53 protein-coding genes (2 of these 53 cut by a window edge) are annotated in these 56,193 nt (G+C 66.4%); 38 read left to right on the top strand and 15 right to left on the bottom strand.

The window, feature by feature from the left end:
- From BLQ58_RS15310 to BLQ58_RS15300, 3 genes are all read right to left on the bottom strand, one after another.
- Positions 1-287: the start of a UvrD-helicase domain-containing protein gene (locus BLQ58_RS15310; protein ID WP_092599466.1), read on the bottom strand. Its footprint begins 1,135 nt before the window's first position; 287 of the gene's 1,422 nt are visible here — the first part of the coding sequence; it begins with the start codon at positions 285-287; the stop codon falls past the left edge of the window.
- The gene (locus tag BLQ58_RS15305) at positions 280-1,983 is read right to left on the bottom strand and encodes an ATP-dependent nuclease (protein ID WP_092599463.1); all 1,704 of its coding nucleotides are present in this window, start codon (positions 1,981-1,983) and stop codon (positions 280-282) included. The genes BLQ58_RS15310 and BLQ58_RS15305 overlap by 8 nt, the downstream gene beginning before the upstream one ends.
- A 771-nt stretch (positions 1,984-2,754) precedes the next feature.
- A complete protein-coding gene (locus BLQ58_RS15300) occupies positions 2,755-3,177 on the bottom strand; it encodes a hypothetical protein (RefSeq protein ID WP_092599460.1) in 423 nt (140 codons plus the stop codon).
- 605 nt (positions 3,178-3,782) lie between these two features.
- Between BLQ58_RS15300 and BLQ58_RS15295 the strand changes: the two genes are divergently transcribed.
- From BLQ58_RS15295 to BLQ58_RS15280, 4 genes are all read left to right on the top strand, one after another.
- A complete protein-coding gene (locus BLQ58_RS15295; protein WP_092599457.1) occupies positions 3,783-4,433 on the top strand; it encodes a GbsR/MarR family transcriptional regulator in 651 nt (216 codons plus the stop codon).
- Between the two features lie 3 nt (positions 4,434-4,436).
- Complete coding sequence (locus BLQ58_RS15290; RefSeq protein WP_092599454.1) at positions 4,437-5,810, top strand: cytochrome ubiquinol oxidase subunit I; 1,374 nt, start codon at positions 4,437-4,439, stop codon at positions 5,808-5,810.
- Positions 5,807-6,844, top strand: a complete 1,038-nt coding sequence (locus BLQ58_RS15285) for a cytochrome d ubiquinol oxidase subunit II (RefSeq protein WP_092599451.1) — start codon at positions 5,807-5,809, stop codon at positions 6,842-6,844. The genes BLQ58_RS15290 and BLQ58_RS15285 overlap by 4 nt, the downstream gene beginning before the upstream one ends.
- A 147-nt stretch (positions 6,845-6,991) precedes the next feature.
- Complete coding sequence (locus BLQ58_RS15280; RefSeq protein ID WP_254775969.1) at positions 6,992-7,870, top strand: oxygenase MpaB family protein; 879 nt, start codon at positions 6,992-6,994, stop codon at positions 7,868-7,870.
- Here BLQ58_RS15280 and BLQ58_RS15275 read toward each other — a convergent pair whose 3' ends face one another.
- Both BLQ58_RS15275 and BLQ58_RS15270 read right to left on the bottom strand, forming a co-directional pair.
- Entirely contained in the window at positions 7,871-9,361 is a 1,491-nt protein-coding gene (locus BLQ58_RS15275; protein ID WP_254775961.1) for an MDR family MFS transporter, read from the bottom strand.
- A gap of 223 nt (positions 9,362-9,584) precedes the next feature.
- Entirely contained in the window at positions 9,585-10,499 is a 915-nt protein-coding gene (locus BLQ58_RS15270) for a LysR family transcriptional regulator (protein WP_092599442.1), read from the bottom strand.
- A 91-nt stretch (positions 10,500-10,590) separates the two neighbouring features.
- Here BLQ58_RS15270 and BLQ58_RS15265 point away from each other — a divergent pair, with 91 nt between their 5' ends.
- A complete protein-coding gene (locus BLQ58_RS15265; protein ID WP_092599439.1) occupies positions 10,591-11,133 on the top strand; it encodes a DMT family transporter in 543 nt (180 codons plus the stop codon).
- Here the strand turns inward: BLQ58_RS15265 and BLQ58_RS15260 are convergent.
- Positions 11,130-13,115, bottom strand: coding sequence for a methyl-accepting chemotaxis protein (locus tag BLQ58_RS15260; protein ID WP_092599436.1), 1,986 nt, complete (start codon positions 13,113-13,115; stop codon positions 11,130-11,132). The two genes, BLQ58_RS15265 and BLQ58_RS15260, sit on opposite strands and share 4 nt — an antisense overlap.
- 915 nt (positions 13,116-14,030) lie before the next feature.
- Here BLQ58_RS15260 and BLQ58_RS15255 point away from each other — a divergent pair.
- The 16 genes from BLQ58_RS15255 (at position 14,031) to BLQ58_RS15180 (ending at position 29,004) form a co-directional block, all read left to right on the top strand.
- Positions 14,031-14,351, top strand: a complete 321-nt coding sequence (locus tag BLQ58_RS15255; protein WP_092599433.1) for an RNA chaperone Hfq — start codon at positions 14,031-14,033, stop codon at positions 14,349-14,351.
- A gap of 276 nt (positions 14,352-14,627) precedes the next feature.
- Positions 14,628-15,818, top strand: coding sequence for a FliC/FljB family flagellin (locus BLQ58_RS15250; protein WP_092599430.1), 1,191 nt, complete (start codon positions 14,628-14,630; stop codon positions 15,816-15,818).
- A 126-nt stretch (positions 15,819-15,944) separates the two neighbouring features.
- A complete protein-coding gene (locus BLQ58_RS15245; protein WP_092599545.1) occupies positions 15,945-16,322 on the top strand; it encodes a flagellar protein FlaG in 378 nt (125 codons plus the stop codon).
- A gap of 48 nt (positions 16,323-16,370) precedes the next feature.
- Positions 16,371-17,789, top strand: coding sequence for a flagellar filament capping protein FliD (fliD, locus tag BLQ58_RS15240; protein ID WP_092599427.1), 1,419 nt, complete (start codon positions 16,371-16,373; stop codon positions 17,787-17,789).
- Positions 17,790-17,805: 16 nt separating this feature from the next.
- Complete coding sequence (fliS, locus tag BLQ58_RS15235) at positions 17,806-18,255, top strand: flagellar export chaperone FliS (protein ID WP_092599424.1); 450 nt, start codon at positions 17,806-17,808, stop codon at positions 18,253-18,255.
- Positions 18,256-18,257: 2 nt separating this feature from the next.
- On the top strand, positions 18,258-18,587 hold the full coding sequence (locus tag BLQ58_RS15230; protein ID WP_092599542.1) for a flagellar protein FliT: 330 nt from the start codon (positions 18,258-18,260) through the stop codon (positions 18,585-18,587).
- Positions 18,588-18,659: 72 nt separating this feature from the next.
- Positions 18,660-20,009 carry a flagellar hook-length control protein FliK gene (locus tag BLQ58_RS15225; RefSeq protein WP_092599421.1) on the top strand — a complete coding sequence of 450 codons (1,350 nt, stop codon included), beginning with the start codon at positions 18,660-18,662 and terminating at the stop codon, positions 20,007-20,009.
- Positions 20,006-20,305, top strand: a complete 300-nt coding sequence (locus BLQ58_RS15220) for an EscU/YscU/HrcU family type III secretion system export apparatus switch protein (RefSeq protein WP_092599419.1) — start codon at positions 20,006-20,008, stop codon at positions 20,303-20,305. The genes BLQ58_RS15225 and BLQ58_RS15220 overlap by 4 nt, the downstream gene beginning before the upstream one ends.
- 232 nt (positions 20,306-20,537) lie before the next feature.
- Positions 20,538-22,790, top strand: a complete 2,253-nt coding sequence (locus tag BLQ58_RS15215; protein WP_175459920.1) for an O-linked N-acetylglucosamine transferase, SPINDLY family protein — start codon at positions 20,538-20,540, stop codon at positions 22,788-22,790.
- The gene (gene rfbF / locus BLQ58_RS29490) at positions 22,787-23,560 is read left to right on the top strand and encodes a glucose-1-phosphate cytidylyltransferase (RefSeq protein ID WP_092599413.1); all 774 of its coding nucleotides are present in this window, start codon (positions 22,787-22,789) and stop codon (positions 23,558-23,560) included. Before BLQ58_RS15215 ends, rfbF begins: the two co-directional genes overlap by 4 nt.
- Positions 23,561-23,580: 20 nt before the next feature.
- Positions 23,581-24,636 carry a CDP-glucose 4,6-dehydratase gene (gene rfbG, locus BLQ58_RS15205; RefSeq protein ID WP_092599539.1) on the top strand — a complete coding sequence of 352 codons (1,056 nt, stop codon included), beginning with the start codon at positions 23,581-23,583 and terminating at the stop codon, positions 24,634-24,636.
- Positions 24,633-25,886 (top strand): class I SAM-dependent methyltransferase, encoded by a 1,254-nt coding sequence (locus BLQ58_RS15200; RefSeq protein ID WP_092599410.1) that lies wholly within the window; start codon positions 24,633-24,635, stop codon positions 25,884-25,886. Before rfbG ends, BLQ58_RS15200 begins: the two co-directional genes overlap by 4 nt.
- Entirely contained in the window at positions 25,883-26,449 is a 567-nt protein-coding gene (gene rfbC / locus BLQ58_RS15195; RefSeq protein ID WP_092599407.1) for a dTDP-4-dehydrorhamnose 3,5-epimerase, read from the top strand. The genes BLQ58_RS15200 and rfbC overlap by 4 nt, the downstream gene beginning before the upstream one ends.
- A gap of 22 nt (positions 26,450-26,471) precedes the next feature.
- Positions 26,472-27,542, top strand: coding sequence for an FkbM family methyltransferase (locus BLQ58_RS15190; RefSeq protein WP_092599404.1), 1,071 nt, complete (start codon positions 26,472-26,474; stop codon positions 27,540-27,542).
- Positions 27,543-27,550: 8 nt separating this feature from the next.
- The gene (locus tag BLQ58_RS15185; RefSeq protein ID WP_092599401.1) at positions 27,551-28,360 is read left to right on the top strand and encodes an NAD-dependent epimerase/dehydratase family protein; all 810 of its coding nucleotides are present in this window, start codon (positions 27,551-27,553) and stop codon (positions 28,358-28,360) included.
- On the top strand, positions 28,351-29,004 hold the full coding sequence (locus BLQ58_RS15180; RefSeq protein WP_175459918.1) for an LbetaH domain-containing protein: 654 nt from the start codon (positions 28,351-28,353) through the stop codon (positions 29,002-29,004). Before BLQ58_RS15185 ends, BLQ58_RS15180 begins: the two co-directional genes overlap by 10 nt.
- 116 nt (positions 29,005-29,120) lie before the next feature.
- Here BLQ58_RS15180 and fliE read toward each other — a convergent pair whose 3' ends face one another.
- Positions 29,121-29,444 carry a flagellar hook-basal body complex protein FliE gene (gene fliE / locus BLQ58_RS15175; RefSeq protein WP_092599398.1) on the bottom strand — a complete coding sequence of 108 codons (324 nt, stop codon included), beginning with the start codon at positions 29,442-29,444 and terminating at the stop codon, positions 29,121-29,123.
- Between the two features lie 359 nt (positions 29,445-29,803).
- Between fliE and fliF the strand changes: the two genes are divergently transcribed.
- The 7 genes from fliF (at position 29,804) to BLQ58_RS15140 (ending at position 37,988) form a co-directional block, all read left to right on the top strand.
- Positions 29,804-31,489, top strand: a complete 1,686-nt coding sequence (fliF, locus tag BLQ58_RS15170) for a flagellar basal-body MS-ring/collar protein FliF (protein ID WP_092599395.1) — start codon at positions 29,804-29,806, stop codon at positions 31,487-31,489.
- On the top strand, positions 31,476-32,495 hold the full coding sequence (gene fliG / locus BLQ58_RS15165) for a flagellar motor switch protein FliG (protein ID WP_092599392.1): 1,020 nt from the start codon (positions 31,476-31,478) through the stop codon (positions 32,493-32,495). The genes fliF and fliG overlap by 14 nt, the downstream gene beginning before the upstream one ends.
- Positions 32,482-33,357, top strand: coding sequence for a flagellar assembly protein FliH (gene fliH, locus BLQ58_RS15160; RefSeq protein ID WP_092599389.1), 876 nt, complete (start codon positions 32,482-32,484; stop codon positions 33,355-33,357). The genes fliG and fliH overlap by 14 nt, the downstream gene beginning before the upstream one ends.
- Complete coding sequence (gene fliI / locus BLQ58_RS15155) at positions 33,350-34,801, top strand: flagellar protein export ATPase FliI (protein WP_092599386.1); 1,452 nt, start codon at positions 33,350-33,352, stop codon at positions 34,799-34,801. The genes fliH and fliI overlap by 8 nt, the downstream gene beginning before the upstream one ends.
- On the top strand, positions 34,794-35,246 hold the full coding sequence (gene fliJ, locus BLQ58_RS15150; RefSeq protein ID WP_092599383.1) for a flagellar export protein FliJ: 453 nt from the start codon (positions 34,794-34,796) through the stop codon (positions 35,244-35,246). Before fliI ends, fliJ begins: the two co-directional genes overlap by 8 nt.
- 16 nt (positions 35,247-35,262) lie before the next feature.
- The gene (locus tag BLQ58_RS15145; protein ID WP_092599380.1) at positions 35,263-36,756 is read left to right on the top strand and encodes a flagellar hook-length control protein FliK; all 1,494 of its coding nucleotides are present in this window, start codon (positions 35,263-35,265) and stop codon (positions 36,754-36,756) included.
- Positions 36,757-36,932: 176 nt separating this feature from the next.
- The gene (locus BLQ58_RS15140; RefSeq protein WP_092599377.1) at positions 36,933-37,988 is read left to right on the top strand and encodes an alpha/beta fold hydrolase; all 1,056 of its coding nucleotides are present in this window, start codon (positions 36,933-36,935) and stop codon (positions 37,986-37,988) included.
- Positions 37,989-38,001: 13 nt separating this feature from the next.
- On the opposite strand, the gene BLQ58_RS15135 is transcribed toward BLQ58_RS15140, so the two are convergent.
- The gene (locus BLQ58_RS15135; protein WP_092599374.1) at positions 38,002-38,577 is read right to left on the bottom strand and encodes a PIN domain-containing protein; all 576 of its coding nucleotides are present in this window, start codon (positions 38,575-38,577) and stop codon (positions 38,002-38,004) included.
- Positions 38,574-39,038: a helix-turn-helix domain-containing protein gene (locus BLQ58_RS15130; RefSeq protein WP_092599371.1), complete on the bottom strand. Its 465-nt coding sequence runs from the start codon at positions 39,036-39,038 to the stop codon at positions 38,574-38,576. The genes BLQ58_RS15135 and BLQ58_RS15130 overlap by 4 nt, the downstream gene beginning before the upstream one ends.
- Positions 39,039-39,156: 118 nt before the next feature.
- On the opposite strand from BLQ58_RS15130, the gene alkB reads away from it, so the two are divergent.
- Together alkB and BLQ58_RS15120 are read left to right on the top strand one after the other, a co-directional pair.
- The gene (alkB, locus tag BLQ58_RS15125) at positions 39,157-39,819 is read left to right on the top strand and encodes a DNA oxidative demethylase AlkB (RefSeq protein WP_092599368.1); all 663 of its coding nucleotides are present in this window, start codon (positions 39,157-39,159) and stop codon (positions 39,817-39,819) included.
- 118 nt (positions 39,820-39,937) lie between these two features.
- Positions 39,938-41,407 carry an SLC13 family permease gene (locus BLQ58_RS15120; protein WP_092599365.1) on the top strand — a complete coding sequence of 490 codons (1,470 nt, stop codon included), beginning with the start codon at positions 39,938-39,940 and terminating at the stop codon, positions 41,405-41,407.
- Positions 41,408-41,441: 34 nt separating this feature from the next.
- Here the strand turns inward: BLQ58_RS15120 and BLQ58_RS15115 are convergent, their stop codons facing one another.
- Both BLQ58_RS15115 and BLQ58_RS15110 read right to left on the bottom strand, forming a co-directional pair.
- Positions 41,442-41,699: a helix-turn-helix domain-containing protein gene (locus tag BLQ58_RS15115; RefSeq protein ID WP_092599362.1), complete on the bottom strand. Its 258-nt coding sequence runs from the start codon at positions 41,697-41,699 to the stop codon at positions 41,442-41,444.
- 178 nt (positions 41,700-41,877) lie between these two features.
- Positions 41,878-42,579, bottom strand: a complete 702-nt coding sequence (locus BLQ58_RS15110) for a GntR family transcriptional regulator (protein ID WP_092599359.1) — start codon at positions 42,577-42,579, stop codon at positions 41,878-41,880.
- 152 nt (positions 42,580-42,731) lie between these two features.
- Here BLQ58_RS15110 and araD point away from each other — a divergent pair, with 152 nt between their 5' ends.
- The 4 genes from araD to BLQ58_RS15090 are packed head-to-tail and all read left to right on the top strand — an operon-like array spanning position 42,732 to position 47,197.
- Positions 42,732-44,471, top strand: a complete 1,740-nt coding sequence (araD, locus tag BLQ58_RS15105; RefSeq protein ID WP_092599356.1) for an L-arabinonate dehydratase — start codon at positions 42,732-42,734, stop codon at positions 44,469-44,471.
- Between the two features lie 9 nt (positions 44,472-44,480).
- Positions 44,481-45,200, top strand: coding sequence for a ribonuclease activity regulator RraA (locus BLQ58_RS15100; protein WP_092599353.1), 720 nt, complete (start codon positions 44,481-44,483; stop codon positions 45,198-45,200).
- Positions 45,201-45,247: 47 nt separating this feature from the next.
- Complete coding sequence (locus tag BLQ58_RS15095) at positions 45,248-46,216, top strand: Bug family tripartite tricarboxylate transporter substrate binding protein (RefSeq protein ID WP_092599350.1); 969 nt, start codon at positions 45,248-45,250, stop codon at positions 46,214-46,216.
- 42 nt (positions 46,217-46,258) lie between these two features.
- Positions 46,259-47,197: a 2-hydroxyacid dehydrogenase gene (locus tag BLQ58_RS15090; RefSeq protein ID WP_092599347.1), complete on the top strand. Its 939-nt coding sequence runs from the start codon at positions 46,259-46,261 to the stop codon at positions 47,195-47,197.
- Between the two features lie 182 nt (positions 47,198-47,379).
- Here the strand turns inward: BLQ58_RS15090 and BLQ58_RS15085 are convergent, their stop codons facing one another.
- Positions 47,380-47,793 (bottom strand): VOC family protein, encoded by a 414-nt coding sequence (locus BLQ58_RS15085; RefSeq protein WP_217636012.1) that lies wholly within the window; start codon positions 47,791-47,793, stop codon positions 47,380-47,382.
- 415 nt (positions 47,794-48,208) lie between these two features.
- On the opposite strand from BLQ58_RS15085, the gene BLQ58_RS15080 reads away from it, so the two are divergent.
- Positions 48,209-49,774, top strand: coding sequence for an EAL domain-containing protein (locus BLQ58_RS15080; protein WP_254775968.1), 1,566 nt, complete (start codon positions 48,209-48,211; stop codon positions 49,772-49,774).
- Between the two features lie 55 nt (positions 49,775-49,829).
- The gene (locus BLQ58_RS15075; RefSeq protein ID WP_092599341.1) at positions 49,830-50,447 is read left to right on the top strand and encodes a LysE family translocator; all 618 of its coding nucleotides are present in this window, start codon (positions 49,830-49,832) and stop codon (positions 50,445-50,447) included.
- Between the two features lie 47 nt (positions 50,448-50,494).
- Here the strand turns inward: BLQ58_RS15075 and BLQ58_RS15070 are convergent, their stop codons facing one another.
- Positions 50,495-51,448 (bottom strand): tripartite tricarboxylate transporter substrate binding protein, encoded by a 954-nt coding sequence (locus BLQ58_RS15070; protein WP_254775967.1) that lies wholly within the window; start codon positions 51,446-51,448, stop codon positions 50,495-50,497.
- A 142-nt stretch (positions 51,449-51,590) separates the two neighbouring features.
- A complete protein-coding gene (locus BLQ58_RS15065) occupies positions 51,591-52,517 on the bottom strand; it encodes a LysR family transcriptional regulator (RefSeq protein WP_092599335.1) in 927 nt (308 codons plus the stop codon).
- A 431-nt stretch (positions 52,518-52,948) separates the two neighbouring features.
- Between BLQ58_RS15065 and BLQ58_RS15060 the strand changes: the two genes are divergently transcribed.
- Together BLQ58_RS15060 and BLQ58_RS15055 are read left to right on the top strand one after the other, a co-directional pair.
- On the top strand, positions 52,949-53,422 hold the full coding sequence (locus tag BLQ58_RS15060) for a polyhydroxyalkanoate granule-associated phasin (RefSeq protein ID WP_092599332.1): 474 nt from the start codon (positions 52,949-52,951) through the stop codon (positions 53,420-53,422).
- A 167-nt stretch (positions 53,423-53,589) separates the two neighbouring features.
- A complete protein-coding gene (locus BLQ58_RS15055) occupies positions 53,590-53,982 on the top strand; it encodes a hypothetical protein (RefSeq protein WP_092599329.1) in 393 nt (130 codons plus the stop codon).
- A 195-nt stretch (positions 53,983-54,177) separates the two neighbouring features.
- On the opposite strand, the gene BLQ58_RS15050 is transcribed toward BLQ58_RS15055, so the two are convergent.
- Positions 54,178-56,193: the 3' portion of a bifunctional aconitate hydratase 2/2-methylisocitrate dehydratase gene (locus BLQ58_RS15050; RefSeq protein ID WP_092599326.1), read on the bottom strand. Its footprint extends 576 nt past the window's final position; 2,016 of the gene's 2,592 nt are visible here — the last part of the coding sequence; its start codon lies off the right edge, out of view — the gene reads right to left on this strand; its stop codon occupies positions 54,178-54,180.

Genomic DNA, 56,193 nt, shown 5'->3' with positions numbered 1-56,193 from the left:
GCAAGGATGGCGGGATCGAGGCCTGCCCGCATCGGAAACGTAGCGACGAGCTTCATCGCCCAACCGTCGACAGTTCCGAGACGGTACCGTTTGGGATCTACGCCAGCTAGCTCGAGTCGCTTGCGCAAGGCGGCGACGCCCGCATTGGTATGGGTCAGTAGCAGGATCGGCTTTCCCAGTCCGTGGCGAGCAAGCGCGTCCGTCAGGAGTTGCGTCTTGCCGCACCCCGCCGGTGCCTCAACTCGTGCGCCAGCTAGCTGAAGCAAGTCGATGTCGTAGCTAGCCATTCCAGCACCATCCGAAGATGCGATTAATCTCCGTCTTGAATTGCAGGTCCGACTGTTCAAAGCCGTGCGCCACTATCTCGCGCGCGATTCTCTCCATGTCGGTCACCGACTTGAACCAAGCGTTGTGTTTGGACCGCGCGGCCTTACCGAGAATACGCCGCAGATCAGGCCCCGGCCGCTGGAGCATTGCTGCATCGACAGCCGCTACGTTAAGGACGTTGCCGCTTGCCGTGCGCAATTGGCCGTCCAGCACGTCCAGGTCGCTTTGCTCCTTGATCAAGTCCCAAAGTTTAGCGACGGCCATGCCGTCAAGGGCTTGAAACAGTTCGTCCTCTAAGGCATTGGGAGCTCGCCAAGCGAATACCGCTCCCCCAGCCGCTTTGAAGCCCTCCTCTTCGAGCTTGGGAGGTACATCACTGTCCCGCAGGAGCGCAACCCGGTAGCCGAGTTTTTGGAATGCGAGCGCTCGCTGCACGGCAGACGATCCAGACCCGTCGACGAGCACCACGCCGAACGTTGAGATGGAGGGCTGATTGCTCGCTTGGTCCATACCCCGAATCAGTCCAACCTCGCTCGCGCCTTCGCACACCAGGATACTCTTGCCAAGCAGAGCTTCCGGGTACCGGCGCATCGTGCCTTGCACGTCGTCTTCGTTGCCACAGCAGTGCGCTAGATGTACGCCGTTATGCTGGCGCAGCACGTAGAGTTGCGTGCCTGATAGCTCTCGCACCACCACCGGCGAGTGAGTAGTCAGGAACACCTGCAGCGGCGGCGCCTGTTCCTTTGCGCCCAGAGTGACAAGTAAGCGGTAGATCCGGTGAGGCTCCAGACCGGTCTCAATCTCGTCGACCAACAAGACGGAAGTATCTGCCGCGGCAGCCCGCTGCAATCCTGCCACCAATAGTCGAGCCGAACCCAATCCGAGGGACCTGAGCGGAACGCCCCCAGCGTTGTGAAGCGCGATGGCGCCGCCGGACACAGAGATGGCGTGGGCATCGAGCAGGGCCTTTACCTGATCTCCAACCGGCACCCCGAGCTGATTGGCTGTTTCCAATACTTGCTTCAGCGCCTGCCCTAATTGGGCCTGAGCGTCGTCACCAAAGCGCAACCTCGCCTCACGCCCGGCACGCACCAAGGCTGCCGACGCATCCGCCCGCTCGTCGGAGAGTCGATTCAGCACCGAGCCACGGCGCCAGCTCAGGTTCTCGTCGCCCCTTGCACCCAGCTTACCCGGTGCAATCCGCAGCCGGTCGGCCCAAGCCAGATGCCGCGTTTGCCCCTGCGCGGCTGCGCGGTCGGAAACCAGTTGCCATTGCGGCTCCAAATCGCTCTGCACTGTAAGTCGAACAGTCAGCACGGTCTCGCAGCGCACCTCTGGCTCGTCCACCACGGCTCCATCCTCTGCTCGGAAGCCCCTCAGGTACAGGCCATAGGCCTCAAGATTCTTGAGCGCGTCATCAAGCTCCCCCACGGTGATCTCGATCACGATGGGCTGATCGACGTTCATGCCGAAGAAGTCGTCATCGCCAAAGACGACGTTACGCCGGGCGCCCAAGCAGAGATCGATCGCATCGAGCACGCTGGACTTGCCGGCGTCGCCAGAACCGATCAACGCGTTTAGTCCAGGCCCCGGACACCAAACGAACTGGGCGATGCTACGGAAATGGCGTATCTCAATTCTGCGCAGGCGAGTCATGGCTTACGGGAGGCTGTCTAAGTGCATCATGATCGCATATGTATGCAGACATGCCAGCCCGTGAGCCTGCTGCGCCGGAATGCGCGAGCAATTCTGCGCAAGAGCGACCAATCAGTATCCCGCACTCACCTCCAGAACCTGCGAACTTTTTTAAGAGGCATCCTCCTGCCATCGGGCCGCCATGCCAAGTGCCCCCGTCTTGGGGAAACCTTCTTGCGCGCACGCCACACAGCGGTCGTCTCGCTCAGCTAGACCCCATAAATCTGAGACCTTTCGCCGTCAGGGCCTTGGCTTATGCACCTGAAGTCCGTTCATCGCAGGATTTGTCTCTCGCCATCGCGTGTGTACATGGCTCGATAGGCTCCGATATCGCCGGGCACATATCTCACAATGACGTCTTCGTAGCAGGAGAACGCCACGGCGACTGCGGCCCGAACGACTTCAGCGGTTTCGCGTGGGGCGCGGATCGGCTTTATCGCCCTATTTTCCGCCCTTCCCCAACATGACATGGTCGCGATAGCTCTGCCCGTGTGCTACGACGGATCCTTTTCCATAGAAAGCGAGATAGTCGCCCATTCTGTCAAGGGATCTCGCGATGCCCGCGATACTTTCGACACCGGCCACCTCATACCACGCTGGCTCGTCAAGAACCTTCTCGAAACGAGAGAGGATGATCTGTTGGACGGCCTACGAGCGCGCGAGGCAGAGACTAGAGCCGCTCGCGTCTGCCGGCCAAGTCAAGTGGCCCGTGGATGCTTTCCTATCGATTCGTTAATTTTGACCGGCGACATCGAACATCTTCATACTGATGCGACCTCTGTCGGTGCGCCTGTTCATTAGTCGCCCGGCTTTCACGTTCTGATTCGCATCATGCCAATTTTTGTACCCGAACAACCGCGACAACAGTTCCAGGCAGTGCCCATGTCGCAACGTGCCGGCCGACAATTTTTTCAACTTCTTCGCTTCCAGCTTGAAGTCAACGATCGCTATTGAGCCATTCAGTGCGACTAGCAGCATGAGATCTCCCACCGTACTGCCAGAAATGTGTGCGACGGCGTCGACTTCGAACCCGTTCGGGTTGTTTGCGTTCAAAAACGCAAGAAAATGCTCTTGAAGGGACCGCGCGGAGGCACTAGCCGTTAGCCCATGCGGTGTAGGCTCCGGGGGTAGCACGATCACAGCATCGCTCTGCATGCCTTCCTCTTTTCCTAGTTCGGATCGACCATTTTTTGCACCACGCCACAGCGGGCGGACTCTGCGTCCAAATCTGGGCCTGCGGCGACGTCTCCCACTACCGTTGCGGCCCGCTTACCTACACGCCTTCCTAATACCCTAGCACGCGACGAGCAGCTCTGAGAATCCGCAACCCGGGACTTTGATGGGCCGACACAAAGGCCTGCCTGCAGACGTTGGGGGCGACGCACCAGTTGCACGACCCACCCACTACACACGAGCGCCGCTCGGTGCTCGTGTGAGACTGTCTACCCAATCCTTCCAGCATTCGTGTACCCACTAACTATGGGACGCAACGCGAGTCGCAGTCGAAAACCGACGCAAATTCACCATCTTCGCGGTGTGCCTCCAACCGCGAAATGGCGTCCTACGGCCGTTTGCGTGCCATTGACGTACCCATTAACTTTGAGAATTTAACCCACTAACTGTGAGACAGAACTCAACAACTGTGAGACGTGACACCGACACTGCGACACCCCGCCACACCCCTTCCCACCCCGCACCCCGCGCACGTTTTTAAGTTTTGTTCTAAACTTTCACAAATTTCTGAAAATTCAAAACAGACAATGCAACTCTCGCCCCTTGTCCAGCGATTTGTCCTCCACTTCGGTGAAATGGGTAGCCGCTGGGGCATCAACCGTACGGTTGGTCAGATCTACGCCCTTCTTTTTACCGCCGCGCGTCCGCTGAACGCGGACGAGATCGCCGAATCACTCGGGTTTTCGCGCTCCAACGTCAGCATCGGGCTGAAGGAACTGGAATCCTGGAACCTGGTGAAGCTGTCGCACCAGCCCGGCGACCGCCGCGAGTATTTTTCCGCGCCCGACGATGTCTGGGCGATCTTCCGCACGCTGGCCGAGGAGCGTCGCCGGCGCGAGATCGATCCCACGCTGTCGATGCTGCGCGAAGTCCAGCTGGAAACGCCGCTGTCCGACGAAGACCGGCACGCCCAGGCCCGCATGAAGGAGATGTACGGGCTGATCCTGCTGGTCACCACGTGGTTTGGCGACATGCAGAAGCTCGACGTCGCCACCCTCGAAAAGCTGATGCGCCTGGGCTCGCGCGTCACCAAGCTGCTGGACGTCAAGGACCGGCTGACCTCTGCCATCGGCATGGGCGGCGCCGCGAAAGACAAGACTGCCAGGGCCGACAAGGCCCCGGCGAAGTCCGCCGGCAGCAAGACCCCCGCAAAGTCTGCCCGCCCCCCCAAGGAGTAACCCGTGTTTGCAAGTGTCGATCCGGTGATACTGGCGCGCATCCAGTTCGCCGCGAATATCACGTTCCACATCCTGTTTCCCACCATCAGCATCTCGCTGGCGTGGGTGCTGCTGTTCTTCAAGCTGCGCTACAACAAGACCAGCGATGAAAGCTGGATGGACGCCTATCGCGTCTGGGTCAAGATCTTCGCGCTGACGTTCGCGCTGGGCGTGGTCAGCGGCATCACCATGAGCTTCCAGTTCGGCACCAACTGGCCCGGCTACATGGAAACCGTCGGCAACATCGCCGGCCCGTTGCTGGCCTATGAGGTACTGACCGCGTTCTTCCTGGAAGCCACCTTCCTCGGCATCATGCTGTTCGGCATGCGGCGCGTCGGCAATCGCATGCACACCATCGCCACGCTGCTGGTGGCCGGCGGCACCACGCTGTCGGCGTTCTGGATCCTGGCGCTGAACTCGTGGATGCAAACCCCGGCCGGATTCGAGATGATCGATGGCCGCGCGCATGTCACCAGCTGGTTCCAAGTCATCTTCAACCCGTCGTTCCCCTACCGGCTCGTGCACATGCTGCTGGCGTCGGGCCTGACCGTGGCCTTCCTGCTGGCAGGTATCTCGGCCTATCGCTGGCTGCGCCACGACCGCAGCCGCGAAGTCATGCATTCGCTGCGCACCGGCGTGACGCTGGCGGCATTGCTGATTCCGCTGCAGATCGTGGCCGGCGACCTGCACGGCCTGAACACGCTGCATCACCAGCCGGCCAAGATCGCGGCCATGGAAGGCATCTGGAAGACCGAAAAGGGCGCGCCCGCCGTGCTGTTCGGCCTGCCCAACGCCACCACGCAGTCGAATGATTTCGAGATCGCGATTCCGAAACTGGCATCGATCTACCTGACCCACAAGGTCGATGGCGAGATCAAGGGCATCGACGCCTTTGCCGATCGGCATCCGCCCGTGGCACCGCTGTTCTTCGCCTTCCGCATCATGGTTGGCGTAGGCCTGCTGATGCTGGCCGTCTCGTGGCTGGGCACCTGGCAGATCCGCCGGCAGGGTGCACCTTCGCCGTGGCTGGCACGCGTGCTGGTGGCGATGACGTTTTCCGGCTGGATCGCGCTGGTGGCGGGCTGGTATGTCACCGAGATCGGCCGGCAGCCTTATCTGGTCTATGGCGTGCTGACCACCGCCCAGGCCGCCTCGAAGGTGCCCGCCGCCATGATCGGCAGCACCCTGGCCATGTACCTGTCGCTGTATCTGGCGCTGATCGTGGCCTACATCTCTGTCGTCTTCCACCTGGCCCGCAAGGCGGGCAAGTCCGGCGCATCCGGCCCCGCCGCGGACACGCCGCAACCCGTCATCGGCCAACCCAGGAGCGCGCAATGAACCCGGCCACGATTCACGACCTGACCCAGCCGGCCGGATGGCTGCCGCTGGTGTTCCTGGCGCTGATGGGCCTGTCGATGCTGATCTACGTGATCCTCGACGGCTACGACCTTGGCGTGGGCGTGCTGCTGCGCCGCGCGGACGATGCCGACAAGGACACCATGATCGCGTCGATCGGCCCGTTCTGGGATGCCAACGAAACCTGGCTCGTGCTAGGCGTGGGGCTGCTGCTGACGGCGTTCCCGCTGGCGCACGGTGTCATCCTGACCAACCTGTACCTGCCCGTGGCGTTGATGCTGGCGGGACTGATCATCCGCGGCGTGGCGTTCGATTTCCGCGTCAAGGCGCGCGATCCGCACAAGCCGTGGTGGAACTTCGCGTTCTATGCGGGCTCGCTGCTGGCCAGCTTCTCGCAGGGGCTGATGCTGGGCCTCTATATCACCGGGTTCCGCTACGACCTGCCCAACCTGCTGTTCGCCGTGGCCGTGGGGCTATGTCTGGTGGCCGGCTACTGCCTGCTGGGCGCCACGTGGCTGATCATGAAGACCACGGGGAGCCTGCAGTTGCGTGCCATCTATTGGGCCCGGCGCAGCCTGTGGCTCACCGCTGCCGGCGTGGCGGCGATCTCGGTGGTCACGCCGATGGTCAGCACGCGCATCTTCGACAAGTGGTTTGCGCTGCCGAACATCATCATGCTGGCGCCGATCCCATTGCTGACGATGGGCCTGTTCGTGGTCATCGAGCGATTCCTGCGCCGCATGCGCAACCTGCACGCCATCGGCAACGACCGCTGGTGCTGGCTGCCCTTCGCCGGCACGGCGGTGATCTTCCTGCTGGCATTCAACGGCCTCGCCTACAGCCTCTTCCCGTACCTCGTGGTCGATCGCATCGACATCTGGCAGGCGGCCAGCGCGCCGGAATCGCTGATGGTGATCCTGCTGGGCGCCGCGGTGGTGCTGCCGACGATCCTGGGCTATACCGCCTACGCGTACCGCGTGTTCTGGGGCAAGGCCACCGACCTGCGCTACGACTGACGGCCGTCGCGCCGCCATCGGCCCTGGCGGCACGGCGGGTGTATGCTGGCGGCAGCCAGACAACACCCGCTTTTTTCGTTCCGCACCTTGTCCGCCTCGCCCGACCCCACCCACCGTGCGCCCGCGGGCGCCACCACCGGCCCGCTCATGCGTCGCCTGCGCAGCCACGCCGGCAATCAGGTTCGCGCACTCACGCGCAGCAATTCCGGGCTGACGCTCGACTACGACAATCCGCCCGGCGATCCCGGCCTGTTCGGCCCCGACGCCGTCTGCTGGCGCGTGCACGCAGATTTCCCGGCGATGCTGGCCGGCGGCGTCAGCGCGCTGTTGTTGCAGGCGTTACACCCGCGCGCGCTGGCCGGCGTGTGGGACCACTCCAGCTTCCGCACCGACATGCAGGGCCGCCTTGGGCGCACCGCGCAGTTCATCGCCGGCACCACCTACGGCAGCCGGGCCGACGCGATGCTGCTGATCGAACGGGTGAAGCGCATCCACGCGTCGATCCAGGGCACGGCACCCGACGGCCAGCCCTATGCCGCCGACGACCCCGACCTGCTGACGTGGGTGCATGTGGCGGAGGTGTCGAGCTTCATGGCCGGATACCTGCGCTACGTAGGGCCGCTGTCCGTGGCCGAGCAGGATCGGTATTTCGAGGAAGAAGCCACGGTAGCGGCGTTGCTGGGCGCACCGGACGTGCCGCGTTCGCGCGCCCAGGTCGATGCCTATCTGGAAGCCCAGCGCCCCGGCCTGGTGAACAGCGAGCGGACAAAGGAAGTGGTCCGGCTGATCATGGCGATGCCGGTGGCCAACCCGCTGCTTGTGCCGGCCGTGCGAACCATGGCCGATGCCGGCGTGGCCCTGCTGCCACCCTGGGCGCGCCAGATGCTCGGTCTGCACCGCCCTTCGCTGCGCCGCTCGCTGGCACTGGCCGGCATGCGCGGACTGGCGCCAACCCTGCGCTGGGCGCTGGGGCCCGGGCTGGCCGCACGTGCCAGACGGCGGGTACAGGCGCAGCCAGCCGCCTGATTACTCCGCTGCAGCCGCCGCCTTGGCGGCGGCGGCGGGGCTGCCGCGCAGCGTCGTTTCCTTGAGGCGGGCCACGAAGAACGGCGCGATCAGCGACACCGCCGCGCTCATCAGGAACAGCACGCGGAACGCACGCTCGGCGGCCACGCGCACCGCGGCAGCATCGCCCTGGTCGCCGCCGGACATCGCCCGACGGAACATGCTCATCAGCACATCCTCGCCGCCGCTCATGTCCGATACGGCCACGCCGCTATGGCGAAGCAGCGCGATCAGCACCGTGGTGAGCACGGCCACGCCGACGGCGCCGCCCAGCAGCCGCGAAAACGCCGTCAGCGCCGTGGCGATACCCACCTGTTGCGGCGGGACGGCGTTCTGCGTCGCCACCAGCCCGCTCGGCAGTTGCAGGCCGATCGACAGGCCCAGCACGATCATCACCAGCGCCGCCAGCGTCACCGATTGCGGCGGCGTGAATGCCAGCGCCACGATGGCCACGGGCGCCACCAGGCAGCCCGTCATCTGCAGCGGCTTGTAGCGGCCGCTCCACGACATCAGGCGGCCCGAAATATACGCGCCGAACGGAATCGCCAGCGTCAGCGGCACCAGCCGCAGCGCGGCCGTGTCGGCAGCCGCACCGCCCACCACCTGGAAGCGCAGCGGCAGCAGCACCGACATCGCGATCAGCTGGAAGAAGCACAGGAACAGCGTCAGGCAGCAGATGGCCACGGTGGGCACGCCCAGCATGGCAAGCGGAATCACCGGATCGGCGGCGCGGCGCTCCTGCCACACGAACACCACCATGCCGATCAGGCCCGCCGCCAGCAGGCCGATCGTTTGCGGTTCCAGCGGCGAATGGCCCTGCCCCAGGCGGGTCAGGAACACCAGCACGCCGGACAGGCCACCGCCGAACAGCAACGCGCCCAGGTAGTCGATCTTGTGCTTGCGGCCGCTGACGGGCAGATGGCGCAGCGCGCGGCGCACCACCACCAGCGCGATCAGCGCCAGCGGGATGTTGATCCAGAAAATCCAGCGCCACGACAGGAAGTGCGCCAGGTAGCCGCCGATCACCGGCCCCGCCATGCTCGCCACGGCCCAAACGCCGCTGACGTAGCCCTGGTACTTGCCACGCTCGCGCAGCGGCACCACGTCGGCGATGGTGGCCTGCGAGACCGAAATCAGCCCCCCACCGCCCAGGCCCTGCAGGATGCGCGCGACGATCAGCATCGGCATGGTCGTGGCCAGCGCACAGGCGATCGAAGCCAGCAGGAACAGGATGATCGAGAACGTCAGCACCGAGCGGCGGCCCAGCACGTCGGACAGCTTGCCGTAGATCGGCGTCACCACCGTCGACGCCACCAGATAGGCCGAAATCACCCAGGCCATGTCCTCGAAACCATTGAGCTGCAGCGCGATGTCGGGCAGCACCACGGCCACGATCGACTGTTCGAGCGCCCCGAGCAGGATGGCCAGCATCAGGCCAAAGATGACCTGCATGACGGGGACGTCAGCCGGGGGAGCGTCGGGGGAAAGCCGGGATGAGGGCGCTGCGGACATGGTGTGGCCTGGCTGGCAGATGAAGGCCCGGACGGGCTTCGCTGCTCTTTTGTCGGGTGAAGGAGAGCCGCTATTTTAGGCGACTGCTGAAAACCGCGCTTGCCGATTCCCTTTCAACGGCCGCATTTGCCCCTGGATCCGAGGCCTAAAAGAGACACCATCGTCACTTTGCTGGCAGTGACGCACAGCACCCGCGTACTGCCTGGCGCAACCAGCGATGGGCGGGATCGGTGTCGCGCCGCGCATGCCAGGCCTGCTGAAACGGCACCGCTGGCAGCGCCACGGGGGGCGCGAACGCACGCAGCCCCGGCTGGGCCGGCGCGGCGGACAGCGTCCGGGCGGCCACGGTCAGGATCAGGTCGGTGCCGGCCACCACGTCCAGCGCCGCGCTCCAGTGCGGCAGGACCACCGCGACATGGCGGTCCAGGCCGGCTGCCGCCAGGGCGGCGTCGATATCGCTCGGTGCATCGAGCCGCATCGCCACCAGCACGTGGGGACGGTCCAGCCACGCCTCGCGCGGCAGATCGCCGTGCGCGGATAGTGTGGCGCCATCGGCCACGCTGGTGTAGTGGTCCTCGAACAGCAGGTCGGCAACGATATCGCGCGGCAGATGCGGAAACACGCCCAGCGCCAGGTCGATCTCGCCGTCGGCCAGCTTGGCGAGCATGGCTTCGCGGCTGGCCTGCACGGCGGCCAGGTCGATGCCGGGCGCCTCGCTGCGCAGGCGGCGCACCAGCGGCGGCAGGATGATACGCGCGCCATAGTCCGACAGCGCCACGCGGAACGTGCGCCGGGCCTGGGCCGGATCGAAGGCGGATGTGCGCAGCAAACCGTTGAGCTGGCTCAGCGCGTCTTCCAGCGGCGGTAGCAGTTCGCACGCGCGCGTGGTCAGCACCAGGCCGGCGTCGCGCCGCACCAGCAGGGGATCGTCGAAGAGGTCGCGCAACTGGGCCAGCGCGTGGCTGACCGCCGGCTGGCTCTTGTGCAGCCGTACCGCCGCGCGCGTGACGTGCTGCTCCGTCAGCAACGCGTGCAGGGTCAACAGCAGATTCATGTCGAGGCGGCGCAGGTCATCCATGCGGCGAATGTCTCAGGTAAGGATTGCGAATTTCCCCGGCGGCCCAGCCCGGGGCACCATGAGCGCTTCGTTCTTGAACCGGAGACTTTACATGACGGCACCTTTGGCCACGCCGCTGGCATCCACCTGGATGCCGATGGGCATCGCACTGCTTGCGGGTGCCATGATTCCGTTCCAGGCCGGCACCAATGCCACGCTGGGCCGCTCGCTCGGCCATCCGCTGTGGGCCACGGTGCTGTCGCTGCTGCTGAGCTTGCTGGTGGTACTGCCGGTGCTGTGGGGCATGCGCGCGCCACCGCCCGCGCTGGCCGGCGCCCTGCACGGGCCGTGGTGGCAGTGGATCGGCGGCGTGTTCGGCGTGATCTACATTACGGCCGCGCTGATCCTGGCGCCCCGGGTGGGCACCGCGAACTTCATTGTCGGCGTAGTGGCCGGCCAGATGCTGGCTTCGCTGCTGATCGATCAACTGGGACTGGTCGGGCTGCCCAGCCGGCCCGTCACCTGGATGCGCCTGGCCGGGGTGGGACTGGTGCTGGCCGGGATGGCAGTCATGCAATGGCAGCCATCGGGCGTGGCTACGCAAGCGGACGGCGCCGCATCTGGCGCCGCCTCGCTGCGCAACCACCAGCGTTAAAACGTTTCCCAGTCGCCGGAATCGGCCGTTGCCGGGGTCGGCGCGGCCGAGGGACGACGGCGGGCCGGTGTGGCCAGTACGGGTTCCTTGCGCTGATGCGTCACCGGCGAGCGCGGGGCGACCGGCCTGGATGCCTGGCGCGACAGCACCGGTTCGGCCTTGGCCTTGCGCTGCACGGGCGGCCGGGCCGCGGCGGGCACGGCGGCCACGCGGGTCGGCGCCCTGGCCGTCACCGCAGCCTGCGCAATGCCGGGTGCCGGCCTGGCCGACTTGACCGGCCGGGCACCCTTCACCGGCTCGGCGGCGGGCGCGGGCAATGCCCGGACTGGCTTTGCAGCGATGGCGCGCGCAGGCCGGGCAACCTCCACCACGGCCGCACGCGGCGTTGCGGGGTGCCGGGCGAAGGCCTCGGCGGTTGCCATGCTGCCCTGCCCCAGGTCGAATCGCGCCACCTCGGTTACCAGGCCGCCGGCCTGCTGCAGCAGGCTTTCGGCCGCAGCGCTGGCTTCTTCCACCAGCGCGGCGTTCTGCTGCGTCACGCTTTCCATCTGGGTAATCGCCAGGCTGACCTGCTCGATGCCGGCCGTCTGCTCTTCGCTGGCCGACGAAATCTCGCCCATGATGTCGGTCACGCGGCGCACGGCGGTCACGATGTCGTCCATCGTCTTGCCGGCCACTTCTACCTGTCTGGCGCCGTCCTGCACCTGGCGCACCGATCCGTTGATCAGTTCGCCGATTTCCTTGGCCGCCGACGACGACCGCTGGGCCAGGCTGCGTACTTCGGCCGCCACCACACTGAAGCCCCGGCCCTGTTCGCCGGCGCGAGCGGCTTCCACGGCCGCGTTCAGCGCCAGGATATTGGTCTGGAATGCGATGCCCTCGATCACGCCGATGATTTCCGACACCCGGGCCGACGACTTCGAGATGCCGTCCATCGTATCCACTACGCTGCGCACCGCGCGGCCGCCTTCGGTGGCCACGTCAGACGCATTGACGGCAAGCTGGTTGGCCTGCCGCGCATTCTCGGCGTTCTGTCGCACGGTCGACGTCAGCTGCTCCATCGATGCGGCGGTCTGCTCCAGCGAGGCCGCCTGCTCTTCGGTACGTTGCGACAGGTCGGTGTTGCCACTGGCGATTTCGCGGGCCGCGGTATCGATCGAACCGGCCGCCTGCTGGATGCCACGCACCAGCGTGCCCAACTGCCCGAAGGCACGCTCCAGCGCACCGAGCATGCGGCCCATTTCGTCGTGGCTGCGCACCTGGATCGCGTGGCCAAGCTGGCCCTGCGCCAGCGCCTCGGCCGCTTCCAGTGCCTGGTGCGCAGGACGCGTTACCGAGCGGGCCAGTCCGATGCCAAGCAGCGCCGCGATGACGGCGGCCGCCGCCGACATGCCGATCAGCACGTTGCGCGTGAAGACATATTGCGCCGAGGCCTCCTCGACCGCCGCCATGGCCATCTTGCGGCCCAGTTCGGCGGCGGCATCGAGACTGTCGAAGTACGCCGCCTGGGCCGCGGGCAGCGTCACCACCAGCCCCGCACGGGCGCCATCGAAGGCGCCGCCGCGCAGTTGCTGCATGACGAGGTCGAGCTGGCCGTTGTAGTTGGCACGCACCTGCATCAGTTGCTCGAACCTGGCCTTGGAATCCGCGCTTGGGGAGGCCCGCATGACCTTGCCCAGGTCTTCGAGCGTGGCACTGACCTGTTCCCGGATCTTGCCGATCTTCTCCGCGTTCTGCTCCGCCAGCGCCGGGTCTTCCGTCAGGGCGGCGTCGCGCACCAGGATGCCGATCGTCAGCACCCGTTCCTTGGCCAGCCTCAGATCCATCACGCGCAACAGCCGTTGCTCCACGGCCTGATGCATCGCGTCGTTCATGCCGCCCAGCGCCCTCACGCCTACCGTGGCAACCACGGCCAGCAGCAGCACCACCACGGCGAATGCCAGCGACATCCGTGCGCCGATCCCCATTTTCCGCAAGCCCATGACTTCGTACCTTTCGTCTGTCGGGTTGTATTTGTATGCGCTGCGTCCGCCCGAGGAGGGGCGTCGCACGGCACGGTAACGGCGGGCCGCACGCTGCACTTGAGCGAATAAATGAAATGGGGGGAAAAGTCGCTGCTCTTCCACAAATTGGGGGTGCAGCGGATGGCGTCTAATCTGCCTCAGGCACTTCGATCCCGTCGCAAACGGATGGGCGAGGCAGACGGCCGGATACGGCGGATTGCCTCGAAGGACGCGGGCTCAAAAAAAGAAGCCCACGCGCGGGGTGCTCGTAGGCTTTCAGGACTGCGTAAAAGGACCGGCTGTACCCGGCCCCGAACCGCGAATATAAACCTGCTTACATGAGGTGTAAATCGCGCTTCTATCAGGGATTCCCCGGATGGCGGGTGTAACGAGTGCATCACTCGTATGCCAAAAGTGATGTCGAGAGTCACTTTTAGACTTATCGATGAATTACGGACGCTTCCCGGAAACCTTTAGCCGGCGCGGGTTGTGGAGCTTGAGCCGGTTCGGCAGGACCGCCGCCCATCGTTATGTGCTACACGAATCACAAAAACGCGGCAACAAAATAAGTAGAGCAAATCCTCTAGGCCCAGCCCCGCAGGGGGTTCGTCAACGCTTGTAAAACTTTGTTACTCTCCCGCCTGAAGTATTCCCCTTCTCTCCTGGCAGAGACGACCCCACCGGGCGGCAGGGCAGCGTTCCTCACTTTTATCGAACGCCTGTCCGCCGCAATCATGTCGTCGTGTCCCTGTACCGGTTCCGAGAGCGAATGTTTCAATTCTCGCCGCGATCAGACTGCAATAAACGTCACTTTTAGTGCGACGCCATGCAAAGTCCCTGGTCATCGGACCGTTGTCAGCCGCCAGAACCCTCGCGGGCTCTTCCGGAGAAGTTGTGAAGAAGGAAATCAAGGCTCCCAGACCCAGCAGAAAGCTGCAGCAGTTGCAGTTCGCCGCGCACAGCGCCAGCCGTGCCGCGGTGGTCGTGCATCTGTCGAACGGCACGCGACTCAATGGCATCGTGCTGGCGTCGGACAATTACATGATCCTGCTCGGGCGGACCGCCGAGGATCCCACCCCGACATTGATCTACAAGCGCGCCATCACGGTGGTGACGCCTGCCCACGCGTCGACCGACGCCGTGGCGATGCTGGACGCCGACGTATCGCCGGATTTCGTGCGGATCTTCATTCCGCGCACGCGCAAGCGCCGCTGACCGCCCGGACGGCCGCGCCGGGCCGGGGGCCGGCCGCTCCCGGCATCGCCTCCGCCTCTCTATATATAGAGGGCCACAACGGGCGCCATCGCTGGCAGGGCTGCCGCCATACACCAGATCGGGCTACGCCCGCAACACGCGCAAAAGTCACTCTAAAGTCTTCTCACCCACGGTCGATAACCTTTGCAACGGAGGCACTCTACGCCCTGCACTGCAGGCAGCCAACGTTACGGCACCCGCCGGAATGCCTAAAACATTGCAAATAGGAGTCGTACCATGGCGCAAGTCATCAACACCAACATTCTGTCGCTGCAAACGCAGAGCAACCTGAACACGTCGCAATCGTCGCTGAACAGCGCGATCCAACGTCTGTCGTCGGGCCTGCGCATCAACAGCGCCAAGGACGATGCTGCTGGTCAAGCCATCGCCAACCGCTTCACCGCCAACATCAAGGGCCTGACGCAAGCTTCGCGTAACGCCAACGACGGTATCTCGATCGCTCAAACGACCGAAGGCGCGCTGAGCGAAGTCAACAACAACCTGCAACGTGTGCGTGAACTGTCGGTGCAAGCCGCCAACGGCACGAACTCGTCGTCGGACCTGAAGTCGATCCAGGACGAAATCAAGCAACGTCTGTCGGAAATCGACCGCGTGTCGGCTCAAACCCAGTTCAACGGCGTGAAGGTCCTGGCCAAGGATCAAAACATGTCGATCCAGGTTGGTGCCAACGACAGCGAAACGATTTCGATCGCCCTGAAGCAAATCACGTCCAAGACCCTGGGCGTTGCTGGCTTCAGCGTTGCCGGCCCGCAAGGCGCCACGGCTTCGATCGGTTCGGCTGCTGCTCAGGCTGCCCTGGGCGCGGCCACGCCGGTGACCGCTGCTTCGGCAACGGGTATCGCCAACGCCGACATCCAGCGCGCTCTGGGCCTGAACACCTCGGCTGCCGTGAACGCACAGACCGTGGTGGCTGACTCGAACGGCAACTGGTTCGTGCAAGTGAGCATGACCGGCCTGACCGCCGCAGACGACGCAGCGCTGTCGTCGAAGGGCTTTGCCGGCAACGGTACCGCCACGTCCACCACGATGTTCATCGCCGTCAAGCCGACCGACGCTTCGGTCAACGGCCAGACCGCCGGCTTCACGCTGACCGGTTCGTCGCTGCAAGCTTCGGACTTCCAGCAAGCTGCCACGACCAACCCGCTGGCCACGCTGGACAAGGCCCTGGCAACGGTTGACAACCTGCGTTCGAGCCTCGGTGCAGTGCAAAACCGCTTCGAGTCGACGATCAACAACCTGAGCACGACGGTGAACAACCTGTCGGCTTCGCGTTCGCGCATCGAAGACGCTGACTACGCAACGGAAGTGTCGAACATGACCCGCGCGCAGATCCTGCAACAAGCTGGTACGTCGGTGCTGTCGCAAGCGAACCAGACCACGCAAAACGTGCTGTCGCTGCTGCGTTAATCGCCGCGCCGCAAGAAACCGGGCCGCAAGGCCCGGTTTTTTTGCCGGAGTGTTTTGCAGGCAGACCACTGCCTGCAAAGCATTTCAACCGTAGTGTTTTTCCTGCCCTACCGGACGGAGCTGACCATGGCATCTTCCACCCCCGTATCCATGCCGGCACGCATCACCGCCGAACCCGTGGCTGTCAGCCCGGCACCTGCCGTGCCGGCCACCGCCGCCGAGGCTGTACGTCCGGCTGCCGCAGCCCAGGACACCGGGAACCATGGCGGCACGGGCCATACGCCCGGCAACATGGCAGCCGCCGTGGAAGAACTCGTCGACGTGCTCAAGACCACGTCGATCGGCCTGCGGTTCGAGATCGACGACACCACCCACCGCGTGATCACCAAGGTCGTGGACAAGGAAACCGGCGATCTGATCCGTCAGCTGCCCAGCGAGGAAGTGCTGCGCTTCGCGCGCGCCATCGACAAGCTCCAGGGGCTGTTCGTCAGCCACGCCGTGTGATGTACCGCAAGCCCAGTCAGTTGAAGCGATAACAACAGGTAGAAAAACATGTCCGGAATCTCCTCCATCGGCATCGGCTCCAATCTCCAGTTGCAGGATCTGCTCGACAAGATCCAGACGAACGAGAACACCGCCCTCGACCAGATCAACACGCAGGCCAGCAGCTACCAGTCGCAACTGAGCGGCTACGGCACCATCAAGAGCGTGCTGGACGCGTACTCGGCCGCCGCCAAGACGCTGGCTACCGCATCGACGTTCGGCGCCGTGAAGGCCTCGGTCGGCAACAGCAGCGTGCTGTCCGCCACCACCGGCACCAACGCGGTGGCAGGCAGCTACAGCATTAACGTGACCTCGCTGGCCCAGGCTCAAAGCCTGGTGTCGAAGCAGGTGGCAGACCAGACCGCCGCCGTGGGCGGCGGCACGATCACGATCGACTTCGGCGCCGACCTGGCCACCGGCGGCACGCCGACCAGCACCAAGACCGTGACGATTGGCTCGGACACGTCGCTGCAAGGCATCCGCGACTCGATCAACAAGGCCGGCATCGGCGTGACGGCCAGCATCATCAACGACGGCAGCGGCACGCCTTACCGCCTGGTGCTGACGTCGGACAAGACCGGCACGCAGTCGCAGATGCGCGTCTCGGCCGACAACAGCGCCGTGAACGACATCGTGGGGTTCGATCCGGCCCTGGCCACGCAGCCGAGCGGCATGCAGGAAAAGGTCAAGGCGGCCGACGCCGCGCTGACGATCAACGGCATCGACATCACCAGCCAGAGCAACACCGTGGCCGAAGCTGCCCAGGGCGTGACCCTGACGCTGACGGCCACCGGCACCACCAGCATGAGCGTGACGCGCGACGACGCGTCGATCAAGAACGCAGTGCAGGGCTTTGTCACCGCCTACAACAACGTGCTGTCGGCCGCCAAGACGCTGACGGCCTTCGACACCGACGCCGGCACCAAGGGCGCCCTGAACGGCGACAGCACGCTGCGCAACATCCTGACGCAGATGCGCTCGGTGCTGACCACCCCGATGTCCGACGGCAAGGGCGGCATGGTCACGCTGTCCGACATGGGCGTCGAATTCAGCCTCGACAGCTCGAATTCGGGCTCGCTGAAGGTGAACGACGACAAGCTGACCAAGGCCATCGCCAATAACCTCGGCGGCATGACCGCCTTCTTCTCGGGCGCGAACGGCGCGTCGGGCCTGGGCAAGACCATCACCAGCTACGTCGATGGACTGAACGCCACCGGCGGCGCGCTCAGCGCGGCCACCGACAGTCTCACGACGACGCTGAAGGACCTGGAAACGAAGTACAGCGCCACGCAGGACCGTATCACCGCCACGATGGACCGATACCGCGCGCAGTTCACGCAGCTTGATCTGCTGGTTTCACAGATGAACCAGACCAGCAGCTACCTGACGCAGCAGTTCTCGGCCCTGACGTCCAGCACCAAGAAGTAAGAATCGGAGTATCGCCATGTTCGCGCGCCAAGGTATCAACGCCTATGCCCAGGTCGGAGTCCAGACCGGGGTGATGAGTGCCAGTCCGCACAAGCTGATCGTGATGCTGTACGACGGCGCGCGATCGGCCATCGCCCGGGCAAAGTTCCATCTGGAAAACGGCGAGCTTGAAGCGCGCGGCAATGCGATCTCCAAGGCCATCAACATCATCGACAACGGCCTGCGCGCGGTGCTGGACCACGAGGCGGGCGGCGAAATCTCCGCCAACCTCGAATCGCTGTATGAATACATGACGCGTCGCCTGATGCTGGCCAACCTGCACAGCGACGCCGACATGCTGTCCGAGGTGGACGCCCTGCTCGAAAACCTGTCCTCGGCATGGGCCGCCATCGATCCGGCCGCACCCGCAGACGCCACGCCGGCCGAGCCGGCCGTGGCATCCCCCCCCGTTTTGCAGGACAACTGATGATGTTTGCCATGTCCCCCATCGTTCGCAGCTACGAAGAGCTACTGGTGCTCTCCGAGCAGATGCTCGACGCCGCACGCGCGTCAAACTGGGATGCACTGACCGATCTGCAGAAGGTCTATATGGCCGAAGTGGATCGCCTGCGCCTGCTCGACCATAGCGTGGCGTTCACCGACAACGAGCGCCTGCGCCGCTTTCAGCTGCTGGAACGCATTCTGGCCTACGATGCCCGCATCCGCGACCTGACCATGCCCCGCCTGGCCGAACTGGGCAACCTGCTCAACAACTCGCGCCGCAAGCTCGAACTGACCGCCGCCTACGGCGCCATCTGAAGCGCGCCCACCGGCTGACGGCGGGAACGGCGCGACGCGTATCGCACCCGCTACCATCGTTGACACGCGTCCATGACCGGCATCCAGATTCCCACCAGCCTGATTCCGCATCAGGCACCGGACCCACAGCTATCGCGTCCCGCGCTGGCCATCGACAAGCTCGCGGCGCTGATGCCCGTGCAGGAGGTGTCGCAAGGCGACGTGCAGTCGTCGACCGGCGAGACCGCGCAGGCCCGGCAGCCGAACGCGCTGATGCCGGGCGGCACCGATCCGCGCCTGGCCGGGCAGACCACTTCCACGCGCGAAACGCTGAGCTTTGCCGCCAAGGCGATCCTGGATCTGTTCGAAGCCGGCGATGCCGTACCGGCGCGTGCGAATTTGCCGCTGCTGGCCACATCGCCTTCGGGCCAGCCGGGCGCCGCGCAGGACCTGGCCAGCGCGCTCGCGCGCTTTGTCGACCAGAGCGGACTGTTCTATGAATCGCATGTGACGCAATGGGTCATGGGCCAGCGCCCGTTGTCCACGCTGCTGCAGGAACCCCAGGCTGCGCTGCGCAATCCGGCCCAGAGCCAGACTGCACCGCCGCAAGGCCAGCCGGCAGCGGGCTCGCCCGCCGCACCGGCGCCTGCCGCCTTGCTGCCGTATGGCGGTCCGGCCGCACCCAGCGCCCTGCCGCCGCCCAGCGCGGCGATCCTGGCCGAACTGACCCGCCCGGTCATCTATCCGCTGTCTACCGGCGTGCCTGCCCATGGTTCGCACGGCCAGCCGCATGCCGGCGAAGCGGCACCGAGCCTGCCCAATTCCGCGTCGGCACCGCAGACGCCGCAGAGCGCCGCGGCCGAGCAGCGCCTGGCCGCGCATGCTTCCGCCGCCGCGCACGCCTATCAGGTCACCGCCGAGATCTCGCACGAGGGCCACCACGCCGCTCAGGCCCAGCGTGCCGCCATCGTCGCCAGCTGGAATGCGCCGGATGGCAGCACCCCGGCCGCTCAGGCGCAGCCCGATCCGGGCCCGCCCATTCATCCGTCCAGCGAGGGCGTGGTGCGCCAGCAGCTGGAACTGCTGGCCTCGCAACAGTTCCGCGCCACCATCGACGCGTGGCCCGGCATGCCCGTCGACTGGGAAATCTCGCGCGAGCACGACCGCGAGGCCGGCGGCGATCCGGCCGGGCCGGCTACCTGGAGCACCCGCCTGCGGCTGAACCTGCAGGCGCTTGGCAGCGTCGATGCGGTACTGACGCTTGGCGCGCAGGGGCTGGAGGCCCGCCTCGTCGCCGCCGATTCGGATGCCGCCGCGCGTCTGATCCAGGGCCGTGCGGACTTTCGCACCCAGCTGGAGGCGCGCGGCATCTCGCTGCTGAACATGAACGTGTCGACCCAGGACGCCCCGTCGACGCCCACCGTCATCGCCCTGCCAGCATGAGCGACCTCCCGTCCGATCGCGGCGCCGCCGTCGCCCTCTCCTACCAGACCAAGGACAACGCGCCCCGCGTGGTGGCCAAGGGCTACGGCATGTCCGCCGAAGCCATCATCGCCCGTGCCCGCGACGCCGGCGTCTACGTGCACGGCTCCCCGGCGCTCGTCAACCTGCTGATGCAGGTGGATCTGGACAGCCAGATCCCCCCGCAGCTCTATGTGGCCGTTGCCGAGTTGCTGGCGTGGCTGCACCGGATGGACGAACCGGGCGGCGTCTCCGAAGGCGTGCCGGCCCTGCGCTGACACGCCTGTCTGGCCCCGTCCCGCGCACCCTTCGCAGACGCCCTTTCGCGGCTGCCCGTTTCCGGGCCGAGCGGGGCGGCGAAAACGGCACCCATGTGGCGCCCCGCTTGAAATAGCGCCAATTTCGGCCCGTGTTCCGGCCGCTGGCGCACAACGTCCCTTGTTACTGTGCAGGCATCGATCAGCCCGTCCGTTTCGCGCGGGCCGTCATCGCGCCTACGCACACAACGCCATGAACAAGAACGTTTCGATGGGTCCCGCGCAGCGGATGATCCAGCACGCCTGGAATGCCTATAACGCCAACAAGTATGCGGAAGCCCTGAAGCACGCGCGGGCCGCGAAGCGCATCGCCGCGACGATGCCCGACGGCTATTACCTCGAATCGCTGGCGCTGTCCGGCCTGAACCACAACGAAGAGGCGCTGCGCCTGGCCGAAGCCGGAGTGCGCCGCTTTCCGAACCACTCGGGATTCCTGGGCCTGTGCGGCGCGCTCGAAGTCCAGCTGGAGAACTACGACAAGGGCATCCCGCTGCTCCAGCGCAGCCTGGAACTGCAGCCGGGGTCGGCCCATCTCTGGCAGACGCTCGGCACGGCGAACTTCTACAACGGCGACTACTATCAGGCCCGCCTGGCAGGCGAAAAGGCGGCGGCGCTGCTGCCCAACGATCCCGTCGCCATCGGCAACTATGCGTCGGCGCTGCGCGAATCGGGCAGCACGATCGAATCGATCCCTGTCTTCCGCCGCGCCTGTGCGCTGGATCCCACGCAGCGCGTCAACCGCTCCAACCTGCTGTTTTCGCTGCTGTATGACGAGACCATCGGTGCTGCGGAGCTGCGCCGCGAAGCCGAGGACTGGGCCCGCACGCTCGCCCGCACGAAGATCGACGGCCCGGCACTGCAGGCCAGCGAGGGGCAGCGTATCCGCATCGGCATCCTTTCGAACGACCTGCGCCGCCACGCCTGTGCGTACTTCCTGATCCCGCTGATCGCCAACCTCGATCGCACCCGCTTCGAGGTGCATCTATTCTCGCTGTCGAACGTCAACGACAGCATCACGAAGAAGATCCGCGTCTACGCCGAAGGGTTTCACAACCTGTACAAGATGTCCGAGGCGGAGGTCGTCAGGACGGTACGCGCGCGGCGCTGCGACGTCATGATCGACCTCGGGGGCTACACCGGTGCGTCGCCGCTGACCTACATGGTGCAGCGCCTCGCGCCTAAGCAGCTGACGTGGCTCGGCTACCCCGGCACCACTGGCATGGAGCAGATCGAGTACCGCGTGACCGACTGGACGGCCGACCCGGAAGGCTTCGAGCACAACTACACCGAAAAGCTGCTGCGCGCGCCGGTATTCAGCGCGTTCCACCCGATCGTCACCAATCCGCTGATGATCTACGACGCCCGCTACCGCGTGCAGCCCACGCCGGCGCTGGCCAATGGCCACATCACGTTCGGCTCGTGCAACACCATCGCCAAGCTCGGGCCCAAGACCATGCGCCTGTGGAGCGCCGTGCTGGCGCGCTGCCCCGATGCGCGGATGCTGGTGGAAGCCGCCGGCTGCGAGCGCGAAGACGTGCGCAACATGCTGCTGGAGCGCATGGCCTCGCACGGCATCGACACCAGCCGGGTGGAACTGATTGGCCGCGACGGCAAGAACCAGTACGTGACCTATCACCGCATCGACATCGCTCTGGACACCGCCCCGGTGACGGGCGGTACCACGACCTGCGACGCCATCTGGATGGGCGTGCCCGTGGTGAGCCTGGCCGGCGATACGTTCCACCAGCGCGTGTCGGCGCCGTTCCTGCACGCGGCCGGCCTGGACGACCTGATCTGCGACACGGAAGAACGCTACGTGGAAGTGGCCTGCGCGCTGGCTGCCGACGTCCAGCAACTCGACAACATCCGCCAGTCGATCCGCCCGCGCGCCGAAAGCAGCGAGATGTTCGACGCGCCCCGCTTCGCCGCCTGGTTCGAGGACCAGCTGACCGAGATGTGCAGCGAGACCAAGGCGGTGCCCGCGCGCACCGAACCGCGCCAGTCGGGCATCTTCTTCAATGGCCAGTGGTATCCGGCCGAAACGCTGCTGATGTCGGTGGCGGCCCACATCCATCTGGGCGAATGGCAGGCCGTGCACAACGTGCTGGAAAACCTGACGTCGACCTGGTATCGCCACTGGGCCGTGGCCTACGGCCTGGCCGAGTACAAGTACCACAACGGCGCGCCCGATACGGCGATCGAACTGCTCGTGGAGGCGATCGGCATGCGTCCCTACGCGCTGCCGCTGTATCGCAAGCTGGCAGCGTGGCTCGACGAACAGCAGCTGGACAAGTCCGCGCTGGCGTCGCTGCTGCAGGACCAGTTCGGCCTGACGCTGGCCGCGCTGGAAGCCTCGCCCCCGCCCAACGCCTTCGAGGTGCTTGGCATTTCGCTGGATCTGCCCGTCACCGAATCCGCCACCGAAGAAGCAGAGGTAACCGCATGAAAGCCGTCATCCTGGCCGGTGGCCTCGGCACCCGGATCTCCGAAGAATCGCACCTGCGTCCGAAGCCGATGATCGAGATCGGCGGCAAGCCGATCCTGTGGCACATCATGAAGATGTACTCGGCCCACGGCGTGAACGAGTTCGTGATCTGCCTGGGCTACAAGGGCTACGTCATCAAGGAATACTTCGCCAACTACTTCCTGCACATGTCGGACGTGACGTTCGACATGCGCGAGAACCGCATGGCCGTGCACCACCGCAAGGCCGAGCCGTGGAGCGTGACACTGGTGGACACCGGCGAGGATTCGATGACCGGCGGCCGCCTGCGCCGCGTGCGCGAATACCTGACGCCGGGCGAGGCGTTCTGCTTTACCTATGGCGACGGCGTGTCCGACATCGATATCAGCCGCGAAATTGCCTTCCACCGCTCGCACGGCCGCCGCGCCACCGTCGCCGCCGTGCAGCCGCCCGGCCGCTATGGCGCGCTGGAACGTGGTGACAGCGAACTGGTCAGCGGCTTCACCGAGAAGCCGCGTGGCGACGGGGCATGGATCAACGGCGGCTTTTTCGTGCTGCAGCCCGAGGTGATCGATCTGATCGAGGACGACAGCATGTCGTGGGAAGAGGCGCCGATGCGCGAACTGGCGCGCAGCGGCCAGATGGCTGCCTTCGAACACACCGGCTTCTGGCAGCCGATGGACACGCTGCGCGAGAAGAACCTGCTGGAGGACCTGTGGCAATCGGGCAAGGCACCGTGGAAGATCTGGTAACGACCGGCAACCCCGCCAGCGTGTTCGCGGCCTATCGCGGCCGGCGCGTCTTTGTCACGGGTCACACCGGCTTCAAGGGCGCCTGGCTGGCGCTGCTGCTGGCGCGCTTCGACGCGCAGGTGAGCGGCTACGCGCTGGCGCCGAACACCGCACCGAGCCTGTTCGACGCCGCCGACGTGCGCGCCGCGCTGGTGCGCCATACCGTCGCCGATATCCGTGACGCGGCCACGCTCGCGCAAGCCATGCAGGACGCGCAGCCCGAAATCGTGCTGCACCTGGCCGCCCAGCCGCTGGTGCGCGCCAGCTATCGCGATCCGGCGCAGACGTGGTCGACCAACGTCATGGGCACCGTCAACGTGCTGGACGCCGTGCGCGCGTGCGCGTCGGTGCGCGCCGTGATCGTGGTCACGACCGACAAGTGCTACGACAACAAGGAATGGCTCTGGGGCTATCGCGAAACCGATCCGCTCGGCGGTCATGACCCCTACAGTGCCAGCAAGGCGGGCACCGAACTGGTGGCCGCCAGCTATCGCAAGTCGTTCCTGGCCGAACGTGGCGTACTGCTGGCGACTGCGCGCGCCGGCAACGTGATCGGCGGCGGCGACTGGTCGGAAGACCGCCTGATCCCCGACGCTGCGCGGGCGGCAGCGGCGGCACGCACGCTGGAGATCCGCAGCCCGCAGGCCACCCGCCCGTGGCAGCACGTGCTGGAAGCGCTGCACGGCTACCTGCGCCTGGGCAGCCGCCTGCTCGATGGCGACGCCGCCATGGCCGACGCCTTCAATTTCGGGCCCGAGCCGCGCGACAACCTGCCGGTCGCCACGGTGCTGGCCGGCCTGCAGTCGCATTGGCCGGAACTCGACTGGAAACACTGCCCCCCGCCGGGCGCCGCGCCCCACGAGGCGCGCAACCTGTATCTCGACGCTGCGCGCGCCCGCACCGAACTGGGCTGGATGCCACGCTGGACGCTGCAAGAGGCGCTGGCCGCCACGGCCAGCTGGTATCGCACCGTCCAGATGGACCCGACCCAGGCGCGCGCCATCACTGAACGACAAATCGGCCAATTCTGCGCATGACCGCTCAACCCAACGCTCACCCCGCGAACTGCCGCGCCTGTGGCGCGCCGCTGACGCACACCATGGTGGACCTCGGCCTGTCGCCGGTCTCCAACGCTTTCATCAGGCCCGAGAACATCGCCCATGGCGAGATGTTCTATCCGCTGCACGCGATGGTCTGCGACAGCTGCTGGCTGGTGCAGTTGCGCGACGCCACGCCAGCCGAGACCCATTTCCACGACGACTACGTGTACTTCTCGTCGTTCTCGACCTCGTGGCTCGACCACGCGCGCCGCTATGTCGCGTCGATGACCGCCCGCTTCGGACTGGGACCGCAAAGCCGTGTGATTGAAATCGCGAGCAACGACGGCTACCTGCTGCAGTATTTCCACCAGAACGGCGTGCCCTGCCTGGGCATCGAGCCGTCGGCCAACACCGGCGCCGCCGCACGCGCCAAGGGCATCGACAGCCGGGAACTGTTCTTCGGCGAGCGCACCGCCCGCGCGCTGAGCGTGGAAGGCTGGCAGGTGGACCTGCTGCTGGGCAACAACGTGCTGGCCCACGTACCCGACATCAATGACTTCGTCGGCGGCATGCCGCTGGTGCTGAAGCCCGAAGGCGTCGTGACGCTGGAATTCCCGCACCTGCTGCGCCTGCTGGAGCAAAACCAGTTCGACACGCTGTACCACGAGCACTATTCGTACCTGTCGCTGACCGCCCTGGTGCCGATCCTGGCGCGCGCCGGCCTGCGCGTATTCGACATCGAGCACCTGCCCACGCACGGCGGCAGCCTGCGCCTGTTTGCGTGCCACCAGCATGCGAAGCACGGCACCACGGCGGCCGTGCAGGCCTGCCTGGACGAAGAAACGCGTGGCGGCCTGAACGCCACGGCGCGCTACACGGCATTCGCCGAGGGCGTGCGCCGGGCACGCATCGACCTGCTGGCCTTCCTGATCGACGCACGCCGCCAGGGCAAGCGCGTCGCCGCTTACGGCGCGGCCGCCAAAGGCAACACATTGCTGAACTACTGCGGCATCGATGCCGACCTGGTGGAGTACGTCGTGGACCGCAACCCCGCCAAGCAGGACAAGCTGCTGCCCGGTTCGCGCATCCCCGTGTTCGCGCCCGAGGTCATCGACAGCCGCAGGCCGGATTACCTGCTGATCCTGCCCTGGAACATCAAGGACGAGGTAATGGACCAGATGGCCGGCATCCGGGCCTGGGGCGGCCGGTTCGTGGTGGCCATCCCCGAAACCGTGGTGCTGCCGTGATCTTCACGCCTGCCCGCATCGCCGGTGCCTGGATCGTCGACCCCGAACCACTGGCCGACGAGCGTGGCTTTTTCGCGCGCACGGTCTGCGTGGACGCGTTCGCGGCGCACGGCATCGATGCGCGCTTCGTGCAGCAGAGCGTGTCGCGCAACACGCGGGCGGGCATCCTGCGCGGCATGCACTTCCAGCGCGGCGCGCACGCCGAGGACAAGCTCGTGCGCGTGACCACCGGCGCGGTCCACGACGTGATCCTGGACCTGCGCCCGGAATCGCCCACGTACCTGCAATGGCAGGCCGTGGTGCTCGATGCCGAGGCGCAGCGGGCGATCTTTATTCCGAAAGGCGTGGCGCATGGGTTCCAGACCCTGACGCCGCTGTCCGAGGTGTTCTACCAGATGACGGTGCCGTTCGCGCCCGGCAGCAGCGCCGGCGTGCGCTGGGACGATCCCGCCATCGGCATTGCCTGGCCCCACTGCGCGGATCGCCTGATCTCCGCCAAGGACCTGGCCTTGCCCACGCTGGCCGAACTGGCCGCGCAACCCAACTTTCACCCTGAAAACTGACAACCCCCTAGCGGAGCCACCCATGACGACTGAACATTTGCAGAAGCTTTCCGACGCGTTGCGCACGGTGGGCGGCAGCGCCGCCGCCCGAGACAAGGTCATTGCCCTGTGCAAGAGCATCGAGCAGGACCTGGACGCCTACGAGGGCAGCGTGCGCGACGACATCACCGGCCCGATCGTCGATGCGATGTACAACGAGACCTCGCGCCTGCGCAAGACGCTGGCCGACGGCACGGTCTTCGAATTCCTGTACCGCACCAAGATCGCCCGCGACTTCCTGATGAGCACGCCGGCCGCACCGGACCACGTCTGGGAACCGCAGACCACCAAGCTGCTGGTCAGGCTGTGCGAGCGCGGCGGCCATGCCGTGGTGGGCGGCGCCTACTTCGGCGACCAGGTGATCCTGATGGCCCGCCAGCTGGCCCGTGCCGGCGGCACCTGCCACGCGTTCGAGCCCAATGCCGACCAGCTTGGCATGCTGCGCAACAACGCGGAGCTGAACAAGGTGGACAACATCCGCAGCTGGCGCCTTGGCCTGTGGTCGGACAGCACCACGCAACTGCGCCTGGAAGGCCACGATTCGTTTGCGCACGCCGTCCACAGCACCGGCCCCGCGGGCGACGACAGCTTCAAGACGGTGACGATCGACGACTACTGCGCCGAGCAGAAGCTGGACAAGCTCGCCCTGATCATGCTCGACATCGAAGGTGCCGAACTGAACGTCTTCAAGGGTGCCGCGAAGCAACTGGCCCGCCCTGCCGGCGAAGCGCCGAACCTCGTGTTCGAAGTGCACCGCCACTACGTGGACTGGAGCCGCGGCCTGGAGAACGCCGAGATCATCCAGCTGCTCAAGGGCTATGGCTATCACGTGTACGCCGTGCGCGACTTCAACTCGAACGTCGACATGCAGGGCCGCCCGGTGGAACTGGTGCCGGTGGACAAGGTGTACCTGGAAGGCCCTGCACACGGCTTCAACATGGTGGCCGTGAAGGATCCCGCGCTGCTGCAAGGCGACGGCTTTGCTGTCGTGCCGGGCGTCAGCCCCAAGCTGCTGTGGCACCGCGACCCGGCGCTGCACCATCCGGCCAACTGAGGATCGCAATGCGTTGTACGGTAATCGGCGGCGCCGGCTTTGTCGGTCGTCGCCTGGCCGACACGCTGCGGCGTGCCGGCCACGAGGTCTGGGTGCCGGCGCGCGGCGACCGCGCGCTGTTCACCCGCGACCTGGGACACGTCTACTACTGCGCGGGGCTCACCGCCGACTACGCCGCACGGCCGTACGACACGGTGACCGCACACGTCACGCTGCTGGCCGACGTGCTGCGCGCCAACCGCTACGAGCACCTGGTGTACCTGTCGTCGACGCGTCTCTACGACACGTCGCAGCTGCCCGTGGGCGATGAGGCGGCAGCCCTGACGCTGCAGCCGGCCAATCCGCGCGCGCTGTACGACTTCTCGAAGGGACTGGGCGAGAACCTGTGCCTGACCGTGGCAGCCGGCCGCACCGCCGTGGCACGCCTTTCGTGCGTGTTCGACTGGGCGCCCGAGTCGCCGGGATTCCTGTCGGAATGGCTGATGCGCGCCGCCACCGAGCGCGCGTTCCGCCTCGACAGCGACTCCGGCTTCGTGCGCGACTACATCCATCTCGATGACGTGGTTGACGCGCTGGTTGCCATTTCCACGCGCCACGCCGGCGGCATCTTCAATGTCGCCAGCGGCCAGAACGTATCGAACGGCGAGCTGGCCGAGGTTTTCAACGCGGGCGGCTGGGACATTGCCCTGGCACGCCACTCACCCGTGCAACGGGCTGCGGAATGCAACACGGCGGCATTGCGCGCGCTCGGCGTGGCACCGCGCGACGTGCGTTCGGTGGTGGCAGGCTACCTGGAAGGGGTTCGCCCATGGAACTGATCGGACAGACCCGCGAATCGCTCGCGGCCTATACCTGCGCGCAGGTGGCCAACCTGGTACCGGACGGCCGTGGCGATGCGCTGCTGCCCGTGGTGACGCGCCATATCGACGAGGCGCTGGCCCGCACCGGCCGGTGCATCGACGCGGTGCGCATGTGGCGCCCCGGCCAGTTCAACTACCTGCATTCGTCGCAGTATTGCCAGTACCTCTACTACCTGGCCAATACGATCTGGCGCAACGAGCGCAACGGCGAGGCGTGTACGAAGCTGTTCCTGCTCAACAAGGCCCTCAATGCCATCGACCTGTTCTACGAGATCGAAATGCCCGAGGTGTTCTTCATCGGCCACTCGGTGGGCATCGTGCTGGCCAAGGCCACCTACGGCAACTACCTGGTGCTTTACCAGAATTCCACGGTTGGCAAGAACCATGGCGTGGCGCCCGTCATTGGCGAAGGCGTGGTGATGTATCCGAACACGGCCATCATCGGCCGCAGCCACGTGCGCGACAATTCGGTGGTGGCCCAGGGCGTGAGCGTGCTCAACCGCGAAACGCCGGGCAACTGTCTGGTCTATGCCGGGCAGGCCGGCGACCTGGTGTGCAAGCCGGCCAGCGAACGCGCGGCCGAGGAATACTTCCGCGTCTGAACGGTGTTCCTGCCCCCGGGCGGGAAACTCCCACATAGCAAAAAGGCCATGCGGCTTTCGCTCGCATGGCCTTTTTGCCGTTGGCGCGCCGCAGCGCGCCGGACGCGTACCGGACGTCAGACCGGCATGTTCATCATTTCCTGATAGGCAGCCGCCAGGCGGTTGCGCACCTGCACGGTGGTTTGGAACGAAATGTTGGCCTTCTGCATGTCGATCATCACGTCGTTGAGCGACACGCCGGGCTTGCCCACTTCAAAGGCCTCGGCTTGGCCGTAGGCGCGTTCCTGGGTGGCGTTCAGGCGTTGCAGCGAGCGTTGCAGTTCGCCGGCAAAGCCGGCCGTGGCGGCCGAATTCGCGGCCTGGGAGGGGGTTCCGCCGCCAGCTACCTGCGCCAGGCCGCGCAGTTGCTGGAGCATGCCCTCGATGGAAGAAATGGTCATGGCACGTACAGGTTGGTCAGTCGGGACAGGATCAATGTGACGAAAACACTACTCGTCATCCTGTTTCAGCCCTCGCACTGTACTGGCCGCCTGCCTCTGTCCAAAGGCTGAAATCGGCGGAAAAACCTCGCCTATTCAGCCGATTGTTCCTCGGCCGTCTGCCCGATCATCGCTACCGTGCCGGATCTGGCGGATCGACGCGTTTCTCGTCTTGCCGCCTGACTCCATGGAATTCAACTAACGCGGGGAGTGCGCGTGTTTTTTCAGCAGCGTAAAGTGAGCCGTGCCGAGATGATTAACGGCAGCGAAGGCCTGAGTGGTAAGGGCAGGGAATGCCCGGCCAAGCCGGAGACGCGCGCATGAACGCGGCCGCCACCCTGCCGAACGGCGCGGCCCTGGTCGAAAAGCTCAAGGGCAATCCGCGTCTGCCCCTGATGCTGGGCGGCGCGGCGCTGGTTGCCGCGATTGCCGTGGGCGTCATGTGGTCGCGCCAGCCGGACTACAAGGTGCTGTACACCAACCTGTCCGAGCGCGACGGCGGTGCAGTGATCCAGTCGCTGCAGCAGATGAACGTGCCGTACAAGTTCGCCGAAGGCGGCGGCGCCGTCATGGTGCCGTCCGACAAGGTTGCCGAGACGCGCCTGCGCCTGGCCAGCCAGGGCCTGCCCAAGAGCGGTACCACGGGCATGGAACTGATGGACAACCAGAAGTTCGGCATCAGCCAGTTTGCCGAGCAGGTGAACTACCAGCGCGGCCTGGAAGGCGAGCTGGCACGTTCGATCGAATCGATCGGTGCCGTGCAGTCGGCACGCGTGCACCTGGCCATCCCCAAGCCCACGCTGTTCGTGCGCGAACGCCAGAAGCCCACCGCATCGGTGGTGCTGCAGCTGTACCCGGGCCGCGCGGTCGATGAAGGCCAGGTGGCCGCGATCACGCACCTGGTGTCGTCCAGCGTGCCCGAACTGACGCCGAAATCGATCTCCATCGTCGACCAGCACGGCAACCTGCTGTCTGGCAGCAGCGACCGCTCGATGGACGCCACCCAGCTCAAGTTCGTGCAGCAGGTGGAACAGAGCTACGTCAAGCGCGTGGAATCGATCCTGGCCCCGATCCTTGGCAAGGACAACGTCCACGCCCAGGTCACGGCCGATATCGACTTCTCGTCGGTGGAACATACCGACGAGAGCTTCAAGCCGAACCAGGATCCGACCAAGGCGGCCATCCGCAGCCAGCAGACCAGCGAATCGAACCAGCAGGGCGGTTCCGGCGTAGGGGGCGTGCCCGGCGCGCTGTCCAACCAGCCGCCCGCCGCTGCCGTGGCGCCGGTCACCACGCCGCAGCCGCCGCGCCAGCCCGGCCAGCCGAACCCGCCGGCCCAGGCGCAGCCCAACCAGGCCACGCAGACGGCAGAAAAGACCGGCCCGAGCAGCAACCGCCGCGACGCCACCACCAACTACGAACTCGACCGTACCGTGCGCCACGTGCAGCAGGCGCCGGGCGGCGTGAAGCGCCTGTCGGTAGCCGTGGTGGTGAACTACCGCAGCAAGGTCGACGCCAAGGGCAAGCCGATCACCGAGGCGCTGTCCGCCAAGGAACTGGCCCAGATCGAGAACCTGACCAAGGAAGCGATGGGCTTCTCGGCCGATCGCGGCGATTCGCTGAACGTGGTCAACAGCCCGTTCACGGCCGACAACAAGACGGAACCGGAACTGCCGCTGTGGAAGCAGCCGCAGATGATCGACCTGGCCAAGACCGGTGTCGGCTACCTGCTGCTGGCCCTGCTGGCCATGTTCCTGTGGTTCAAGGTGGCGCGGCCGGTGCTGCGCAAGTACACCACGCCGGCCCTGCCTGCCACCACCGACGCCACGGAAGCCACCGCAGCCGAAGCCGTGCTGCCGCCGCCGGAAGAGGAAACCAATCCGGAAGTGCTGCGCCTGGCCGCGAAATATGAAAGCGATCTCGCCCTGGTGCGTGACGCCGCGCAACGCGACCCGCGCCTGGTCGCCAGCGTAATCAAGACCTGGATGGCAAATGACGAAGGCTAACGCTAGCAAGGGAGCGGCCGACAAGGGCCTGCAGAAGAGCGCCATCCTGATGATGGCGGTGGGCGAGGATTCGGCCGCCGAGGTGTTCAAGCACCTGTCGCCGCGCGAAGTGCAGCAGCTCGGCTCCGCCATGGCCAACCTGTCGGCCGTGACCCGCGAGGAAATGGCCGAGGTGCTGGCCGAGTTCCGCGGCGAGACCGAGCAGTACCTGGCCCTGAACGTCGATTCGAGCTCGTTCATCAAGAGCGTGCTGAACAAGGCGCTGGGCGAGGAACGCGCGCTGTCGGTGATCGAGGACATCCTGGAATCGCGCGACCCGGGCGGCGGCATCGATTCGCTGAACTGGATGGAAGCCAACACCGTGGCCGAACTGATCAAGGACGAACATCCGCAGATCATCGCCACCATCCTGATCCACCTGGACCGCCAGAAGTCGTCCGAAGTGCTGGGCTTCTTCACCGAACGCCTGCGCAACGACGTGGTGCTGCGTATCGCCACGTTCGGCGGCGTGCAGCCGGGCGCGCTGCAGGAACTGACCGACGTGCTGACCAAGCTGCTGGCAGGCCAGAGCCTGAAGCGCAGCCGCATGGGCGGTGTCCGCACGGCTGCCGAGATCATCAACCTGATGAGCACGGCCCACGAGGAAGCGGTGATCGACGGCGTGCGTACGCACGACGCCGACCTGGCGCAGAAGATCATCGACGAGATGTTCCTGTTCGAGAACCTGATGGAAGTGGACGACCGCGGCATCCAGCGCGTGCTCAAGGAAGTGGCCACCGAATCGCTTATCGTCGCGCTCAAGGGCGCGCAGCAGGAACTGCGCGACAAGTTCATCCGAAACATGTCGACGCGTGCCGGCGAAATGCTGCGCGAGGACCTGGAGGCCCTGGGTCCGGTGCGTGTGTCGCAGGTCGAGGCCGAACAGAAGGCCATCCTGCAGGTGGTGAGACGCCTGGCCGAGGCCGGCGAAGTCCAGATTGGCGGAGGCGACGATGCCTACGTTTGAACGCGGCTTTGCCGCAGGCCGCGGCCCGGGCCGCGGCGATCCCGGGTTCTTTGGCGCGCCCGGCGCGCCCCAGGGCGCCGGCGGTCTGTCGGACAAGCAATCCGGCGGGCTCTCCGGTGGACTTACCAATGTCCACCGCAGCGACGAAGGCTTCCAGGGTTTCGAGGCGCCCGCGCGATCGAGCCTGGGCGGCGACGCCTGGAAACGCTGGCAGCCCGAATCGCTTGACCCGCGCGACGCCCTGAAGAAGGTGCTGGCCGCGCAGTTGCCGGTCGAGCCTCCGCCCCCGCCGCCGATCGACTTTGCCGCGCTGGACGCCATGCGCGACGGTGCCCGCAAGGAAGGCTACGCGCAGGGCTACACCCAGGGCCAGACCCAGGGCTATGGCGACGGCCACCGCGAAGGTTATGCCCGCGGGCTGGAATCGGCACGCAGCGAAGCCGCCCGCCTGCAGGAACTGGCCGGCAACTTCCGCGACGCGCTGGGCCGTGTCGATACGGAAATCTCCGACGCGCTGATTTCGCTGGCGCTCGACGTGGCACGCCAGCTGGTGCGCAAGACGATGGAAATCGATCCGGCCGCCCTGGTGCCGGCCGCGCGCGAACTGATCAACGCCGAGCCGCCGCTGTCCGGCGCGCCCTGCCTGCTGCTCAACCCCGAAGACGTGACCCTGGTGGAAACCCACCTCAAGGGCGAACTCGAAGCGGCCGGCTGGACGGTGCGCGCCGACGCCACCGTGGCACGCGGCGGCTGCATCGCCAGCGCCGCCAGCGGCGAACTCGACGGCACGCTGGCCACGCGCTGGGAGCGCGTGATCAAGGCCCTGGGCCGCAACGATCCGTGGGAGCCCCCGCATGCATGAGCCCCAGGCCACGGCGCCGGACACCGTCTCTGCTGCCGCCCATACCGGCCGCTGGCGCGATGCGCTGGCCACCGCTTCGTCGAACATCGCCGAGATCGACAGCAAGCGCGCCTGCGGCCGCCTGACGCGTGCCGCCGGCCTGGTGCTGGAAGCCGTGGGTCTGCGCATGCCCGTGGGCAGCGACTGCCTGATCGAACTGCCGGGCGGCCAGCATTCGCATGGCGGCCCGCGCACGGCCGAAGCCGAAGTCGTGGGCTTTGGCGCCGATCGTCTCTACCTGATGCCGCAATCCGACGTGGCCGGCCTGGTGCCGGGCGCCCGCGTCTATCCGCTGGAGCCGTCGCCGCTGCCCAAGGGCGTGAGCGCCCCGCGCGAGCCGGGCTCGAAGCGCCTGCCCGTGGGCGATGGCCTGCTGGGCCGGGTGCTGGACGCGGCCGGACGTCCGCTTGACGGGCTGGGTCCGATCACCGCCGCCAGCGAAGTGCCGCTCTCGGGCGCGCAAATCAACCCGCTGATGCGTGCCCCCATCGAAACGGTGCTCGATACCGGCGTGCGCGCCATCAACGGCATGCTGACCGTCGGACGCGGCCAGCGCATGGGCCTGTTCGCGGGCTCCGGCGTGGGCAAGTCCGTGCTGCTGGGCATGATGGCCCGCTACACCAACGCCGACGTGATCGTGGTCGGCCTGATCGGCGAACGCGGCCGCGAAGTGAAGGAATTCATCGAGAACATCCTGGGCGAGGAAGGCCGCAAGCGATCGGTGGTGGTGGCCGCGCCGGCCGATTGCTCGCCGCTGCTGCGCATGCAGGGTGCCGCCTACGCGACGCGCCTGGCCGAGTACTTCCGCGACAAGGGCCAGCACGTGCTGCTGATCATGGATTCGCTGACCCGTTACGCGATGGCCCAGCGCGAGATCGCCCTGGCCATCGGCGAGCCGCCGGCCACCAAGGGCTATCCGCCTTCGGTGTTCGCCAAGCTGCCGACGCTGGTGGAGCGCACCGGCAACGGCCCCGAAGGCGGCGGCTCGATTACCGCCTTCTATACCGTGCTGACCGAAGGCGACGACCAGCAAGACCCGATTGCCGATTCGGCGCGCGCCATTCTCGACGGCCATATCGTGCTGTCGCGCAGCCTGGCCGAAGCTGGTCACTATCCGGCCATCGACGTGGAAGCGTCGATCAGCCGCGCCATGACCGCCCTGATCGAACCGCCGCAATTTGCCTCCGTGCGGCGATTCAAGCAGTTGATGTCGCGCTACCAGCGCAATCGCGACCTGATCAGCGTGGGCGCCTACGTGCCCGGCAACGATCCGGAGCTGGACCTCGCGATCCGCCTGCATCCGCGCATGGAGGCATTCCTGCAGCAGGACATCCACGAGCGCGCCGACTACGAGGTGTCGATTGCCCAGCTGCACGCGACCATCGGAGCAACCCACCATGGCTAAGACCTCGCCAATGCACACCCTGGCCGACATCGCCCAGGACAATACGGACAAGGCCACGCGCGAGCTGGGCCGCCTGCAGGGCCTGCGCACGCAAGCCGAGCAGCAGCTGCACGCGTTGACCGAGTACCGTCACGAGTACCGCGCCCGCATGCAGGTCATTGCGGCCGAAGGCATGACGTCCAGCCGCTGGCAGGATTTTTCCCGCTTTCTCGACTCGCTGGACCATGCCATCCGCCAGCAGACCGCCGCGCTGGACAAGGCCGAGGCCGACCTGCTGGCCGGTCGCGCCAACTGGCAACAGCAGAAGCGCCGCCAGAATTCCTTCGACACGCTGATCACGCGTGCCGAAGTGCGCGAACAACAGATCGCCACGCGCCGCGAACAGCGCGCCAACGACGAATACGCGGCCCGCATCGCACGCCAGCCGGCGAGCGGCCAGAACTGACCTGCCAAAGACCACAATGATCGATATCAGCCAGATCGTCGGCAACGCCGCCGCAGCCCTTGGGAACCTCAAGTCGCCCGACGCCGGCAAGGGTGGCGATGCCAACCCGTTCCAGGATGCGCTGTCGCGCGCACGCCAGGATGGCCAGCAGTCAGCGCCGGCTGCCGCGCAGGTAAAGGTGCCGGCCAAGGATGGCAAGCAGGCCGACGCATCGAAGGACAGCGCCGCGCAGAAGCCGCAGCAGGCCGCCGCCAACAATGCGCTGCCGCAGAAGGACACCGGCAAGGTGGCTGCCAAGGGCGACACGAAGACCGATGACGCGAAGGATGGCGAGACCGAGGACACCGCATCGAGCGACGCCGCCGCGGCTGCCGCCGCGCTGGCAGCCGCTGCGCTGCTGACGCAGCCCCCGGTGCCCCAGACCCCTGCCGCCGCCAGCACGACCGGCGTCGACACCAGTGCGATCAACGCCCTGCCGACGCTGCCGTCGGCACAGGGCACGGCCCAGGGCGCCAGCACATCCGCCGCCGCAGCTGCCACGGCCGCCGCGGCAGCCGCCACTGCCGATCCGGCCGCCGATGCCGCGGCCCTGCAGGCACAGGCCGAAGCAAGGTTGCCTGCGGCCACCGTAGACACGGCCGCCAAGGGCACCACCGCCAGCCCGACCGACACGCTGGCGCTGATCGCCCAGCAGCGGGCCGCGCTGCAGAACAATGCGCCGACCACGGCGGACAAGATCGCGGCCACCGTGACGGCGCCGGCCCAGGCCGCCGCACAGGACGCACGCGGCCAGGGCACCGGCCAGCAGCATGCGAATCTGGGCCAGCAGAACCAGCCGGCCCTGGCGCCGGCCGGCAATGCCCCGGCCAGCCAGCCGACGCAGGCCCCGGTCACGCCGTTCGCCGTCGCGCAGGCCAGCGCACGCACCGGCGAAGGCGTGGACACGGGCGCGACCAATGCCAGCAGCGCCGCCACCATCGCGTCGGCCCTGGCCGCCCAGACGCCGGCCCAGGCCGCCCAGGCCAACGCCGCCGCCGTTGTCGCGCGCCCGGTCATCGCCCCGAACGTCGGCGACAGCCAGTGGTCGCAGGCACTGGGCCAGCAGATGGTGCGCCTGTCCACGCAGGGCAACCAGACCGCCGAACTCGATCTGAACCCGCCCAACCTTGGCCCGCTGAAGGTGGTGCTGAACGTGGTCAACGATCAGGCCCAGGCGCAGTTCGTATCGCCGCACCAGGCCGTGCGCGCCGCCGTGGAAGCCGCGCTGCCGCACCTGCGCACGTCGATGGCCGAAGCGGGCATCCAGCTTGGCCAGACATCGGTGGGCGCCGACAGCTTTGCGCAAGCCAACTCGGGCGGCCAGCAACAGCAGCAGCAACGCCAGGCCGGCAACGGCGGCAACTTCGGGCAGGCCATGGGCTTCGGCAACGACACGCCGGCGCCTGCCGCCCCCGCCACGCCGCGCGCCCCGCGCACGCTGGCACGTGGCGAGGTCGATACGTTCGCCTGACGCACAAGTTCGTTCCGGCCCGCAAAGCCCGCCCTCTCTTCCGCCTGGCCGGAAGGAAGGCGGGCTTTTTTCATGCTGGCCACCCGGAACTTAGGCGCGCACGGGGCGGTCATTTGAGCGACCATATCCATGCTCGCCTATTCATGCCCGCCCACTCGCCCCCCTGGCCAATGACCATGCCCAGCCTTCGCCCGCTCCCCGTTCGTCCGACCCTGCTTGCCGCGCTCGCGCTGGCGGCCACCTTCGCCACCCTCGCACCGCCCGTCCACGCGGCCGACGCAGCCGATGGCGGCCCCGCCTACGGCCCCGAGCTGGAAGGCTTCGACTACCCCTATCCGGTCCAACGCTACAAGTTCTCGTCGCAGGGACGGCCCCTCGAGATGGCGTTCATGGACGTCAAACCCGAAAAGCCGAACGGCCGCGCCGTGGTGCTGCTGCACGGCAAGAACTTCTGCGGCGCCACGTGGCAGGAAACCATCCGCCAGCTCAGCGGCGCCGGCTACCGCGTGGTGGCGCCCGATCAGGTGGGCTTCTGCAAGTCGACCAAACCGGCGCACTACCAGTACACGTTCCAGCAACTGGCACGTAACACACACGACCTGCTGGCATCCATCGGTATTCGCGACATCACCGTGATGGGCCACTCCACGGGCGGCATGCTGGCCATGCGCTATGCGCTGATGTATCCGCAGGAGACCAAGCAGCTGGTGCTGGTGAACCCGATCGGGTTGGAGGACTGGAAGGCCAAAGGTGTGCCTTCACTGTCGGTGGACCAGTGGTACGCCCGCGAGTTGAACACAACCGCCGACCGCATCCGCAACTACGAGAAGTCCACGTACTACGTGAACCAGTGGAAGCCGGAATACGAGCCCTGGGTACAGATGCTGGCCGGCATGTATCGCGGCCCCGGCAAGCAGATCGTGGCATGGAACTCCGCCCTGCTCTATGACATGATCTACACCCAGCCCGTGGTCTACGAAATGGGCGCCATCCAGGCCCCCACACTCCTGATGATCGGCGACAAGGACACCACGGCCATCGGCAAGGACGCCGCCCCGGCCGACGTGCAGCCAAAGCTGGGCCGCTATCCTGAACTGGCCAAGGCCACCGCAAAGGCCATCCCGAACACGACGCTGGTGGAATTCCCGGAAATGGGCCACGCCCCGCAAATGCAGGACCCGACGGCGTTTCACAAGGCGTTGCTGGAGGGGATGGGGAAGGTGTCGCGATAGGTTGTCCGACCGCCTAAAGCAGCGTCCTGTAAGGAAGGAGTGCTTTGGCGGTCCGAGTCAGGCCATTTTTCTCGAAGTTCTTCAGGAGACAGTCCGGGGTCATCCTGGGCTGAGTCATCGCGCTACGCTGGCGCTGAACTCCGGCCACGACTACGCCAACGCTCAGATCCATCAGATTTTCGATGAATTCGTCGGGATGCTGCGCTTCGATTCCAAAGGGAGCCACCGCTTCTGCCGGAAAGTCCTTCAGGTCGAAAGTCACGATGACGCTCGCGCTGCAGTGTATGGCCGCCGCCAGGACGTGTCGGTCGCCGGGATCGGGTAGCGTGAGGCCGTCTATCAGCGACTCATAGCCGGTAACCACACTGTTGGGAACGGCCTCGTCCATTCTTTGCGAAGTACGATCCAGCCGCGCGCGCGTCAGGTCGGGCCGGTTGGCCAGAAGATTTCGCTTCCATTCTTCCTGAATGCGATCACTCCATCGCGCGCGAAACAGCCCGGACCTTGCCAGGCGGACGAGCAGATCCCTGACCGGGGCGGGATACAGAACGCAAGCATCGTAGACAGCTGTAAAAGGTGAACATCTCATTCGTAGCCCATGCCCAGGGCCTGTGCTTCACGAACCAACTCATCCATCAGCTTCTCGCTCCGCGCGTCCCGGGCGGCCTTGTAGGCCATGAGGTCGGAGAAACGGATGCGGCGGTGCTTGCCGGTCTTGTGGAACGGCAGCTCGCCAGCTTCGAGCAGGCTGACCAGATAGGGTCGGGACACGTTCAGCAAGTCCGCAGCTTCCTGGGTCGTCAGTTCGGCATGTACCGGGACGACTTGCACTGCATTGCCAGCCGCCAGTTCCGCCAGGATATCGAGCAGCAAGCGTAGGGCTGTGGTTGGCAACTCAATTTGATGCGCCTCATCCTTCTCATCGATAATCTGGATGCGCTGTGTGTCAATGTGTGTCCGAAGGTAGGCCGCAAGCTCGCGCTGGCCGCGCAGGGCGATTTCCACTTCCTTGTCGGCGGGGAGGGTGGTGCGAGGGTCGAGGATCGTCATGTGTCACTCCTTACTGCGTCGCCCGACCATAATCGAAATAAACGAAACGGGCAATCCACGTCATCAACGAAACGCCATGACGGCGCACCCGGTATGATCGGACTGCAACCGATCTGCCATGACCTTCGACCTCTTCGACGCCCTTCCCGCCCATCCCGATACGCCGCCAGCCGTTGAGCCGTTGGGGCCCGGTGCCGTCGTCCTGCGGGGCTTTGCGCGCGACATAGCGCCCACGTTGCTGCAGGCGGTTGGCGAAGTCAGCGCCGGCTCACCGTTTCGGCACCTGATCACGCCGGGCGGGCTGCGGATGTCGGTGGCGATGACGAATTGTGGCGAGCGCGGCTGGGTGTCGGACCGTACCGGCTATCGCTATGATCCGGTCGATCCCGATACGGGGCGGCCCTGGCCTGGCATGCCCGGCGCTTTCCGGAAGTTGGCGCTGGATGCCGCCGAGGCTGCCGGGTATCCCGGTTTCGTGCCCGATGCGTGCCTGATCAACCGCTATCTGCCCGGCACGCGGCTTTCGCTGCATCAGGATCGCGATGAACTCGACTTGCGGGCGCCCATCGTGTCGGTGTCGCTGGGCCTGCCGGCCATCTTTCTGTGGGGCGGCCTGCGCCGGGCCGACCGCCCGTCGCGCGTGCGGCTGGCGCATGGCGACGTGGTCGTCTGGGGCGGCCCCTCGCGGCTGGTGTTCCACGGCATCGCGCCGCTGGCCGCAGGGGATCACGCACTTACCGGCAACGAGCGCATCAACCTGACATTCCGCAAAACACACTGACCCGCGCGCGGCGGTTGCCTGCTTCATCAGACAACCATACGATAGCGGCTCAGCACTTTCGCTCATAAAACAAGACCGGCGTCCCAGGCGACCGGCCCGCCCGCGAGACAGATCCAAGATGTCAGCCACCCCCGGCAGCGCCGAAGCACGTCCCGAAACCACACCGCCGACGCCCCCTTCATCTCCGAAGCCCGCCCCGTTGGCCGGCCGCCCTGCCGATTCGATCCGTGCCGCGCTGCTGATCGGCGCCTGCATCAGCGCCGTCTGGATTACGGGCAGCGCCCTCCATGCCCCGCCGGCGCTGATCTGGGCCGGCGCGCTGGTGCTGTCGACGGTCTCCTGCTGGGCCGTCGGCGTGCTGCCCGAACCCACGGCCACGCTGCTGTTCTTCCTGTCGGCGGTGGTGTTCCATATCGCACCGCCCACCGTGGTGTTTTCGGGATTCACGTCGACGGCGTGGTGGCTGATGTTCGGCGGCGCCGTAACCGGCGTGGCGCTGCGCAGTACCGGGCTGGCGGTGCGGCTGGCGGACATCATCTTCCACAAGCGGGTGGGCACTTACCCGCAGGTGATTACCACGGTGGCGCTGAGCGCGGTCGGGCTGGCGTTCCTGATGCCCTCCACCACGGGCCGCGTGCTGCTGCTGATGCCGATCGTGCTTGCACTGGCGGACCGGCTGGGCTTCGCCGCCGGGTCGAACGGCCGTATCGGCATGGTGATGACCGTGGCGGCGGCCAGCTACATGCCGCCCACCGCCATCCTGCCGGCCAACATTCCGAACAGCGTGCTGCTGGGCGCGGCCAGTTCGCTCTATCACATCAACCTCAGCTACGGCAGCTACCTGCTGCTGCATTTCCCGGTGCTGGGCGCGCTGAAGACCGTGGTGCTGATCTGGGTCATCTGCAAGCTGTTCCCGGAAAACGGTCCGATGCCCGCGCAAGCGCCTGTCACGCAGACCGCGATGGGTGCCCAGGAGCGCGCGCTGGCGATCATCCTGGCGCTGGCGGTGGCCGGGTTCGCCACCGACGCGTGGCATGGCATCTCGCCAGCCTGGATTTCGCTGGCCGCGTGCATCGTCTGCCTGCTGCCCGGCATCGGCCTGGTATCGCCCAAGGCGCTGACCGAGCAGGTTCATCTGGTACCGCTGATCTACGTGGCCGGCTTTCTGGGTCTCGGGGCCGTGGTGGAATCCACCGGGCTGGGCAGCGCCATCAGTGCCGGCCTGCTGCAGGTGCTGCCGCTGGCTCCCGGTCATACGGCAGCCAACGTGGGCACCATCGGCGCCATGGGCGCGGTACTGGGCTTGATGTCGACGCTCCCCGCGCTGCCGGCCGTGCTCACGCCGCTGGCACGCGATCTGGCCAATGCCACGGGGCTGCCGCTGGAATCGGTGCTGATGCTGCAGGTGCCGGTGTTCTCGACGGTGTTCTTCCCGTACCAGTCGCCGCCCATCGTGATTGCGATGCAGCTCGGGGGCGTGGGCTTGCGGCACGGCACGCGGCTTTGCCTGGCGATGGCGGCCATCACGCTCGTGGTGTTGCTGCCGCTCGATTACGTCTGGTGGAAGCTGCTGGGCTACCTGCCCTGACTGGCCGGGCACGGCGCAGGCAGGCCCGCGCCGGCTACCATTCCAGCTTCTCCAGCAACGCATCGCGCACGGCACGGGGCTCGACAATCAGATCCATGCCGTAGGCCCCCAGCAGCGCCAGCAACTGGGCGACGCTGATGGTCTCCGGATTCAGCTCCATATGGGAAATGCGGCTCTGGCTGATGGCCAGCCGTGCGGCGGCGTCGGCCTGGGTCAGGCCGGCGATCTTGCGCGCGCCCTGGAGCACCTGCCCCAGTTGATCGCTGCTGGTAATGGTGACTCTGGCGGACATCTCGGTCTACCCGGCAGTAAATACCTCTGGAATCTATCAATATCCGCCAGCAATCGACAAATCCTTCGTCATTGACGAATGCGCAGAGGCTGACATTACCCATGTAGTGGGTAGACGGCGGGCGAGCCGTTGCCAAAAACAAACGCCCTGACCCGATTCAGGCCGCCGGGCGGCGGCGCTAGCGCAGGTAATCCCGGAAGCGGGAGCGGATTTCCTCGACGTTGGCGAGCGTGCCGGTCAGATGGTCGCGCAGCGCCGTTTCGGCGGCCGCCACGTCGCCGGCGGCGATGGCGTCGACGATTGCGGTATGGTCGCGCAGCACGGCATTGGCCTTGCCCGGAATCGGCAGGTGCAGCCGGCGCAGGCGGTCCAGATGGCCGCTCTGGCGGCGCACCAGCCCGAACAGGTCCGGCACGGCGGCGGCCTCGTAGAGCTGGCGATGGAAATACTGGTCGTTGGCGGTGAACTCGGCCAGGTCGTCGAGTTCGAGCAGGCGCTGCTGCCGTGCCACCGTGGCGCGCAGGCGTTCCACCAGGGCTACATCGGGCGCGCCGGCCAGGGTCCGGACGATCTCCACTTCCACCGAGCGGCGCAGAAAATGCGCCTGCCGCGCCAGCGCCACGTCGATGCGGCTGACGCGCGTGGCGTGCTGCGGAAACACATCGACCAGCCCTTCTTCGGCCAGCCGCATCAGCGCGTCGCGGACCGGCGTCTGGCTGATGCCGTACTGCAGCGCCAGTTCGGGACGCGACAGCACCGTGCCCGGCGGCAGCGCCATCGAGATGATCTGGTCGCGCATATGCTCGAACACCTGCGGCGCAGCCTGGCGTGTGCGGTCGAACTGGAACTGTCCGGAAGGGTTGGGAAGCGTGGCGGCCATGCGTAAATGACTGGAATGTTCGGCGCGATTCTAGCCGAACGGGCTGCGGAAATCCCTGCGTTGACGTACTAATATATTAGTGCTTTAATTTCCAAAACCCCAGTCGTCGTACAACTACGCGACTGGCAGGATTCCAAGTGGAAGAGACAACGATGACGGCACCTGAAAAAACGCCGGACCAGCTGCGCAGCGCGCGCTGGTTCGCGCCCGACGACTTGCGCTCGTCCGGGCATCGCTCGCGGATCATGCAGATGGGCTACGCGCCCGATGAATGGATGGGCAAGCCGCTCATCGCCATCATCAACACATGGTCCGACATCAACCCCTGCCACGCGCACTTCAAGCAGCGCGTGGACGACGTGAAGCGCGGCATCCTGCAGGCCGGTGGTTTCCCCGTGGAACTACCGGCCATTTCTTTGTCCGAAAGCTCGGTCAAGCCGACCACGATGCTCTACCGCAACCTGCTGGCCATCGAGACCGAAGAGCTGATCCGCTCGCATCCGATCGACGGCGCGGTGCTGATGGGCGGCTGCGACAAGACCACCCCGGGCCTGCTGATGGGCGCCACCAGCGCGGGCGTGCCGGCCATCTACGTGCCCGCCGGCCCCATGCTGCGCGGCAACTACAAGGGCCAGGTGCTGGGATCGGGCTCCGATGCCTGGAAGTTCTGGGACGAGCGCCGCGCCGGCAATATCAGCAAGACCGAGTGGATCGGCATCGAGGGCGGCATCGCGCGCAGTCACGGCACGTGCATGACGATGGGCACGGCCAGCACGATGACCGCGATTGCCGAGACCATCGGCATGACACTGCCCGGCGCATCGTCGATTCCGGCCGCCGACGCCAACCACATCCGCATGTGCTCCGAGGCCGGCCGGCGCATCGTCGGCATGGTCTGGGAAGACCTGACGCCGCAGCGCATCCAGACACACGCATCGTTCGAGAACGCGATTGCCGTGGCCATGGCGATGGGCTGCTCCACCAACGCCATCATCCACGTGATTGCCATGGCGCGCCGCGCCGGCCACGACATCGGCCTGGACGACTTCGACCGCGCCAGCCGCCATGTGCCCGTGATCGCCAACATCCGGCCCAGCGGCGACACCTACCTGATGGAGGATTTCTTCTACGCAGGCGGGCTGCCGGCGCTGATGAACCGCATCCGCGACAAGCTTCACCTCGACGCGCCCACGGTCACGGGCCGCACGCTGGGCGAGAACATTGCGGGTGCGGAGGTGCACAACGACGATGTGATCCGCACCTGCGAGAACGCGCTGTACCAGGAAGGCGCGCTGGCCGTGCTGCGCGGCAATATCGCGCCAGACGGCTGCGTGATCAAGCCCAGCGCGTGCGAGAAGCGATTCTTCAAACATACGGGCCCGGCGCTGGTGTTCGACGACTACCCGTCGATGAAGGCAGCCGTCGAGAACGAAGACCTCGACGTCACGGCCGACCATATCCTGATCCTGCGCAACGCCGGCCCGCAGGGCGGCCCCGGCATGCCCGAGTGGGGCATGCTGCCGATTCCGAAAAAGCTTGTGAAGCAGGGGGTGCGCGACATGCTGCGGATGTCCGATGCGCGCATGAGCGGCACCAGCTATGGCGCCTGCATCCTGCACGTGGCGCCCGAGGCCTACATCGGCGGCCCGTTCGCGCTGGTGAAGACGGGTGACCTGATCTCGGTGGACATCGACCAGCGCAGCATCCATCTGGAAGTGTCCGACGAGGAACTGGCCGCGCGCCGCGCCGCATGGACGCCTCTGCCCCCGCGCTACATGCGCGGCTACGGCTACATGTTCTCGCGCCATGTGCGCCAGGCCAACGACGGCTGCGATTTCGACTTCCTGCAAACCGATTTCGGCGAGCCCGTGGGCGAACCGAGCATCTACTGAGGCCACCCCATGACCCCGCTCAGTTCCAGTCTGCGCGACGCGCTGAGGACCGTCAGCACCGCCACGCTCTGCACCGCGCTGTTCAAGCGCGGCCTGCGCAACCAGTTCATCCAGGACGTGCGCCCGCTCAACCCCGACGCCGGCACGATGGTCGGCGAGGCGTTCACGTTGCGTTATATCCCGGCGCGCGAGGACCTGAACCCCATCACCGTGTTCCAGGACCCGAACCATCCGCAGCGCCAGGCCATCGAGCAGTGCCCGCCCGGCGCCGTGCTGGTAATCGACAGCCGCAAGGACGCACGCGCCGCATCGGCGGGATCGATCCTGGTCACGCGACTGATACAGCGCGGCGGCGCGGGCATCGTCACCGACGGCGGCTTCCGCGATTCGCCCGAGATCGCGCAGATGGCCATGCCCGCGTACCACCATCGTCCGTCGGCCCCCACCAACCTGACGCTGCATCAGGCGCTGGAATTCAACGTGCCGATCGGATGCGGCGACGTGGCGGTGTTCCCCGGCGACGTGATCGTGGGCGATGCCGAAGGCGTGGTCGTCATTCCGTGGCACATCGCAGAAGAAATCGCCGCCGAGGCCGTGGAAATGACCGCGTTCGAGGACTTCGTGACCGAGGAAGTGCGCAACGGGCGCTCGATCATCGGGCTCTATCCGCCGACCGCCGAGCAGGCGCGCGAGGACTTCGCGGCCTGGCGCAAGGCCCGCGGCCGCTGACGCGCAGGCCCAGACATAAAAACCTAAAACAATTCCGGAGACAACCCATGTTGAAGATTGCCCGCATCGCCGCCGCGGCCCTTGCCGTTACCGCTGCCTTTGGCGCCCACGCCCAGGGCGAATGGCCGACCAGACCCGTCACCATCATCGTGCCGTTCACGCCCGGCGGCGGCACCGACATCGGCACGCGGCTCGTCGCACAGCGGCTGTCGCAGATCTGGAGTCAGCCGGTGGTGGTGGACAACCGCCCCGGCGCCGCCGGCAACGTCGGCCTGGAACTGACCGCGCGCGCCAAGCCCGATGGCTACACGCTGGTGGCTGGCAACGTCGGCACCCAATCCATCAACCCGTTCCTGTACAAGAAGCTCAACTACAAGCCCGACAGCTTCGTGCCGGTAACGATGATGGCCGAACTGCCGTTCGCGCTGGTGGTCACGCCGGGCCTGGCCGCGAAGACGCCGAAGGAACTGGTGGCGCTGGCCAAGGCCAGGCCCGGCAAGCTGACGTTCGCCAGCTCCGGCACGGGTGGCTCGCCGCACCTGTCCGGCGAGATCTTCAAGGCCGCCACGGGCACCGACATGCTGCACGTGCCCTACAAGGGCGGCGGCGCGGCCATGACCGACCTGATGGCCGGCAACGTCGACATGCTGTTCGCGTCGATCCTGGAAACCACGGGCCACGTGAAGGCCGGCAAGCTGCGCGCGCTGGCCGTGACCGGCAACGTGCGGTCGCCATCGATGCCCGACGTGCCCACGCTGGCCGAGGCCGGCATCCAGAACGCCGAGTCGGGTTCCTGGGTGGGCCTGCTGGCGCCCGCCGGCACGCCGAAGGACATCGTCGACAAGATCGCCGCCGACGTGAAGAAGGCGGTAGCCATGCCGGAGGTAAGGAAGCAACTGATCGAACAGGGCGCGATTCCGGTGGGCAGCACGCCGCAGCAGTTTGCCGAGACCATCGCCAGCGACCGCAAGCGTTACGCAAGGATCATCGCCGATAATCACCTGAGCGCCGACTGACCGCGCGCCCGGACACTTCCACAAGAAAAGGACTCTTCTCGCATGAAACCCCGCCTCCTGCAGCATGGCCGGCTCCCGGAACAGACCGAAGCCCGTCTGGCCAAGCATTTCGACGTGCATCCGCTCTGGGCCGAAAGCGATCCCGCCGCCTACCTGGCACGGCACGGCGGCGAGTTCGTGGCAATGACCACGCGCGCCGCCACCGGCGTGGACGCCGCGATGCTGGCCACGCTGCCGAACCTGCGCGTGATTTCCAGCTTCGGCGTGGGCCTGGACAAGCTGGACCTGGACACCGCCCGCGCACGCGGCATTGCCGTGGGCTACACGCCCGACGTGCTCAACGACTGCGTGGCCGACACCGCGTTTGCGCTGCTGATGGACGCGGCGCGGCAGGTCAGCGCCGCCGACCGCTACGTCCGCCGTGGCGACTGGCTCAAGGGCCCGTATCCGCTGACCACGCGCGTCAGCGGCAAGCGGCTGGGCATCGTCGGCATGGGCCGGATCGGCCGCGTCATCGCCAAACGGTCGAGCGGCTTCGACATGGAGGTGCGCTACTTCGGCCGCAAGGCGCAGGACGGGGTGCCCTATCGCTTCGAGCCGTCGATACAGGCGCTGGCCGAGTGGGCCGACTTCCTGGTAATCGCCGCATCGGGCGGCCCCGAGACGCGCCACCTGGTGTCCGCCGACGTACTGAAGGCGCTGGGCCCGAAGGGCTATCTGATCAATATCGCCCGCGGCACGGTGGTGGATGAAGCGGCACTGGTCGATGCCCTGACGCACCAGCGCATTGCCGGCGCCGGGCTGGACGTGTTCGAGCACGAGCCCAAGGTGCCCGAAGCCCTGTTCGCGCTGGACAACGTGGTGCTGCTGCCGCACGTGGCCAGCGGCACGCACGAGACCCGTGCGGCAATGGCCGGGCTGGTGTTCGACAACCTGCAGAGCTTCTTCGCCACCGGCGCGGTCCTGAAGTCGGCCGTCTGAGCACCGGCGAGCCGGCGGCCGCCGTCGAAAAAGCGTAGCCGGGCTGACAGAGAGCGGAAATACGGCGCCCGCACCCCGGCACTGCACTGGACATCCCGTTGCCTGACGGGAGCGATGTCCAGCCTGTAGGCGCCGGCGCCACGCCGCCCTGCCCCCACTGCCCCATCCGGCCGCTGGCCGCTTCAGCGGCCTGCCTGCATCGAGCCGTCGTCGGGCATGTCCAGTTCGATGACCAGCCCGCCCGGCAGCGAGACAAAGATCTGCAGTGTGTTGTCCGCCGGCACGCGCGCCACGCGAAACGGCCACGGGCCCGCCTGCAGCCGGGCGATGAGCGGCGCCGCCGGCGCGTCGCTGCGGAACGCGATATGGCCGACCTGCAGCGCGCCGGACCCGGCATCGAGCCGGGGATCGTCCACGGCGTGGATCACGGCCTGGTCGCCGGCATACAGCCAGGCGCCCGGAAACGGAAATGGCGGCCGATAGCCTGTCTGCAGCCCCATCACGCCGCCAAAGAACTCTTCCAGCACCTTGTGGCTCCCCGCCGACACGTTCAGGTGGTCGAAGCGCCAGGTCGGGCGCGGGTCAGCATCTTTCATGGTGGCTCCTGTATGGCTGCTGCCGATCTGGCGCATGTGAGGCGTCCGCCACTGTCAAGCCCGGCACCACCCCGCCATCGGGATGAATCCGGGCGTAGGCAAATATCCCTTACCCTGTGGTCAAGGCCGTGCCGCCGGCAGGGCGGCGCCCTCGCATGTCGCCATTGGAAATTGCAAAAACAGGCTCAAAGTATCAGACGTGAGCGGTGATTGTTAGCTATGCTCCCCAGAGCAGGCAGGTGATTTTGTGGTGCAGCAACGCAAGACTTCCTCACTCCAGATATCAGGCAACACTGACAAGACTGTCAAATCCGGTTTGTGTGTTTGTGAATGGGACGGCGCGCACCGCGCCGTGGGCGCCCTCCGTGGCGCACTCTCCTGAGGGCTCCCGATGCAGCGCAGCTGGTTCTTGGTTGTGACGATCGTGCTGGCGACGATGGCCACGCTGTTCCCGGTGGGAATCGGCGTGTTCATGGCCCAGCTCGAAGCCAGCCGGCGCGAATCCGACCAGCTGAGCGTGTTTGCCGACGCCGCCGTGACGCGCGCCGAGACGGTCATGACCCAGGCACTCAACGCACTGCAGGACCTGGAATCGCTGCGCGAGGACCCCTGCTCTTCATCGCATCTGGTGGAGATGCGGCGCATTACCTATACCTATCGGCACATCCAGGATGCGGGCGCCTACCGGGGCGGCAAGCGGCTGTGCTCGGCCCTGCTGGGCGCCGTGCAAGCCGACCAGTTCATCCTGCCGCCGCCCGACTGGCGCACGCCAGACGGCCTGGATTACTGGTTCGACCAGCCCAACCCGTTTGCCGCGCCGCGCCGATCGATGCTGCTGGGCCGCAACGGCAGCTATGTCGGGCTCGACCCGCAGACCTTCGTCGACGTGGTGGACCGCGAATCGCGCATGCTGGCCGCCGTGCAGACCGATGCCGGGCGCATCTTCGCCGCGTCGCAGGGCGCCAACCTGGCGCGGCTGCAACGCGCCTACGCCGACCACGCCTACGGATCCGGCAGCGACGCGGCCAACGACGACGACGCGTCGATCGTTCTGCGCAAGTCGCGCACGATGCCGCTGGCGGTGGTGGTGCTGGCGCCGCGGGCCGCGCTGCTGGCCAACTGGAAGGCGCTGCTGGTGGGCGGGCTGGTCGTGGGGCTGGCCGCCGGGGTGCCGTTGGGCATCCTGGTCTGGCGCCGCGCCACCCGTCGCTTCAGCCTGGAAGGCGAGTTGCGCGGGGCGGTGCGGCGGCACGAGATGGCCGTGCACTACCAGCCCATCGTCTCGCTGTCGGACAACCAGTGCGTGGGCGTCGAAGCCCTGGTGCGCTGGCGCCGTCACGGCCGGCTGGTACGCCCCAACCTGTTCATCCCGATGGCGGAAAATGCCGGCCTGATCCAGCAGATCACCGACCAGGTGCTCGATATCGTGCTGGCCGAACTGGGCACGCTGCTGCGCCGGCATCCATCGTTCTACGTATCGATCAACGTGGGCACGGAAGACCTGAAGAGCCGCCGCTTTCTGGGCGTGCTGACCGCACGCCTGCGCGGCACCGGCATCTCGCCCGACCAGATCCGCATCGAGGCCACCGAGCGCGGCTTCCTGGAGCCGGACGTGGCGCGCGACACGATTCAGGCATTCCGCGACGCGGGCCACCCGGTCTATATCGACGACTTCGGCACGGGCTACTCCAGCCTGTCGTACCTGCAGAGCTTCAAGGTGGACGCGTTGAAGATCGACAAGTCCTTTGTCGACACGATCGGGCAGGAGGCGGCGTCGAGCACCGTGGCGCCGCACATCATCGCCATGGCCCAGTCGCTGGGGCTGCAGGTGGTGGCCGAAGGCATCGAAGACCGCGCCCAGGCCGATTTTCTGCGCGCGCAGGGCGTGGACTACGGCCAGGGCTGGCTGTTCGGCCGGCCGGTGCCGGCCGTGGAACTGGCGCAGGTGCTGGCGCGAGGTGCGGCCCCGGCGGCCGCTTGAGCCGACTAGCCGCTAGAATCGGCGGACAACACCAACACTCACCGAGACAACCACCATGTCCCTGCCCACCCTCTTCCTGACCGCCGCCGGCGTCGGCCTGGCCGTTGCCGCGCCGGTCGGCCCCATGGGGATGCTCTGCATACGCCGCACGCTGACCGACGGCCCGCGCGCCGGCCTGTCGATCGGCTTCGGCATCGCCTGTGGCGATGCCGTGTATGGCCTGGTGGCCGCACTGGGGCTGGTGGGGGTGTCGCAGTTCATGCTGGCCTACGACAAGCCGCTGCATATTGCCGCCGGGCTGTTCCTGCTCTACCTGGGGCTGCGTACGTTCTTCCAGAAGCCGACCGAGCAGGTCGCCACGCTGCGCGGCAATGGCTCGGGCCTGCGCGCGTTCGCCAGCGCCTTTCTGCTGACGCTGACCAACCCGCAGACCATCATCATGTTCGCCGCGCTGTTCGCCACGCTGGCGCCGCGCGGGCCGTTCTCGACGACGATTGCCATGACCACGGTGCTGGGCGTGTTTTGCGGATCGATCGCCTGGTGGTGCGTGCTGGTGGCGATGGTCACGGGCGCGCGCCACGCACTGGGCACGCGCCTGCGCCAGTGGATCGACCGGGTGGCCGGACTGGCGCTGGCGGCGTTCGGGGTGTCGGAGATCCGCCGCGCGATGTAACCGCGCGGCGGCGGCCGGGAAACTGGCCAGCCTCGGGCCTGATCCGGCTATTCGGCCTTCGCGCCCGAATCCTTGGCCACCTTGGTCCACTTGGTGGTTTCGGTCCTGATGAAGCCGGCCAGCTGCTGCGGCGTCATGTCGCCGGCGGTCACGCCCTGTTCGTCGAATCGCTTCTGCACGTCCGGCTGCTTCAGCACCTTGGCCAGCTCGGCGCTCACGCGCTGGCGCACCGCCTCGGGCGTGCCATGCGGCGCCATCAACGCATACCAGGTGGTCACCTCGTATCCAGGCACGCCGCTTTCGGCCACGGTCGGCACGCCGGGGTAGGCGGCCGAACGCTTGGCTGACGTCACGGCCAGCGCCTTGACCTTGCCGCTCTTGATATGCGGATTGGCCGACGGGCTGGTCTCGATCGCCATCTGGATCTGGCCCGCGATCAGGTCGGTCATCATCGGCGCGCCACCCTTGTACGGCACATGGGAGATATCGGTGCCCGTAGACGCGCGGAACAGCTCGCCCGACAGGTGCTCGGTGCTGCCGATACCGGCCGATCCATAGTTGACCTTGCCCGGATTGGCCTTGATGTAGGCCACCAGTTCCTGAACTGACTTGGCCGGAATCGACGGGTTGACGATCACCACGTTCGGCGTCAGCGCCACCATGCCGATCGGTTCCAGGTCCTTCTGGAAGTCGTACGGCAGCGTCTTGTAGATGCCGGGGGCCATCGTATGGGCCACGGTGGCCAGCAGGAACGTGTAGCCGTCCGGGTTGGCGCGCGCCACCAGCGCCCCGCCGATGGTGCCGCCAGCGCCGGGCCGGTTATCGACCACGACGGGCTGGCCCAGCGCCTCGCCCAGCCGCTGGCCCACGGCACGCCCGATGATGTCGGTGGTGCCGCCCGACGCAAAGGGCACGACCAGCGTGATCGGCTTGGACGGCCAGGCATCGGCGGCGAATGCAGCGGTGGTGAAAGGGGCCGGGATGGCGGCAGCCAGGGCCATGGTGCCGAGCGCCTTCAGCGCGATGCGGCGCGGCGTGCGTGGGGTCATGCGAGTCTCCTGCGGGAATCGTTGGAATCGTTCGAGTTCCCCGACTCTACGGACCGCGCGCCATGTGCGCCAGCCCCCACGCAGCAGACGGTGTTCAGGATTTGTGAAGGGTGGCGCCCGGCCAGCGTCCGGCCGTCACCAGTTCGCGCGCCACCTGCTCCAGCACGCTTCGCGCGGCAAGGCCGGCGGGCGACAGTTCATCGTCCGACAGGCTCACCAGCATGTTGGGGCGGCTCACCCCGGCATCGGCGATCTCGATCAGCGTCAGCGGATCGCCCAGATGGCGGGCCACGGCCGCGCCGGGCTGGATGGTGGCACCAATGCCGGCGCGCACGGCATCCATCAGCATCGCCAGGCCATCGATCTCCGCCACCACATTCAGCGGACGCTGGTTGCGCGCCGACGCCGCGTTGAGCACCGCGCGCAGCCCGTGGGCGCCGCTTGGCAGGATCAGCGGCAGGTCGCCGATGGCATTCAGCTGCACGGTCCCGGCGGCCGGCAGGCCGGGCTGGTCGGGCCGCGCGATCACGAACAGGCGTTCTTCCAGCAACGGCATGCTGCTCCAGCGTTGCCCCGGCTCCAACTGGAACAGCACGGCCAGGTCGAGCTGGCGCGCGCCGATCATCGTGGCCAGGCCGCCCGACAGGCTTTCGACCAGATGCAGGCGGATATCGGGATACCTGTCACGCATGGCCAGCATGAACGTCGGTCCCAGCACGGCAAGCGTGCTCGGCGCCATGCCCACGCTGACATGGCCCGACAGCCGCGCCGTACGCGCCGCAAGCGCGGCATCGTCGGCATGCCGCAGCGCCAGTTGCGCCTGGCGCCAGAACGCCAGCCCCGCATCGGTGGGCACCACGCCACTGGACGTGCGCTGCAGCAGCCGCGTGGACAGTTCGCTTTCCAGACGGCTGATCTGCTGGCTCAACGCGGACGTGACCACGCCGAGCCGCTGGGCCGCCTGCCCCATGCTGCCAAGCTCCACCACGTGCACGAAGTAGCGCAGTTGCCGCAGTTCCATTTCCTCTCCCGGTCGCGATCCGCGTGAATTTCGAGCCCCTATTGTGCCTCCGGCGCGACGGCATGCGCCAGTTGTGACGGGGACGGCATACGACATCTGTCAGGCGGCCGAAGGCTTCACAGTGTCCGCGATGACGCGCCGTCTTCGTCATGACGCATGACTCCTGCACGATGGCAGGCGGTCCGGCGACTTTCGTGCCACACACTGCATCGCGAATCGCGAAGGGGCCGGGATATCCGCCGGTTGACCCGTGGTCCTTGATGGATGACGATGTGGTGGTCGGCCCGAGCGATGCCCGTGCTGCCTGCCCGTGAAGCCGGCATCACCCCCGCCGGGTCAACTGTCCAATCGACTGGCGCATCCAGCGCTGGCAGCACCGTCCGCGCTGCCAAACCGTCTTTGTCACCGGTTTCCAACCTGGAGTCTTCAGCATGCAAAGCCAACCTACGAACCCCTGGGCCGCCTGGCCGTTCCAGCCGTTCGCTTTTCCGCCTGCCTTCCAGCCGTTTGCGACGTTCGACAACAAGCTGCTGGAAAACTGGCAAAAGATGATGGGCCTGAACGCCGACTTCTCGCGGTCGATCGTGGAGGAAACCCAGTTCGACTGGGCCTCCTGCTTCGTGCCGCAAGACCCCGAGGAACTCTACGCGCGGCAGTGGACCAGCCAGATGCCGCTGATGTCGATCCCACTGCACTATGCCAACGCCATGCTGGAACTTGGCGCGGCCACCCAGCGTGCCTGGGTGGACGCCTGGGGCCACTGGCTCGGCATGCCGGTGCTGCTGCCGGCCATGCCGGTGATGCCTGACATCTCGGCGGTGGCCACCGCCAAAGGCGACGTGGTCGATGTGCCTGCCGTGCATGTGCGCGAGTCGACGCGCGAGCGCAAGGGCCACTCCCACTGACGAACACCGTGCCGGCGCCGGCATGGCCCGCCGTCGGCACGTTCGAGCGGCAAGGTCTATCCTTGCAATGACAGCAAATTGAGACTTGCGTCATGCCGCCTGCCCGATGGCTTGATGGGCGCACTCGGGCGGGCCCTTGAATCGCGCCCCAATCTGGCGAGGCTCCCATGAGCAAGACACTTCTTTCCAGCCTGATCGTCGCTGCGGCAGCCGTGGCCATGGCGCCGCTTGCGCACGCGCAGAACAAGTTCGACCCCTATTCGCAGGGCGCCAAGGCCAGCAAGGCCGACCCGTACACCGACGGCGCCAAGGGCAAGCCCGACCCCTACACCGATGGCGCCAAGGCCGGCAAGTTCGACCCCTATACCGAAGGCGCGAACAAGTCGACCCGCAGCGACCTGGCCCCGTCGGCCAAGGCCGATCCGTACACGGACGGCGCCAAGTCGGACAAGTACAACCCCTATACGGATGGCGCCCGCGTAGGCAAGCCCGACCCGTACACCGACGGCGCAAAGACCGGCAAGCCAGACCCCTATACCGACGGGGCGAAGTCCAAGTAAGGCCGGTCGGGCCGGTCCAACCCATTCGCCCGGTGCGGCCGCAAGGCCGTGCCGGGCGTTCTGCTTTCCGGCCGACAACAAAAAACCCCGCACGCGCTTGCACGCGTGCGGGGTTGATCGACCATCAGGCCGTTTCTCTGCCAGGCGACTGGCGCTGCAACTGCTGCCGTCGCCGTGGCGGAGAAACGCGGCGCGTCAGACCGTCACCGTATCGGCTACTTCCTTGAAGTCTTCGATCTGGTCGAAGTTCATGTACTTGTAGATCTTGTCGCCGTTGGCGTTCAGCACGCCCATGTCGGCCATGTACTCTTCCTTGTTCGGGATACGGCCAAGGCGCGAGCAGATGGCGGCCAGTTCGGCGGAGCCCAGGTACACGTTGGTATTCTTGCCCAGACGGTTCGGGAAGTTACGCGTCGAGGTCGACATCACCGTGGCGCCTTCGCGCACCTGTGCCTGGTTACCCATGCACAGCGAGCAGCCGGGCATTTCGGTACGCGCACCGGCCGTGCCGAACACGCCGTAGTGCCCTTCCTCGGTCAGCTGCTTCTGGTCCATCTTGGTCGGCGGGGCGACCCACAGCTTCACGGGGATGTCGCGCTTGCCTTCCAGCAGCTTCGACGCGGCGCGGAAGTGACCGATGTTGGTCATGCACGAACCGATGAACACTTCGTCGATCTTGGCGCCAGCCACGTCCGACAGCGTCTTCACGTCATCCGGATCGTTCGGGCAGGCCACGATCGGCTCGTGCACGTCGGCCAGGTCGATCTCGATCACGGCAGCGTACTCGGCGTCGGCGTCCGGAGCCAGCAGCTTCGGATCGGCCAGCCATGCTTCCATGGCCTTGATACGGCGCTGCAGGCTGCGCGGGTCCTGGTAGCCTTCGGCGATCATCCACTTCAGCAGCGTGATGTTGCTGTTGATGTATTCGATGATCGGTTCCTTGTTCAGGTGCACCGAGCAACCTGCGGCCGAACGTTCAGCCGAGGCGTCCGACAGTTCGAAGGCCTGTTCCACCTTCAGGTCGGGCAGACCTTCGATTTCGAGGATACGGCCCGAGAAGATGTTCTGCTTGCCTTGCTTGGCCACGGTCAGCAGACCCTGCTTGATCGCGTACAGCGGAATGGCGTTGACCAGGTCGCGCAGCGTCACGCCGGGCTGCATCTTGCCCTTGAAGCGGACCAGCACCGATTCCGGCATGTCCAGCGGCATCACGCCGGTGGCGGCGGCAAAGGCCACCAGGCCCGAACCGGCCGGGAAGCTGATGCCGATCGGGAAGCGGGTGTGCGAATCGCCGCCGGTGCCGACGGTGTCGGGCAGCAGCATGCGGTTCAGCCACGAGTGGATCACGCCGTCGCCCGGGCGCAGCGAGATACCGCCACGGGTGCTGATGAATTGCGGCAGCGTGTGGTGCGTCTTCACGTCGACCGGCTTCGGATACGCGGCGGTGTGGCAGAACGACTGCATCACCAGATCGGCCGAGAAGCCCAGGCAGGCCAGGTCCTTCAGCTCGTCGCGCGTCATCGGGCCGGTGGTGTCCTGCGAGCCCACCGAGGTCATCTTCGGTTCGCAGTACGTGCCCGGGCGGATGCCCTTGCCTTCCGGCAGGCCGCAGGCGCGGCCGACCATCTTCTGGGCCAGCGTGAAACCGCGGCCGGTGTCGACCGGGTTCTGCGGCAGGCGGAACAGCGTCGACGGGGCCAGGCCCAGCGCCTCGCGGGCCTTGGCGGTCAGGCCACGGCCGATGATCAGCGGAATGCGGCCGCCGGCGCGCACTTCGTCGAACAGCACGTCCGACTTGACCTTGAATTCGGCGATCACGGCGCCGTTCTTCAGGGCCTTGCCTTCGTACGGGCGCAGTTCCACGACGTCGCCCATTTCCATCTGCGACACATCGAGTTCGATCGGCAGTGCGCCGGCGTCTTCCATCGTGTTGTAGAAGATCGGGGCGATCTTGCTGCCCAGGCACACGCCGCCAAAACGCTTGTTCGGCACGAAGGGGATGTCTTCGCCCGTGAACCACAGCACCGAGTTGGTGGCCGACTTGCGGCTCGAACCCGTACCGACCACGTCACCGACGTAGGCCACCAGGTTGCCCTTGTCCTTCAGCGATTCGATGAAGGCCACCGGGCCGCGCTTGCCGTCTTCTTCCGGCTGGAACGCCGCGCCTTCGCGCTTGTTCTTCAGCATGGCCAGCGCGTGCATCGGGATGTC

The sequence above is a fragment of the Ralstonia sp. 25mfcol4.1 genome (assembly GCF_900104095.1).
GTDB lineage: Bacteria > Pseudomonadota > Gammaproteobacteria > Burkholderiales > Burkholderiaceae > Cupriavidus.
Note: the sequence above shows the minus strand (reverse complement) of the source record. Positions and strands in the feature narration are given on the sequence as shown.

What these genes read in the sequence shown, in the direction of transcription:
- BLQ58_RS15305 (WP_092599463.1), bottom strand. Translation starts at nt 1,983, where the DNA reads ATGACTCGCCTGCGCAGAATTGAGATACGCCATTTCCGTAGCATCGCC.
- BLQ58_RS15300 (WP_092599460.1), bottom strand. Translation starts at nt 3,177, where the DNA reads ATGCAGAGCGATGCTGTGATCGTGCTACCCCCGGAGCCTACACCGCAT.
- BLQ58_RS15295 (WP_092599457.1), top strand. Translation starts at nt 3,783, where the DNA reads ATGCAACTCTCGCCCCTTGTCCAGCGATTTGTCCTCCACTTCGGTGAA.
- BLQ58_RS15285 (WP_092599451.1), top strand. Translation starts at nt 5,807, where the DNA reads ATGAACCCGGCCACGATTCACGACCTGACCCAGCCGGCCGGATGGCTG.
- BLQ58_RS15280 (WP_254775969.1), top strand. Translation starts at nt 6,992, where the DNA reads ATGCGTCGCCTGCGCAGCCACGCCGGCAATCAGGTTCGCGCACTCACG.
- BLQ58_RS15275 (WP_254775961.1), bottom strand. Translation starts at nt 9,361, where the DNA reads ATGCAGGTCATCTTTGGCCTGATGCTGGCCATCCTGCTCGGGGCGCTC.
- BLQ58_RS15270 (WP_092599442.1), bottom strand. Translation starts at nt 10,499, where the DNA reads ATGGATGACCTGCGCCGCCTCGACATGAATCTGCTGTTGACCCTGCAC.
- BLQ58_RS15265 (WP_092599439.1), top strand. Translation starts at nt 10,591, where the DNA reads ATGACGGCACCTTTGGCCACGCCGCTGGCATCCACCTGGATGCCGATG.
- BLQ58_RS15260 (WP_092599436.1), bottom strand. Translation starts at nt 13,115, where the DNA reads ATGGGCTTGCGGAAAATGGGGATCGGCGCACGGATGTCGCTGGCATTC.
- BLQ58_RS15250 (WP_092599430.1), top strand. Translation starts at nt 14,628, where the DNA reads ATGGCGCAAGTCATCAACACCAACATTCTGTCGCTGCAAACGCAGAGC.
- BLQ58_RS15245 (WP_092599545.1), top strand. Translation starts at nt 15,945, where the DNA reads ATGGCATCTTCCACCCCCGTATCCATGCCGGCACGCATCACCGCCGAA.
- fliD (WP_092599427.1), top strand. Translation starts at nt 16,371, where the DNA reads ATGTCCGGAATCTCCTCCATCGGCATCGGCTCCAATCTCCAGTTGCAG.
- fliS (WP_092599424.1), top strand. Translation starts at nt 17,806, where the DNA reads ATGTTCGCGCGCCAAGGTATCAACGCCTATGCCCAGGTCGGAGTCCAG.
- BLQ58_RS15230 (WP_092599542.1), top strand. Translation starts at nt 18,258, where the DNA reads ATGTTTGCCATGTCCCCCATCGTTCGCAGCTACGAAGAGCTACTGGTG.
- BLQ58_RS15225 (WP_092599421.1), top strand. Translation starts at nt 18,660, where the DNA reads ATGACCGGCATCCAGATTCCCACCAGCCTGATTCCGCATCAGGCACCG.
- BLQ58_RS15220 (WP_092599419.1), top strand. Translation starts at nt 20,006, where the DNA reads ATGAGCGACCTCCCGTCCGATCGCGGCGCCGCCGTCGCCCTCTCCTAC.
- BLQ58_RS15215 (WP_175459920.1), top strand. Translation starts at nt 20,538, where the DNA reads ATGAACAAGAACGTTTCGATGGGTCCCGCGCAGCGGATGATCCAGCAC.
- rfbF (WP_092599413.1), top strand. Translation starts at nt 22,787, where the DNA reads ATGAAAGCCGTCATCCTGGCCGGTGGCCTCGGCACCCGGATCTCCGAA.
- BLQ58_RS15200 (WP_092599410.1), top strand. Translation starts at nt 24,633, where the DNA reads ATGACCGCTCAACCCAACGCTCACCCCGCGAACTGCCGCGCCTGTGGC.
- BLQ58_RS15190 (WP_092599404.1), top strand. Translation starts at nt 26,472, where the DNA reads ATGACGACTGAACATTTGCAGAAGCTTTCCGACGCGTTGCGCACGGTG.
- BLQ58_RS15185 (WP_092599401.1), top strand. Translation starts at nt 27,551, where the DNA reads ATGCGTTGTACGGTAATCGGCGGCGCCGGCTTTGTCGGTCGTCGCCTG.
- BLQ58_RS15180 (WP_175459918.1), top strand. Translation starts at nt 28,351, where the DNA reads ATGGAACTGATCGGACAGACCCGCGAATCGCTCGCGGCCTATACCTGC.
- fliE (WP_092599398.1), bottom strand. Translation starts at nt 29,444, where the DNA reads ATGACCATTTCTTCCATCGAGGGCATGCTCCAGCAACTGCGCGGCCTG.
- fliF (WP_092599395.1), top strand. Translation starts at nt 29,804, where the DNA reads ATGAACGCGGCCGCCACCCTGCCGAACGGCGCGGCCCTGGTCGAAAAG.
- fliG (WP_092599392.1), top strand. Translation starts at nt 31,476, where the DNA reads ATGACGAAGGCTAACGCTAGCAAGGGAGCGGCCGACAAGGGCCTGCAG.
- fliH (WP_092599389.1), top strand. Translation starts at nt 32,482, where the DNA reads ATGCCTACGTTTGAACGCGGCTTTGCCGCAGGCCGCGGCCCGGGCCGC.
- fliI (WP_092599386.1), top strand. Translation starts at nt 33,350, where the DNA reads ATGCATGAGCCCCAGGCCACGGCGCCGGACACCGTCTCTGCTGCCGCC.
- fliJ (WP_092599383.1), top strand. Translation starts at nt 34,794, where the DNA reads ATGGCTAAGACCTCGCCAATGCACACCCTGGCCGACATCGCCCAGGAC.
- BLQ58_RS15145 (WP_092599380.1), top strand. Translation starts at nt 35,263, where the DNA reads ATGATCGATATCAGCCAGATCGTCGGCAACGCCGCCGCAGCCCTTGGG.
- BLQ58_RS15140 (WP_092599377.1), top strand. Translation starts at nt 36,933, where the DNA reads ATGCCCAGCCTTCGCCCGCTCCCCGTTCGTCCGACCCTGCTTGCCGCG.
- BLQ58_RS15135 (WP_092599374.1), bottom strand. Translation starts at nt 38,577, where the DNA reads ATGAGATGTTCACCTTTTACAGCTGTCTACGATGCTTGCGTTCTGTAT.
- BLQ58_RS15130 (WP_092599371.1), bottom strand. Translation starts at nt 39,038, where the DNA reads ATGACGATCCTCGACCCTCGCACCACCCTCCCCGCCGACAAGGAAGTG.
- alkB (WP_092599368.1), top strand. Translation starts at nt 39,157, where the DNA reads ATGACCTTCGACCTCTTCGACGCCCTTCCCGCCCATCCCGATACGCCG.
- BLQ58_RS15120 (WP_092599365.1), top strand. Translation starts at nt 39,938, where the DNA reads ATGTCAGCCACCCCCGGCAGCGCCGAAGCACGTCCCGAAACCACACCG.
- BLQ58_RS15115 (WP_092599362.1), bottom strand. Translation starts at nt 41,699, where the DNA reads ATGTCCGCCAGAGTCACCATTACCAGCAGCGATCAACTGGGGCAGGTG.
- BLQ58_RS15110 (WP_092599359.1), bottom strand. Translation starts at nt 42,579, where the DNA reads ATGGCCGCCACGCTTCCCAACCCTTCCGGACAGTTCCAGTTCGACCGC.
- araD (WP_092599356.1), top strand. Translation starts at nt 42,732, where the DNA reads ATGACGGCACCTGAAAAAACGCCGGACCAGCTGCGCAGCGCGCGCTGG.
- BLQ58_RS15100 (WP_092599353.1), top strand. Translation starts at nt 44,481, where the DNA reads ATGACCCCGCTCAGTTCCAGTCTGCGCGACGCGCTGAGGACCGTCAGC.
- BLQ58_RS15095 (WP_092599350.1), top strand. Translation starts at nt 45,248, where the DNA reads ATGTTGAAGATTGCCCGCATCGCCGCCGCGGCCCTTGCCGTTACCGCT.
- BLQ58_RS15090 (WP_092599347.1), top strand. Translation starts at nt 46,259, where the DNA reads ATGAAACCCCGCCTCCTGCAGCATGGCCGGCTCCCGGAACAGACCGAA.
- BLQ58_RS15085 (WP_217636012.1), bottom strand. Translation starts at nt 47,793, where the DNA reads ATGAAAGATGCTGACCCGCGCCCGACCTGGCGCTTCGACCACCTGAAC.
- BLQ58_RS15075 (WP_092599341.1), top strand. Translation starts at nt 49,830, where the DNA reads ATGTCCCTGCCCACCCTCTTCCTGACCGCCGCCGGCGTCGGCCTGGCC.
- BLQ58_RS15070 (WP_254775967.1), bottom strand. Translation starts at nt 51,448, where the DNA reads ATGGCCCTGGCTGCCGCCATCCCGGCCCCTTTCACCACCGCTGCATTC.
- BLQ58_RS15065 (WP_092599335.1), bottom strand. Translation starts at nt 52,517, where the DNA reads ATGGAACTGCGGCAACTGCGCTACTTCGTGCACGTGGTGGAGCTTGGC.
- BLQ58_RS15060 (WP_092599332.1), top strand. Translation starts at nt 52,949, where the DNA reads ATGCAAAGCCAACCTACGAACCCCTGGGCCGCCTGGCCGTTCCAGCCG.
- BLQ58_RS15055 (WP_092599329.1), top strand. Translation starts at nt 53,590, where the DNA reads ATGAGCAAGACACTTCTTTCCAGCCTGATCGTCGCTGCGGCAGCCGTG.